Source organism: Anaerohalosphaeraceae bacterium (assembly GCA_035378985.1).
Lineage (GTDB): Bacteria > Planctomycetota > Phycisphaerae > Sedimentisphaerales > Anaerohalosphaeraceae > JAHDQI01.
Map to the genome: position 1 here is coordinate 1 of DAOSUR010000018.1, position 49301 is coordinate 49301.

General features: G+C 56.6%; 35 protein-coding genes and 1 riboswitch. Of the genes, 19 read left to right on the forward strand and 16 right to left on the reverse strand.

Annotated elements, in window-relative coordinates; all coding sequences use genetic code 11:
* The 5 genes from PKY88_11315 to hpt form a co-directional block, all read left to right on the forward strand.
* The coding region (locus PKY88_11315) for an RHS repeat-associated core domain-containing protein (GenBank protein HOQ05791.1) at window positions 1-499 on the forward strand (499 nt) is incomplete at its 5' end.
* A gap of 10 nt (window positions 500-509) precedes the next feature.
* Window positions 510-818, forward strand: coding sequence for a hypothetical protein (locus PKY88_11320; GenBank protein HOQ05792.1), 309 nt, complete (start codon window positions 510-512; stop codon window positions 816-818).
* A gap of 592 nt (window positions 819-1410) precedes the next feature.
* The gene (locus PKY88_11325; GenBank protein HOQ05793.1) at window positions 1411-4128 is read left to right on the forward strand and encodes a NosD domain-containing protein; all 2718 of its coding nucleotides are present in this window, start codon (window positions 1411-1413) and stop codon (window positions 4126-4128) included.
* A 285-nt stretch (window positions 4129-4413) separates the two neighbouring features.
* The gene (locus PKY88_11330; protein HOQ05794.1) at window positions 4414-5523 is read left to right on the forward strand and encodes a Xaa-Pro peptidase family protein; all 1110 of its coding nucleotides are present in this window, start codon (window positions 4414-4416) and stop codon (window positions 5521-5523) included.
* Between the two features lie 2 nt (window positions 5524-5525).
* Window positions 5526-6071, forward strand: coding sequence for a hypoxanthine phosphoribosyltransferase (gene hpt / locus PKY88_11335; GenBank protein ID HOQ05795.1), 546 nt, complete (start codon window positions 5526-5528; stop codon window positions 6069-6071).
* 9 nt (window positions 6072-6080) lie between these two features.
* Here the strand turns inward: hpt and PKY88_11340 are convergent, their stop codons facing one another.
* Entirely contained in the window at window positions 6081-6635 is a 555-nt protein-coding gene (locus PKY88_11340; GenBank protein ID HOQ05796.1) for a lipid-binding SYLF domain-containing protein, read from the reverse strand.
* Window positions 6636-6770: 135 nt separating this feature from the next.
* Window positions 6771-6880: riboswitch (TPP riboswitch) on the forward strand.
* A 51-nt stretch (window positions 6881-6931) separates the two neighbouring features.
* On the opposite strand from PKY88_11340, the gene thiC reads away from it, so the two are divergent.
* The 9 genes from thiC to PKY88_11385 all read left to right on the forward strand — a co-directional run bounded on the left by thiC (window position 6932) and on the right by PKY88_11385 (window position 21576).
* Complete coding sequence (gene thiC, locus PKY88_11345; protein HOQ05797.1) at window positions 6932-8248, forward strand: phosphomethylpyrimidine synthase ThiC; 1317 nt, start codon at window positions 6932-6934, stop codon at window positions 8246-8248.
* Between the two features lie 133 nt (window positions 8249-8381).
* Window positions 8382-9467 carry a hypothetical protein gene (locus tag PKY88_11350; protein HOQ05798.1) on the forward strand — a complete coding sequence of 362 codons (1086 nt, stop codon included), beginning with the start codon at window positions 8382-8384 and terminating at the stop codon, window positions 9465-9467.
* Window positions 9468-9596: 129 nt separating this feature from the next.
* Window positions 9597-12188 (forward strand): PEP/pyruvate-binding domain-containing protein, encoded by a 2592-nt coding sequence (locus PKY88_11355; protein ID HOQ05799.1) that lies wholly within the window; start codon window positions 9597-9599, stop codon window positions 12186-12188.
* 325 nt (window positions 12189-12513) lie between these two features.
* On the forward strand, window positions 12514-13179 hold the full coding sequence (locus PKY88_11360; GenBank protein ID HOQ05800.1) for a PEP-CTERM sorting domain-containing protein: 666 nt from the start codon (window positions 12514-12516) through the stop codon (window positions 13177-13179).
* A gap of 204 nt (window positions 13180-13383) precedes the next feature.
* A complete protein-coding gene (locus PKY88_11365) occupies window positions 13384-13935 on the forward strand; it encodes a sigma-70 family RNA polymerase sigma factor (protein ID HOQ05801.1) in 552 nt (183 codons plus the stop codon).
* Window positions 13932-15590, forward strand: a complete 1659-nt coding sequence (locus PKY88_11370; protein ID HOQ05802.1) for an NPCBM/NEW2 domain-containing protein — start codon at window positions 13932-13934, stop codon at window positions 15588-15590. The genes PKY88_11365 and PKY88_11370 overlap by 4 nt, the downstream gene beginning before the upstream one ends.
* Window positions 15591-15638: 48 nt before the next feature.
* Window positions 15639-17834, forward strand: a complete 2196-nt coding sequence (locus tag PKY88_11375) for a hypothetical protein (protein HOQ05803.1) — start codon at window positions 15639-15641, stop codon at window positions 17832-17834.
* A gap of 167 nt (window positions 17835-18001) precedes the next feature.
* Window positions 18002-20464, forward strand: coding sequence for a hypothetical protein (locus tag PKY88_11380; protein HOQ05804.1), 2463 nt, complete (start codon window positions 18002-18004; stop codon window positions 20462-20464).
* Window positions 20461-21576 (forward strand): cellulase family glycosylhydrolase, encoded by a 1116-nt coding sequence (locus tag PKY88_11385; GenBank protein HOQ05805.1) that lies wholly within the window; start codon window positions 20461-20463, stop codon window positions 21574-21576. The genes PKY88_11380 and PKY88_11385 overlap by 4 nt, the downstream gene beginning before the upstream one ends.
* Before the next feature lie 9 nt (window positions 21577-21585).
* On the opposite strand, the gene PKY88_11390 is transcribed toward PKY88_11385, so the two are convergent.
* The 14 genes from PKY88_11390 to PKY88_11455 all read right to left on the reverse strand — a co-directional run bounded on the left by PKY88_11390 (window position 21586) and on the right by PKY88_11455 (window position 37770).
* Complete coding sequence (locus PKY88_11390; GenBank protein HOQ05806.1) at window positions 21586-22740, reverse strand: hypothetical protein; 1155 nt, start codon at window positions 22738-22740, stop codon at window positions 21586-21588.
* A gap of 2 nt (window positions 22741-22742) precedes the next feature.
* Window positions 22743-24296 carry an Hsp70 family protein gene (locus tag PKY88_11395; GenBank protein ID HOQ05807.1) on the reverse strand — a complete coding sequence of 518 codons (1554 nt, stop codon included), beginning with the start codon at window positions 24294-24296 and terminating at the stop codon, window positions 22743-22745.
* A gap of 28 nt (window positions 24297-24324) precedes the next feature.
* A complete protein-coding gene (locus PKY88_11400; protein HOQ05808.1) occupies window positions 24325-25713 on the reverse strand; it encodes a hypothetical protein in 1389 nt (462 codons plus the stop codon).
* 341 nt (window positions 25714-26054) lie between these two features.
* Window positions 26055-27920 (reverse strand): hypothetical protein, encoded by a 1866-nt coding sequence (locus PKY88_11405; GenBank protein HOQ05809.1) that lies wholly within the window; start codon window positions 27918-27920, stop codon window positions 26055-26057.
* Between the two features lie 142 nt (window positions 27921-28062).
* Complete coding sequence (locus PKY88_11410; protein ID HOQ05810.1) at window positions 28063-28683, reverse strand: V-type ATP synthase subunit D; 621 nt, start codon at window positions 28681-28683, stop codon at window positions 28063-28065.
* Between the two features lie 12 nt (window positions 28684-28695).
* Entirely contained in the window at window positions 28696-30111 is a 1416-nt protein-coding gene (locus PKY88_11415) for a V-type ATP synthase subunit B (protein HOQ05811.1), read from the reverse strand.
* Window positions 30112-30147: 36 nt separating this feature from the next.
* Entirely contained in the window at window positions 30148-31926 is a 1779-nt protein-coding gene (locus PKY88_11420; GenBank protein ID HOQ05812.1) for a V-type ATP synthase subunit A, read from the reverse strand.
* A 49-nt stretch (window positions 31927-31975) separates the two neighbouring features.
* Complete coding sequence (locus tag PKY88_11425; protein ID HOQ05813.1) at window positions 31976-32296, reverse strand: V-type ATP synthase subunit F; 321 nt, start codon at window positions 32294-32296, stop codon at window positions 31976-31978.
* Window positions 32297-32366: 70 nt separating this feature from the next.
* Window positions 32367-33404, reverse strand: a complete 1038-nt coding sequence (locus PKY88_11430) for a V-type ATPase subunit (GenBank protein HOQ05814.1) — start codon at window positions 33402-33404, stop codon at window positions 32367-32369.
* 5 nt (window positions 33405-33409) lie between these two features.
* On the reverse strand, window positions 33410-34003 hold the full coding sequence (locus tag PKY88_11435; GenBank protein ID HOQ05815.1) for a V-type ATP synthase subunit E family protein: 594 nt from the start codon (window positions 34001-34003) through the stop codon (window positions 33410-33412).
* A 50-nt stretch (window positions 34004-34053) separates the two neighbouring features.
* Entirely contained in the window at window positions 34054-34536 is a 483-nt protein-coding gene (locus tag PKY88_11440; protein ID HOQ05816.1) for a V-type ATP synthase subunit K, read from the reverse strand.
* A gap of 63 nt (window positions 34537-34599) precedes the next feature.
* Window positions 34600-36576 (reverse strand): V-type ATP synthase subunit I, encoded by a 1977-nt coding sequence (locus PKY88_11445; protein HOQ05817.1) that lies wholly within the window; start codon window positions 36574-36576, stop codon window positions 34600-34602.
* A gap of 59 nt (window positions 36577-36635) precedes the next feature.
* Window positions 36636-36941 carry a hypothetical protein gene (locus PKY88_11450; GenBank protein ID HOQ05818.1) on the reverse strand — a complete coding sequence of 102 codons (306 nt, stop codon included), beginning with the start codon at window positions 36939-36941 and terminating at the stop codon, window positions 36636-36638.
* Window positions 36942-37077: 136 nt separating this feature from the next.
* Window positions 37078-37770, reverse strand: coding sequence for a cytidylate kinase-like family protein (locus PKY88_11455; protein ID HOQ05819.1), 693 nt, complete (start codon window positions 37768-37770; stop codon window positions 37078-37080).
* Between the two features lie 206 nt (window positions 37771-37976).
* Here PKY88_11455 and PKY88_11460 point away from each other — a divergent pair, with 206 nt between their 5' ends.
* Window positions 37977-41261, forward strand: coding sequence for a glycosyl hydrolase (locus tag PKY88_11460; GenBank protein HOQ05820.1), 3285 nt, complete (start codon window positions 37977-37979; stop codon window positions 41259-41261).
* Window positions 41262-41494: 233 nt separating this feature from the next.
* Here the strand turns inward: PKY88_11460 and PKY88_11465 are convergent, their stop codons facing one another.
* Complete coding sequence (locus PKY88_11465) at window positions 41495-42232, reverse strand: sulfite exporter TauE/SafE family protein (GenBank protein ID HOQ05821.1); 738 nt, start codon at window positions 42230-42232, stop codon at window positions 41495-41497.
* Window positions 42233-42332: 100 nt separating this feature from the next.
* On the opposite strand from PKY88_11465, the gene priA reads away from it, so the two are divergent.
* From priA to cas2, 4 genes are all read left to right on the forward strand, one after another.
* A complete protein-coding gene (priA, locus tag PKY88_11470; GenBank protein HOQ05822.1) occupies window positions 42333-44696 on the forward strand; it encodes a primosomal protein N' in 2364 nt (787 codons plus the stop codon).
* A gap of 264 nt (window positions 44697-44960) precedes the next feature.
* Window positions 44961-47951 carry a type II CRISPR RNA-guided endonuclease Cas9 gene (cas9, locus tag PKY88_11475; GenBank protein HOQ05823.1) on the forward strand — a complete coding sequence of 997 codons (2991 nt, stop codon included), beginning with the start codon at window positions 44961-44963 and terminating at the stop codon, window positions 47949-47951.
* A 47-nt stretch (window positions 47952-47998) separates the two neighbouring features.
* The gene (cas1, locus tag PKY88_11480) at window positions 47999-48895 is read left to right on the forward strand and encodes a type II CRISPR-associated endonuclease Cas1 (GenBank protein HOQ05824.1); all 897 of its coding nucleotides are present in this window, start codon (window positions 47999-48001) and stop codon (window positions 48893-48895) included.
* 16 nt (window positions 48896-48911) lie between these two features.
* Window positions 48912-49217: a CRISPR-associated endonuclease Cas2 gene (gene cas2, locus PKY88_11485; protein ID HOQ05825.1), complete on the forward strand. Its 306-nt coding sequence runs from the start codon at window positions 48912-48914 to the stop codon at window positions 49215-49217.
* Window positions 49218-49301: the final 84 nt, after the last annotated feature.

Here is a 49301-nt window from a genome sequence, read left to right on the forward strand (position 1 = left end):
CCGGAGTTGCCCTCCCGCCCTCGGCCGATTCCTCTCCCGCGACCCGATGGGGTATACAGATGGGATGAATCTCTTCTTGTATGTGCGAAATAATCCAATTATTCAGATTGATCCAACCGGGTACAAATTGGTTGATTGGCTTCCTATAGTAGTAGGTTCGATTATAAATTGTGTCCGTGCGTTTCGTGGAGTACCGGGAGAAAATATAAACGATTACTCAATCTGTTTTCCGAAATGTCCAAAGCCGGGGGATGATGAATGTGCGAGTTGTGAAAAATGTGTATGGCTGAAAACTGCTGCCTATACGACGAATTTTGCAGCCGGTGGTACATTCGTTGGTTTTGGGGAAGTACTCATCGAAGGTTTGTTAATACCTACATGGCCGGGAAAAATGGCAGTAATTATCGTTGGAGGCGTGGGAACTGTCTGTGGGTTTGATGTGATTAGCGATACCCATAAGGCAGCCGCTGAAGCCCTTAAACAATGTTCTCAGCAATAAGACAGCAACAATGAATGTGATAATTGAGGAAGCAGAAAAGACTGTTCGTGAGACTCTGATTGTTTCTGCGGTTCTTGTGAGCGTTTTATTCACGGCAGCTCTTTTTTCTTTCTTAAAAAAAGAGCAATGTTTTCCTCTCGGCGGAAACGCTTGTGGCGGATCTTGTTATGGATATCCGCCTGTGACCTTTGCCTTGCGTGGTGTTTGGTTTTCCTCCAGGATTTCTTTTTTTACTTTTGGGAGCGAACAGGATTCTGGTTTTTTTATATATTTATCTTCAAACACAGCTTTGTCTTTTTTCTTTTCGCATTTACGGTGAGGTCTGCATTCCCGCGGCGATTTCGGACAGGGCCGCAGGGGACACTTTTACGAAAGTCGAGTACTGGAAGATTGTAAGATATATTGGAATTGCCATCAAATATTTTGCTCTCGGAGTTATCGCAGGGCTGTATGTTTCGGATTCCGGTTTTCGCCACCCGTATTTGGTGATAGCAGCTCTGCCGCTTATCGGCGAAAGTATAAGAATAGGGGCTCAGCACAAGCTGGAAAACCGGAAAGAAACTTTCCGAGAAAGTCCGTAAGGGTTTACGATGCGGCGGGCTGGGGCGAGAATGTGTTTGTTCTTGCCGACGGATTAGGGTCGGTGCGGCCGTTGACGGATGCGGCATGTCAATTTTCAGAGCCAAAAAGGCATTTTAATGGCCGCATTTAAGGTGATTTCTCTCTTTTTTTGCCTACAGTTTGTTATCAGATTTGCTATGAAGGATGCTACAGAAGAATAAACAGCGGGTTTTTCCCGGTCACGTCCGGAGGAAAAACCCCGGTTCAGAAGGAAAGCACCGAGCGGGCAACTGGTTCAGTTCGGGGGCTGAAAGGTTTTTTATTCACATCCTTTTTCATTCGGAGGAGTTATGCGATTTGCGGTGATGACGGCGATGCTCAGCGCAGCGGCGTTGGGGGCAACCTGGACGGTGGCACCGGACGGCACAGGAGATTTTACGAGTATTCAGGAGGCCATCGATGCCTCCTGGGATGGGGATATCCTCCTTGTTTATCCGGGGGAATACCGAGAAGACATCTACTTCAACAGCCGGGCGGTTCTGTTAACCAGCATTGATCCCCATAACCCCGCTGTGGTTTGCTCAACCATCATCCGGGGGACCGTAACCTTTGATTTTCTTGAAGGCCCGGACTCTGTCCTTAGCGGTTTTACAATTCTGCCTGCGCCTAAAGAATATCTGTCGCCGAATAATAATTGTTTTTTCGATGTCTGCACGGTGCAGGCAGACCAAACGGCTCCAGTGATTTCCGGCGACATCGTGGTCTGGGCAGACTGGCGAAACGGAAATTCTGACATTTACGGCAAAAACCTTTCGACCGGTGAAGAATTTGCTGTCTGCACAGCGGAGGGGGACCAAACGGCTCCGGCGATTTCCGGCGACATCGTGGTCTGGGCAGACTGGCGAAACGGAAATTCTGACATTTACGGCAAAAACCTTTCGACCGGTGAAGAATTTGCTGTCTGCACAGCGGAGGGGGACCAAACGGCTCCGGCGATTTCCGGCGACATCGTGGTTTGGACAGACTGGCGGAACAGCTGGCCAGACATTTACGGCAAAAACCTTTCAACAAACGGGGAGTTTGCCGTCTGCACGGCGGAGGAATGGCACCAAACTCCCACTGTTTCCGGCGACATTGTGGTTTGGACAGACCTTCGGAACGGAAATGATGATATCTACGGCAAAAACCTTGCGACTGGTGAGGAGTTTGCCGTCTGCACAGCGGAGGGAAGCCAATATTCTCCCGCCGTTTCCGGCGACATTGTGGTCTGGACAGACCTTCGGAACGGAAATGATGATATCTACGGCAAAAACCTTGCGACCGGTGAAGAATTTGCTGTCTGCACGGCGGAGGAAAGCCAATATTCTCCCGCCGTTTCCGGCGACATCGTGGTCTGGCAAGATTGGCGGAGTGCCATTGGGAACTGGTCCAATCCCGACATCTACGGCAAAAACCTTGCGACTGGTGAGGAGTTTGCCGTCTGCACAGCAGAGGGATGGCAAGAAGAGCCCGCCGTTTCCGGCGACATCGTGATCTGGGAAGACTATCGGAACGGAAACGGAGACATCTACGGCAAAAGAATTGTCTTCTCCGGTGAAGGGATTCTCTGTTATAGCACCGCTCCGATGATTGCCGGAAATGTGATTTCCGGATTCGAATACGGTGTGCTCTGTATGTATGATTCGCTGCCGTATCTTTCCGGAAATACGATTCAGAAAAATCGGTTTGGAGTATCCGGCGGCGGCGACCTCGAACAGAATCGGATAACCTTCAACTGGGGCCATGCCGTCCAAAACGGTACAGGCCGGGTCAAGAACAATACAATTTCGGACAATTCCGGCATCGGCGTGTATAACCATCAGGGCATCCTTGAAAACAACACCATCCGCGGGAATCAGGAAGGCATCGTTCTCTGTACGGGGGATGTAATCGGCAATACAATCACCAGCAACAGGGGCCGAGGGATTTATCAGGCAGCCGGCGCCGTTCGAAACAATCGAATCGAAAAGAACCGTTCCGATGGTGCGGCCGGCTGCTCCGGCGGGGAGATTTCCTTCAACCAAATTACCGGCAATCAGGGACACGGAATCAGTTTGTGCTCCGGAATGATTTACGAAAACACTATTTCCGGCAATGCAGGGTCGGGGCTTTCTTCGTGCAGCGGCGCAATCCGAAACAACCAAATCACCCAAAACAAAATCGCCGGTTTAAATGCCTGCACAGGCGAGATTTTTGAGAATACGATTTGGAACAACGGTATCGGTGTGTCCGGCTGCAGTGCGGATATTCATCACAATGTGATTTCCGGCAGCCGCTCCCACGGCGTCAGCGGCGGTTCCCAGCAGCTTTGGGAAAACACCATTTCCGGCAGCGGCGGCCGCGGCGTGTCGGAGTTTGCAGGGTTTGTCCGAAACAATCTGATTGTCGGCAATCAGTCCGACGGCGTGTATTCGTGCACGTCCGTTATCAACAACACGATTGCCGAAAACAAGGGGCATGCTGTGATACACTGCAACGGCATCGTCAAGAACAACATCCTTGCCTACAACGGAGGCAAAGGGATTTACGGGCCCGCAGAGAACCGATACAACTGCTTCTGGCAGAATGCCGGCGGCAATTTTTACAACAACTACGCCAAGACGGGGGATATGTATGCCAACCCGCTCTTTGCAGCGCGGGGCCAATGGAATGATGCTGTCTGGACGGCCGGAGATTATACGCTGCTGTCTCAATACGGCCGCTGGGATTCCGCCGGCCAGCAATGGGTCATCGACGGCCAAACAAGTCCCTGCATAGACAAGGGTGACCCGGCGGACGGCGTTAAATATGAGCCGAACCCCAATGGAGGCCGAATCAATCTGGGCTTTGACGGCGGAACGGCCTTTGCCAGTCTGAGCAGCACATCAGGACCGGACCCGGAGGACCCGCCGGTTGTGCCGCCGATTTGTGTGAACAGACCGACAATGGATGCCACCGGCGACTGCACAGTGGACCTGGCGGATTTTGCGGTCTTTGCCTCCCAATGGATGGCCTGCGGCTACAACAATCCGGATGCCTGTCGGCCGTAGGGTGTATCTGTCCTTCCGAGGGCCGATAAAAAAAGGATGATAAAAAAAAACCGGGGCGGCGGCCCGGCCGACGGACTGCCGCCCCGACGGAGCGTCCATGCCATGGAAAAGACAGGAGAGGAGATTGCTTATCAAAACCCCGACTTGGGGACCTGCATATCTCTCTACATAGAAATTATACGAAATAAAAGCCCGCGATGACGGCAAAAAATCTTTTTGCCATTTCCGGCCAAAACAGGTATTTTACTGCCGGTTTGATGTAATTTCTGGCTCTGGGAAATGGCTATGGACAAAAAACTGATTCAACGCCGTCTTAAACAGCTTCGCACGTTTCTGCGGGAGAAAAACCTGGACGCATTGGTCCTGACCAAGGTCGAGAACGTCCGATATATCACCAATTTTTCCGGCCACGACAGCTGGGTTTTGGTTACGCAGAAGGCCTCGATTCTGCTGACCGACAGCCGCTATACGGAACAGGCAATGGGAGAATGCCTGGGCTGTCGAATCATCGAGCGGAAAAAAACCATCACCGATGCCCTGGCCGAGGAGGTCAAACGGCACGGCAAAATCCGCCGTCTGGCCGTGGAAAAAACCATCTCCGTCGGAACCCTGATGCGCATCCGCAAGGCGCTTCATCCGCTCAGGACCGCCGTTGTCTGTGCCGACAGCGCCGTCGAGCAGATTCGCCTGATAAAAACGCCCGCCGAAATTCAAACCATCCGAAGGGCCGCTCAAATTGCCTGGGAGTGCCTCGATTCGGCTCTCAAGGTCCTGCGAACGGGAATGACCGAACAGCAGCTGACGGCGCATCTGGAATACCAGATGCGCATGCGCGGCGCCCGCCCCGGTTTCGACACTATCATTGCCTTCGGCCCCAACGGCTCCCGCAACCACCACCAGCCCTCCGGACGCAAACTCCGTGCACACGATACTATCCTGATTGACTTCGGCGTCAGTTTTGACGGCTACACCTGCGACATCACCCGCAGTTTCGGCTGGAACAAGGTTTCCGGCGAGTATCAGCGGGCCTGGGAGACCGTTTATGCCGCCCAGCAGACCGCCATTGCCAAACTTCGCAACGGTGTACCCGCCGTTGAAGTGGATGCCGCCGCCCGCAAAGTGATTCAGCGGTCCGGCTTTCCTGTATACGGCCACGGCACCGGCCACGGACTGGGACTGGAGGTGCATGAGATGCCCTATCTGACCCCGCTGGACAAGAAAACCCGCCTCGAAGCCGGACAGGTCATCACCATCGAACCCGGCATTTACCTGCCCGGACGTTTCGGCATTCGCCTGGAGGATGATGTGCTGATTACCGAGACCGGCGCGGAGGTTCTTACCACGGACCGTCGAACCGGGTACAGCCGCGGCTCGCTTCAGATTTTGAAAGGCTGACCGTGACCGCTCCGGATTCCAGACCGTATGAGCGAATCATCGTCTCCGCCGAGCGGCTGGCTCAAACTGTCGAGCGTCTGGCCTCCGAACTCAACACCGCTTATGCACAAGAAGACAACGTTGTGGCGCTGGTGATTCTTGAAGGGGCCCGAATCTTTGCTTCGGATTTGCTGGGGCAGGTTCGTTTTCCCGTGCAGGTCGAGTTTCTCAGCGCCTCCAGTTATCGCGGCACCACGCAGTCCAGCGGGAACGTCCGGCTGCAGGGTCATCTCGACCTGGCCGGCAAGATTCGCGGCCGAAAGGTTCTTCTGATTGATGACATTTACGACACGGGTCTGACGCTGGCGGCTGTTCAGGAGTGGCTGGGCACCTGCGGGCCCGCCGATGTGAAAACCTGTGTGCTTCTCGAAAAGAAAATTCCGCATCAAAAACCGGCGGCAATCGATTTTCTGGGTCTGACCATTGAAGATTGTTTCGTGATTGGCTACGGGCTGGATTATCAGGGGCGCTTTCGCGACCTGCCCTTCGTTGCCGCTTTGGCGCAGTAAAACCAGCGGCTAATTCATCAGACGCGGGGCCGATTCAAACTCAAACCGCTGACCGCCGATGGACACATCTACCATCAGCCCCGTATCCGCCAGCACAAAGACCGCCATCCCATCCTGATAGTCGGCCTTGGCCGCCGCACCGACCGAAACCGCCGTCGCCGTCGCCTGGGCCGACAGGGTAAAATTGCCCTCTGTAAAAATCCGCAAATCCTGCGGATAGCGGAAGAAGATGACTTCGCGGAAGTATTCTCCCCCGAACGAAAAGCCCAGCGTTGCCTGCTTCATATCGCAGTAGCCGAGAAAGCGGCCGCCTTTTTCAAACACCATTCCGCGTCCGTAGGCCCCGCCGAGCAGAAAGGCCCCTTTGGCCACCTTCGGCAGGACAGCATAGCCGGCGGAACGCTCGAAATAACTCCGCAGGGTCGGGTCAGCCCGTTTGAAGTCGGCAATTGCCTCCTGCACGTCCGCCAGAAGCATTTCCCGCTGGCCTGCCTGCGGAGGGCTGGCCGAACATCCTGCCAGCACAATCACTGCCAACAAACAGATGCATCGCTGAATGGTCATCTTCGGGCTCCTTTCTTGTCTTTCATTCGGAAAAATATATCCGAACGCTTCAAAATTGTATCACGACCTTTCCGGTTGACAATAGGAATCTGAAAATCTTTTTTTGACCTTTCTTCTCTTTATTCGTATAATACTTCGGTTCGCTGGGGGTGGTCATAAAAAATGACCTGAGAAAAACCCTTCGAACCTGATCAGGCAAACCGCCGACGGCGGAGACCTGCGTAGGGAAGCGGCCTTTCAGAAGTTCCCTTCTGTGTTCGTTTCCCGCTGAAAAGACTGAAACAATCGGAGCGTTTATGGCCACACAATTACAGGAAGCGCGGGCGGGTCGGATTACAGAGGCGATGAAAATTGTCGCACAAAAAGAGGGGCTGCGTCCGGAGATAGTTCGGGAAGAAACCGCCGCCGGCCGGCTGGTGATTCCGGCCAACCGGGTGCACTTGTCTTGCCGTCTTATCCCTGCAGGAATCGGACGGGCTGTCAGCACCAAAATCAACGCCAACATCGGATGCAGCAGCGTCCGTTCCGATTTGCAGCAGGAGATTGAGAAGCTCAAAACGGCCCTTGAAGCCGGCGCTGATGCGGTTATGGATTTGAGCACCGGCGGCAGCCTGGATGAAATCCGCACGCGCCTTTTGGCCGAATGTCCCGTGCCGTTCGGAACCGTCCCCATCTATGAAGTCATCGTCGGCCGCGATGTCGAGGACATTACGCCCGACACCATCCTGAAGGTCATCGAAAAGCAGGCCGCCCAGGGTGTCGATTTCTTCACCATCCACGCAGGCATCCTCCGTGAACACCTCAACCTGCTGGGCTCGCGGGTGTGCGGCATCGTCAGCCGCGGCGGTGCCCTGCTGGCCAAGTGGATGCTCTATCACAACCGCCAAAACCCGCTCTATGAACTGTTCGATGACCTGTGCGCAATTATGCGGGAGTATGACGTCTGCTTTTCGCTGGGCGACGGCCTGCGTCCGGGCTGCGGAGCCGATGCCACGGATGCGGCCCAGATTGCCGAGCTGCGGACGCTGGGCGAGCTGACCCAGCGGGCCTGGGACCAGGGCTGTCAGGTGATGGTTGAAGGCCCCGGCCATGTGCCCTTCAACCAGATTCAGTACAATATGGAGCTCCAGCAGCAAATCTGCAAAGGGGCTCCGTTCTATGTGCTCGGCCCGCTGGTTACCGACAGCGCCCCCGGCTATGACCACATCACCAGCGCCATCGGCGGCACGGCGGCGGCCTATTACGGCGCTTCGTTTTTGTGCTATGTGACCCCGCGGGAGCATCTGGGGCTGCCGGATGTCAACGATGTGCGGCAGGGTGTCATCGCCGCCAAAATCGCCGCGCACGCCGCCGATGTGGCACGCGGGCTGCCTGCTGCCGTCGAGCGCGACCGCCGGCTCAGCGAGGCCCGTGCCGCCCTTGACTGGAAGGAGCATCTGAACAACGCCCTCGACCCCAACACCGCACGGGCGATGTACGAGGAGGCCTGTGCTCACAGCCGCATCGGTCAGGAAGCCACGCAGGATGACTACTGCACGATGTGCGGCAAACCCTGGTGCTCCCTGCGAATCAATAAGGAAATCCGGCAGCTTTTGTCATCACCGCAAAGATAAAGCGTTTTTCCTCGGCCTGCAAAGCGGTTTTTTTCTTGAAAAAGCGTCACTGTTTTTGTATAGTAGCATCAATGACAGGCAATATCCGAAATGGGGGTTTGTCGGCGATGAGGCGTATTGAGAGGAAACTCCGATGAAAGGTGTTCAAACAGCAGTTTGTTTTTTTCTTTACCTGGCAAGTGCGTTCTGCGCTGTTTCAGCTCCGGTGATTTTGAATGAGTACAATGCCGTTGCTTCCGATGCTTATCTGGGCGGGGGCAATGCGGCCGCTGATGCGGGCGGCGGGTATGCCTGCGATACATTCTGGGGGCGTGTGCCCGGCAACGGCGGCGACTGGTTCGAGCTGGTTGTTATTCAGGACCATCTCGACATGCGCGGCTGGAAACTGGATATCTATGAAAACGGACTGCTCGATGAGACCCTCGACCTGACCAATCATCCTCTCTGGTCCGATCTTCGTGCCGGCACGATTATCACCGTCGGGGAAGACCTTCCTACAGATGCCGGGTACAATCCGGCGGCAGGGGACTGGTGGATTCATGTGCAGGCCGCTGACGGAGCCGATGGGGTTTATATTGAGCCGTCGGGCTTTCCCGTCAGCAGCTCCAATTGGCAGCTGCGAATCCGCAATGCCGCCGGCACCGTCGTTTTCGGCCCGGCCGGAGAGGGAGTCAGCCCCGCGGCGGGCATCGGCAGCGACGAGGTCTTCCGTCTGGAGGCCGACCCGTCCGCTTCGATTGCAGCCAACTCGCCCGATTATGACGGCGGCAGCGACCTGAGCACCTTCGGAGCCCCCAACCAGTGGGGACGGCAGAATTTCGGGGCTCTCCGAACCATAACTTTGCCGGCTTCTACGCTGACGCTGCTTTCTCCAAACGGCTCCCAAACGATTCGCGCCGGCTCGGTTGTTCCGGTGCTCTGGACCTGGACAGGGACTGTCGAAGATGTGCTGGTTGAATTTTCCCTGAACGGCGGGCTGACCTGGCAGCCGGTCTATCCGCCCAATCAGGGCTGCAGCGGCCGCTATGACTGGCTGGTGCCGCTGGTTTCGTCTGACCGGGCCCTCGTGCGGGTCGTCAATGCGGGCAATCGGGCCGTCTCCGATGCGAGCGATGCGGCCTTTTCCATTGTTCCCTGCGCTCTGCCGGCCGACATCACCGGCGACTGCGTCGTCGATTTGGCGGATTTGGCCATGCTGGCCGCCTCCTGGCTTGAATAAGCCGCTTTGTTTCTCAAATAATCCGGTTTGCAGATTGCGATTCGGATTTCGAGATTGGGATTTTGTGTTTTCTCTCCTTCAGGTATAATTGTTCCTGCCGAAAAGATACCGAGCTTTCAGGAGAATCCGATGGCTGTCTCGATCAGCACCGGTCTGGTCGGTTTAGATGAAATTCTCTGCGGTCTTCGCTGGGGCGACAACGTCGTCTGGCAGGTGGACCGTATCGAGGACTATCGCCGCTATGCTGCCGCCTTTGTCGATAAGGCCCTGGCAGACGGCCGCCGCGTCCTTTACATCCGTTTTGCCGACCACGAACCGCTTCTGCCGGAGCATCCCGGCATTCAAATCATCCGGCTGGATGCCGAAGGCGGATTTGAGAGTTTCTCCAGCCGCATTCATCAGATTATTTCCGAAGCCGGCCGCCTGGTCTGCTACGTCTTCGACTGTCTGTCGGACCTGCTCAGCGCCTGGGCTACCGACCTGATGATCGGCAATTTCTTTATGGTCACCTGCCCCTATCTGTACGAATGGGACACGCTGGCCTATTTCGGCATCCTCCGCAACCACCATTCGTTCCATACCATTGCCCGCATCCGCGAAACCACCCAGCTGCTTCTGGATATCTATCATCTGGAGGGTCAGGATTATGTCCACCCGCTGAAGGTCTGGCGGCGCTATTCGCCGACAATGTACCTGCCCCATATTCGGCAGGGCTTAAAGTTTGTCCCTCTCAGCAGCAGTCTGGACGCCGCGCGGCTGTTTTCGCATCTGTCCGAACAGGGTCTCCAGCGTACCGAACGCATCTTGGACTATTGGGACCGGCTTTTCCTCGAAGCCCAGGAACTGCGGGGACTGCCGGCCGATACTCCGCAGGTCCGGCAGATGGTGGAACAAATCTGCCGGGTCATGGTTGGACGTGAAAAACGCATCGGGCAGCTGGCCGGACGCTATCTGACCCTCGAAGACCTGCTGGCTGTCAAAAGCCGCCTGATTGGAAGCGGCTACATCGGCGGCAAGACCGCTGGTATGCTCATCGCCCGACGCATCCTTCAGAATGACCCGTCGGAAAACTGGCAGGAGCGCCTCGAACCGCACGATTCCTTCTATATCGGCTCCGACGTTTTCTATACCTACATCGTCGAAAACGGCTGGTGGAAACTCTTTATGGAGCAGAAAACGCCCGAGGGCTACTTCCGCGCCGCCGCCGAACTGAAGGACAAAATGCTGCACGGCAAATTTCCTGAGCCTATTCGCCGGCAGTTTCAGGAAATGATGGAATACTTCGGCCAGTCGCCCATCATCGTCCGCTCCAGCAGTCTGCTGGAGGATTCTTTCGGCAACGCCTTTGCCGGCAAATACGAAAGTCTCTTTCTGGTCAATCAGGGCGAGCCCGATGAACGTCTGGCCCGCTTCGAAGAGGCCGTCCGCCGCATTTTTGCCAGTACGATGAACGAAAATGCCCTTACCTATCGGCTCCAGCGGGGCTTGGCTGGACACGATGAACAGATGGCCCTGCTGGTTCAGCGGGTCTCCGGCGCTTATCATCGGCATTATTACTTTCCTGCTATGGCGGGGGTGGGTGTTTCGTACAACACCTTCGTCTGGAATGCCTCCCTGGACCCGAAGGCCGGGATGCTGCGGCTGGTCTTTGGACTGGGTACTCGCGCCGTGGACCGTGTGGAGGATGACTACCCGCAGACCATCGCTCTGGACGACCCGCTCGTGCGGCCCTATGCTGACCGTGACGGCGCCGGACGCTTCTCCCAGCACAAAATCGACCTGCTCGATGTGCAGGAAAACCGCCTCAAGGCGATCGATGTGCAGGAGATTCTCTCGGAGCCGCTGGACCTGCCGCTGGACCTGATTGTTTCGCCGGATGAATATCTGATGCGGCGTCTGCAGGAAACAGGACGTTCCGACGCCAAAACCTACTATCTGGTAACCTTCCGCAAACTGCTGGCCGAAACGCCGTTTCCCCGGCTGATGCATCGGCTGTTAAAAACGCTCGAGGCCGCCTATCAGTATCCGGTCGATATTGAGTTTACCGTCAACTTTACGCAGGACGGCCAGCTGCGAATCAACCTGGTTCAGTGTCGTCCGCTGCAGACCAAAGGCATTCGTGCTGACATCCGGATGCCTTCCGCGGTTCCTGATGAAAAGATTATTCTCCGTACAGAGGGCTTCACGATGGGCCCGAGCGTTTCGCTGCCCATCCATCGAATTATTTATGTGGTTCCGGACCCTTATCTGGAGTGTCCGCAGAATCAAAAATACGAGGTGGCTCGTCTTATCGGCCGGCTCAACCGAACGATTGAAGACCGCGAAAAGACGTCTGTGATGCTTCTGGGGCCCGGCCGCTGGGGCACCAGCACCCCTTCCTTAGGCGTGCCGGTGCGGTTTGCGGAAATCAGCAATGTCTCTGTGCTGGCGGAAATTGCCTGCGAGGGAAGCAATCTGATTCCCGACCTGTCCTTCGGGACCCATTTCTTTCAGGACTTGGTCGAAAGCGACATTTTCTATATGGCCGTCTTTCCGGCCCGCCCAGAGGTCCTTTTCCGCGCAGAATGGTTTCTGAATTGCCCGAATGCTCTAAAGGAGTTCCTCCCGGATGCCGCCGACTATTCGGATACAATCCGGCTTATCTGCCTCGACAAACTCGGCATTTCCCTCCATCTTATTAGCGACATCATCTCCCGCCGTTCCATCCTGTTTTTGTTATAATTCCCAATCCGTCTTTGCCTATTTCTCCGACCTTTGCAGATACTCCAATACCGACAAACTATTTTGTGGACATCAGAACCGCTTTTCAGTATCCACAAACGAATTTGTGGCTATTGGGTTGCCCGCCAATTTTTTCCTCCTCCGTTATAAGGTAAACCAACACTTTTCCTTATATTATTTTTCACAAAATCTGCGCAAAGCGCCCCTTTTTACGGCTATTGCTTTACGGAGTATCCTTGTCCCGTGTGTGTGAAGTGTGTTTGTGCGTGATAGATGAAGCATGATGAATCGTAACTCTTATCGTAACTCTTTAGGAGAAGGAAAGATGAAAGCAAAAGCAATTCTGTGTCTGGTTTCTCTTGTTCTGGTCTCCTCTGCCTGGGCTGACATTGTAGTCGGCAATTTTGAAAACTCCACCGACGGCTGGTGGACCGGCGGCTGGCGACCGGGCGACTCCTCCACCCCTGTACAGGCCAACGCCACCCTGGGGGAGTGGTCGATGAAAATGACGCAAGTCCTTGGAGGATGGGATAATACGATTGAAGGTGCCCTGCTGGGAACCCCGGCTCAGGCCAAATTGGCCGCCTATGGAAAAGTCTCCGTGGACATCACGACATTCGCCAATGATTTCCCTGTCGGCTGGGCTTCTATCGGTTTGCTGATTAATACCGGTCTCGGTGCCGAAGGCGGCTGGGCACAGACGATGTGGAGTGTTTTTGACTGGCAGAGCGTCTCCATCGGAAGCACGCAAACCCTTGTTTTCCAGATTTCCGAAGAGGCAATGGCCAAGATGGGCAGTGCCACCGGATGGGCCAATATCGGCTTTATCAGCAACACCGGCAACAACGAAAACGACCCGATTACCGGCGAACCCATCTATCCGGCAATGGCGGTGTATTACTTTGACAACATCAAAGTGCTGGTTCCGGAACCGGCTTCCTTGGTTCTGCTGGGGCTGGGCGGATTGTCCGTCCTTCGCCGCAGGCGGTAGCAGGAGGATTCGGGAGGGTGAAAACGGGCTTGTTCGCTTTCGGCAGGCAAGCCCGTTTTTCTTCCCTTCGGCGGCCGGCGGTCTGGTTTCCTGGAAAAAACACGAAGGTTTTTGAAAAAGACCGCCGACAAATGGATTCGGCGGCTATTGCAGAAGGGGCGGGTGTGAAAGACGGACTGCAGAATATCGCAGGGAATTGTAACGATGACTCAGGAAAACGAAAAGACATCCGATTTTCTGAAGGCCCGAACGCCGTTCGTCAAACTGCTTACGGCCAATCACGCCCGAATCTATGCCTACATCATCAGCATGGTTCCGAACGATTCGGATGCGGATGACATTATGCAGGAAACGGCGGCGGTGATGTGGAAAAATTTCCACAAATTTGAACCGGGAACCAACTTCGTTTCCTGGGCGGTCACCATCGCCAAATACCAGATTCTCAATTACCGAAAACAGAACAAACGTTCCCGCCTGTGTCTGAGCGAAGAGGCCTATGACCTGCTGATTTCCGAAACGGAAAAGGTGCAGGAGCAGAGCCAGGACCGGCTTCAGGCCCTGCGAAACTGCCTGAATAAACTGTCTGACAAGGACCGGCAGTTTATCCGGATGCGCTATTATGACGGCTCCAGTGCCCGTCTTGTGGCCCAGAAAGTCGGTGCGTCCATCGATGCCGTTTATCGTTATACCGCTCGGCTGAACGACTGGCTGCTGAACTGTGTGCGGCGAACGCTGGCGGCGGGAGAACGACCATGAACGCCGAGGAAAAAATCCTTTATCGAGTGCGGTATCTGATCTGCAAGTCGCTGGACGGGCGAATTGAGGAGGAAGAAATCCGCGAGCTGGAGCGTCTGATTATCGAGCATCCTCCGGTTCGCCGGTATTACGTGGAGTTTCTGCAGATTCATACGCATCTTCGGACCCTTCTGGAACACGCCCCGCAGACCGCCGCTTCGACGGAAGAGGTTTTGGATGCGCAGCTGTGGCAGCAGCTGGCCCGGCACGAGCAGACGGCGGAGCTGGTGCCGGTGGAACGTCCGGCGGAACCGGCCGTTTCGGAGCCGCTGACCGCTCCGACCCCTTCGAGACGCCGCGTCAGCCGGCTCTCTTTGTTCGGAATTGCAGTATCCGTCGCCGCGATGCTTTTTATTGTGGTCTATGCGAAGTTCTTTGCTTCGCCGGCGGTGGCGACCCTGGCCGATTCGGTCAATGCCCGCTGGGCTTACAATCAGACTCCTCTTCAGCCGGGGGACCGCCTTTCCGTGCGTCCGAAGGATTTGGTCACCGGGTTCGTTTCCATTCGCTTTGATTCCGGCGCTGAAGTGGTGCTCGAAGGTCCCGCCCGTTTCAAGCTGCTTTCAGAAAACCAGATGCGTCTGTTCAGCGGAAAGGCCTTTGCCTCTGTTCCCAATACCGCCATCGGTTTTACCATTGATTGTCCGGGTTCTCGCGTGGTGGATTTGGGGACGGAATTCGGGTTGGAAGTCCGCAGCGGCCAGGCCGAGGTGCATGTGATGAAGGGCAAGGTGAATCTCGTAGCCGGCGTGCAGGGTACGCCGCAGACCAGTGAAATTCTCCAGCCGGCTCAGGCGCGTCGGATTGAACCGGACGGAAAAATCCGACCCGCTGAATTTAAGGAACTGTATTTTGCCCGAAAGATTTCCTCGCAGGAGCAGTCCGTCTGGTACGGACAGACCTATCTGGATTTGGCAAACCTGGCCGCCGGCGGAAGCGGCAGAGAATCCGTTTCGTCCCCAATGGGAATCGACCCGGCTACAGGACAGGTTCATCCGGAGGCCGAGCAGGGCTATATCCGAAGCGGTTCGGGAACTTATCATCCGGTTTCGGCTCTTCCGGTTGTGGACGGGGTGTTTGTTCCCAACGGCAATCAGGGACCGGTGCAGGTCTCTTCAGCCGGGCATACCTTCGGCGGTTTTCCGGGGACGGCCGGTGAATACTGGGCGGATATCATTACCCAGCCGATTATTTACACTGCCCGCCTCGGCGACAATCAGGAGCTCCTGAAAGGCCAGCCGATGGAGGTGTCGCTGGAACCGTCCAAAACCCCCTCTTCCGTGCTGGTGATTCACTCCAACGCCGGCATTACGTTTGACCTGGACGCCCTCCGGCGGCAGTATCCGAATCTGGAGATTGTCCGCTTTACCGCCCGCTGCGGCGTTTCGGCCAATGCGCTGGCTCAAATGGCCAATGAATTCTGGGTGCTGGTGGACGGTCAAGTGCGGTTTCATCATTTCAATCCTCATCAGCAGGCCTCGATTCAGAGAATCGACGTTGAAATTCGTCCGGAGGAACGATTTTTAACTCTCGCTGCGACCGACGGCGGCGACAACATCAGTTATGACTGGTGTCTGTTCGAACAGCCGCGGCTGGAATTAAGGGGAAAATACTGAAAGAGTATCGTCGGATTTATGAAAAGATAAAAGGGAAAGGGGAAGCAGATGAAAAGAAAATGGTTAATGGTATATTTAGGATTCGGCCTTCTTTTTTCGTCCATCGGTTTTGCGATGGACCCGATTTTAATCGGAGATTTTGAAAGCGGCCCGGACACCGGTTTTACCCCCTATCGATATGACCACTGGTTTAACGGCGGGCTGGCCATTTCCGACACGCTTCTGCCGGCGGTGGCTGCCACACGGGGAACCCATTCGTTAAAATGTGTGGATGCTGACGGCGGCTGGGGTGCGACAGTCCAGCTGCCCCTGTTTGACAACGGCAACACGCTGGACAACCCCTGGATTCAGGCCATTTTGTCCCCTCAGTGTGTCATTTCCGTAGATGTCACGGCTGTCGCGTCGGAAGTGGCGGGCGGATGGTGTGAATTGGGGTTTATTCATAATACGGCGGCCCCGAGCGGCGGCTGGAATCTGTATATGTGGCAGCCGCTGATTGTGGACGGTTTGCCCCACCGGTATGTGTTTACGATGGATGAGGAAACGCGAAATTCCATCATCAATGCCATTGGCGGCTGGGGCGCCAATATCGGCTTCGGCATCAACACCGGTTCCGGAAGCACCACCATTTACATTGACAACATCTGGATTTGGCCGGAAGGGCTGGTGGATGAATACGGGCCCCGCAATCCCTCTGTGGAGCAGGAATTCGCCGCCAATCCCAACTTTGTCAATGCCCTCCTGAAGTGGAGGCCGGGTGGGGACCCCAATGGACAATACGAGGTCAATCCGCTGATTGTGGACGAATATGTCTTCATCAGTAAGACGCTCAATGACCCTAATCTGTATTATCACGGCAGAACCGGTGTGGACCCGGGTCTGACCACGACCGAATCTCAGTATGGGCCCGTGCTTCTTCCGATTAACAGCACTTTCCGCTGGGCGGTTGTGGAAGCCGTGGAAGGTTATGAGCAGACTTTTACCGTCGGTGTCAGCACCCTGGAGGCGGTGGAACCGAACAATATTGTCGGGCCCATTTGGTCTTTTAACACGCTCAGCACGCTGCCGGTCATTACGGCTCAGCCGGTCAGCACCCGTTATGGAATCGGCGGTCCCAACCCGCAGTTTACGGTCACCGTTCAAAGCGTTACGACGCCCAGTTATCAGTGGTACTTCTCGCAGGACGGTGTGATTGACGCTTCCGATACAGCCATCAGTGCATCGATCGGCGGAAACAGTCCCACCCTGACAATCCCCTCGGCAAACAAGGCCTATCAGGCCTACTATTACTGCCGTATCTGGAATGCGGCGACCCAGTCCGGCGGCGGCAGTTTTCCGGATGTTTATTCCAATGTCGTGACGCTGGTTGTGGAACGCAAGGTGGCTGAATATCTGTTTGACGGCAATCTGAACGACAGCAGCGGCCACGGCGTCAACGGCACCGGTGTCGGCAGCCCGACCTTTGCAGCGGGTATCGGCGGCGGGCAGGCCCTGTCTTTGAACGGCCTCAATCAGTATGTCACGCTGGGCAACAACGGCTTCCCGAAGGCAAGTCTGCTGGATGCCGGCGGCATCGGCGGCGGGCTGGACCGCGGGTCGGTTGTCTGCTGGGTGAAGGTCAATTCCGTTCCCGGCGGGGAGCCCTACAGCAAGGTGGCGGCGATTTTGTCCGGCTGGAATCACGGAGACGGCTGGCCGCATACAGCCTTCGAACTGGCTGTGGAGTCGGATTTGGATTCCACCTATACCAACGCCCGAGCCCTGGTGTTGGGTGAGACGGCTCAGGTGGCCTGGGTGTCCTGGCGGCCGACGTGGGTGAACAACTTCAACATGGCCGGCGACGGACAGTGGCATATGATTGCGGCGACCTGGGCGATGGATGATATTATGCGCGTGTATGTGGACGGCAGTCTCATCGCCACCTCCGGCAGTGCCTCCAGCAGCACCTTCCTGCCGTGGGTGAACGGAATGCTCATCGGGGCATCGCCGCAGGATACGCAGGGCGGCATTCATCGGTACTTCAACGGGCTGATTGACAACCTGCGGGTGTACAACTATGTGCTGACCCCGGAAACTATCGCTCAGGAATACTACAACCTGACGGGCAAACCCGGCTGCATCTATACGGACTTCCCGGGCAGCAATTTCAACGTTGACAACACCGGCACATCTTACTGCCGCGTCGATTTGGCGGACTTCGCCCTGATGGCTCAGAACTGGCTGGCGGAGGGATTTTATCCGTAGTCGTTAGGGCGGAATCGAGCAGCGAGGAATAGGAGAACGGGGCCTGCGGAATAGGCAGGCCCTTTTTTTGTTTTCTTCCAAAAATAATCTTTACAGAAACCCCTAATGCAAATATTTTAGACAGCAGAGATAATGCCGTACAAAAAACAGCAAAAAAGGACAGCAAAATGAAGACGGCATCCAAGTACGGTTTTTTTGACGAGGCGGCTCGGGAATATGTCATCACGCGTCCCGACACACCCCTGCCGTGGATAAACTACCTGGGATTTCAGGATTATCTGGGGATTATTTCGAATACGGCCGGCGGCTACAGTTTCTATCGTGATGCCCGGCTGCGGCGGATCACCCGTTATTTTTACAATGCCGTGCCCAAAGACAATCCCGGCCGCTATCTGTATCTGTGCGACGGGCGAAACACCTGGAACCCGAGCTTTAAGCCGATGCGCCGTGCGCTGGATTTTTATCAGTGCCGTCACGGCCTCGGTTATACCGTGATTACCGGCCGGCTTGCAGGGCTCGAAGCCCGAACAACCTATTTTGTGCCGGTCGATGAGGATGCGGAGGTGTGGGCGGTCCAACTGACTAACCATACCCGACGCAAAAAAACCATCGACATCTTCAGTTATGCGGAGTTTTGTCTGTGGAATGCCTGGGACGATGCGACTAATTTTCAGCGGAACTGGAACACCGGCGAGGTCGAAGTGGAAGGCAGCGTGATTTACCACAAAACCGAGTACCGGGAACGCCGCAGCCATTATGCCTTTTTTGCCTGCAGCGAGCCGGTTGTCGGATTTGACACCAGCCGCGATGCGTTTCTGGGCAATATGAATGATTACGGCTGTCCGGAGGCCGTGCTCCGGCGAACATCCTTCAACAGCATTGCCCACGGCTGGGCGCCGGTCGGCTCCCATCACCTGCGGCTGACGCTGGAGGCCGGCCAAACCCGCTCGTTCCATTTTGTCCTCGGGTATCTGGAAAATCCGCCCGAGAAGAAATTTTCCGCCCCCGGCGTGCTCAACAAAGAACGATGTTATGACCTGCTCCGGCGGTTTCAGACAGCCGAGCAGATTGAGGAGAAGTTTCAGCAGCTTCGGCGGCACTGGGAGCAGGTTCTCGGAACCCTTCAGACGGAGATAGACAATCCGCTGGTTCGGCGGATGGTTAATACCTGGAATCCCTATCAATGCATGGTTACGTTCAACGTGTCGCGTTCGGCCAGTTCGTTTGAGTCCGGCATCGGGCGGGGGCTGGGGTTTCGGGATTCCAATCAGGACCTGCTCGGCTCCGTGCAGATGGTGGCCGCACGGGCCCGGCAGCGCATCCTCGATTTGGCCGCCACGCAGAACTCCGACGGCACCTGCTATCACCAGTACCAGCCGCTCACCAAACAGGGCAATCATGAGGCCGGCACCGGCTTCAGCGATGACCCCCTGTGGCTGATTGTTTCAACAGACGCCTACATTCGCGAGACCGGCGATGAATCGATTCTCGACGCCCCCGTCGGATATGCGGACAAACCCCAGAGTGCCGAACGTACGACCTTGCTGGACCATCTGCATCAGTCGGCCCGTCGGGTGCTGGCCGACCGCGGGCCGCACAATCTGCCCCTGATCGGCCATGCCGACTGGAACGATTGTCTGAATCTGAACTGCTTCAGCAATACTCCCGGCGAAAGTTTTCAGCTGGCCGGTGATATCGAAGGCGGCCGGGCGGAATCGGTGATGGTTGCCCAGCTGTTTATTTACAGTGCAAGCCGGCTGGCGGCCCTGCTGCGCCGGCGCGGCGAGGCGGCGGCCGCAGACGCCTACGAAAAAGAGGCCGCCGCAATGAAAGAGGCCGTGATGCAGTTCGGCTGGGACGGAAAATGGTTCCGGCGGGCATATGACCATTTTTCGCGGCCCGTCGGCTCGGCCTCCTGCGATGAAGGCAAAATCTTTATTGAAACGCAGGGCTGGGGCGTAATGGCCGGCCTGGGGCTGGAGGATGGAAAAGCCCGACAGGCCCTCGACAGTGCCTGGGAGTATCTGGCCGATGAGAACGGAATGGTTCTCGTGCAGCCCGCCTATACCTACTACCGCGACTATCTGGGCGAAATCACCTCATATCCGCCCGGCTATAAGGAAAATGCGAGCGTCTTCTGCCACAACAACACCTGGATGATTATCGCCGAAACCATTCTTGGACGCGGCGACAGGGCGTGGGAGCTGTACCGGCGGATTTGTCCGGCGGCCAAAGAAGACCGGCTCGACATTTACCGCAGCGAGCCCTACTGCTTTGCCCAGACCATCGCCGGCAAGGATGCCCCGATGCCCGGCGAGGCCAAAAACTCCTGGCTGACCGGCACCGCCTCCTGGACCTATGTTGCCCTGACGCAATATATCCTGGGGATTCGGCCTGAATACGATGGGCTTTGTATCGCCCCGTGCATCCCGCCGGACTGGAAAGGTTTTACTGTCTATCGGCTCTTTCGCGGCTGTCGGTATGAGATTTATGTGAGCAATCCGGACGGGGTAATGAAGGGCATTCGCCGCCTGCTGGTGAATGGAAAACCGATTCCGGGGCAAGTCGTGCCTGTCTTTCCGGCCGGCCAAACCGTTCGCGTTGATGCGGAAATGGGGATAAAATTATGAAACCTGTTCAGAGACAATCCAACCGGTCCGGATTCAGGGCGGACAGCAAAACCTTTGTCCTTTGGTTCTTTCTCGGGGTCTGGGCCGCCGCCGCTACACCGCGGCTGCGTGCGGAAGGGACGGTCCTCAAAGACCCGGCGGGCAATGTGGTAGTCCTGCGCGGCGTGTCTTTGATTGATGTAGGCGGGACGGAAAAGCAGTTCGGCGGAGCGATTCGAATGATTGACCGGCTGACCAACCGCAATGACCCGCAGGGCTCCTCGCCTGGGTGGTATCCGAAGGTCATCCGCATCCCGATTTATCCGCCGGATGAAGAGGACTACAAGAGCCCGTGGACGTTTATCCCCGGACGGGATGATTTCTATGAAAAACTGCTGCGGCCCGTGGTGGACTACTGCAAAAGCAAAGACCTGTATGCGATTGTGGACTGGCACTACATCGGCAATACCTTTGACCATCGCGAAACGACGCGGCAGTTCTGGGAGTATATGGCGCCGCGGTTTGCGGAGGACAGCCACGTCATCTTTGAGCTGTTCAATGAGCCGATTAATAAAGTCGGCACGGATGAGGAATGCTGGCTGAGTGTCCGCAAAGATATGCAGGAGTGGGTCAATCTGATTCGGCAGTACGCCCCGCAGACGCTGCTGCTGATTGCCGGCGCCAACTATTCGCAAATCATCGGGCCCGCCGCCGACCATCCGATTGAAGATCCCGTCGGAAACAAAAACTATGCCATCGTTTCCCACATTTATCCGATGCACTGGCTCAGCGAAAACGCCCAGTGGTACAAAGACCATATCCTCCGGTGCGTGAAGGTGCATCCGGTTTTTCTGAGCGAGTGGGGATTCAGCCGCAGTTTCCGCCGCAGCCGCATTCCGGCGGCCACGGTTGACAACTATGCCCATCCGCTGCTGAACTGGGCGGAACAGTATAAAATCAGCAGCACCTGCTGGGCCGCCAGCTACGACTGGAATCCGAAGCTGTTTAACCCCGACTGGACGCTGCGCTGCGGGCCCTATGAGATGGGCTGCTTTCTGAAGGATTATCTCTACGAGAAGCGAAACGATGACCAGCCGGCCGGTGCGAACGAGCCGTCGGCTTCTTCGCTGTAAAAGAAAAGCTTATCCGCGACTGCTGCCGGAGGTCAGACGGGCAAATCGGCTGCGGCACTGGGCTATCAGATTGAGCATCTGGTCGGCTTGTTTGCGGACGGCCGGGTCCGGATGGGTCACGCGGGCGTTCCATTTGCGGTATTCACTGGTGAGTTTCTCAAGGATTTGCGACTCCGTCATCCCCTCGTGAAGTCCCAGCAGGAGCATCGGGTCCTGGATGTGTTCGGCCTGACGGCTCAGGTATTTCTGCACAAGGGTTTCCCAGCGGTTTTTGGGAATCTCCAGCTTGGCGGCGATAGTCTGAAGCAGATGCAGAAGGGGCTGAGGAATCCCGGAGGCGCAGGCGGCGATTCGCATGCAGATTTCCAGGATGCTGCAGCACTCGGCGGGTTCTGCATAGCCCGCCAGCTGTTCGCAGGCGTCCCGTACGAGGGCGGCGGCCTGCTCGTCGGAAAGGGGTTCCGTCTGTTCGGCGGCGGGCAGCTTTCGTTCCTGCAGCCACCGCTCCAGCATTTCTTTGCCTGTGGGGTTGGGTGCCGTCATCTGCCAAACGGTTGCGGCAATTTGGCGCATCGCCTGCTGTTTGGCCAGACGCTGCTGCTGGATTTCCTCGTATCCGAAGTGTTCAGACAGCAGCGGCACCTGGTTTCGTGCGGACGCCAGTACTTTTCCGGTCGTCTTGTCCAGAACGGTCACTTCACACTCGAGTACGGCCGGTCCGCGCCGCGGAAAGACCAGCTCCCAGGCGCCGATTTCGGCAATAGTGACCCAGTCTTTCAAAACCGACACCCGGGCCGGCAGAATGCCGTTGTGAAACCGGTATTGATGGGCGGGCGTGCCGTCCAATGACCATTCCGGGCGTCTGCAAAGCACGGGTTTGGCGGCGGTCTGTTTATCGGTTGCATCTGTTAACTGAATCAAGAGATCGGTATCACAGTTTGGGTACGGGACACGAATCGCACCCTGAATCTGGATTTTTAATACATCCCGGCAGCCGGCGGCCGTTTCCTCCTCAAACAGCAGGACCCGGCAGGCAAACCGCCGGGGGTCCAGGGCGGGAATCAGCACGCCCAGCCAGCGCCGCAGCGACACCGGGCCGAGGGCCGCCAAAACCGCTCCCAGCGTCAGCACAACAATCAGAATGCTCAGGGCCTGTTCGGTCATCGTCAGCGAACCTGAAATTTGGCGATTTCCTTTGTCTTCTGCTGAATGGAGCTCTGATGCACTGCAGCGCCGTCTTCACTCAGGTCGAAATCCACCTCCAGCGTGCGTCCGGATTCCTCATCGCAGAATGTGCAGTGCATCCGCTGGTTGAGGTCATAACTGTACCGAACCAGAATCGGCCGATTGGCCGGACGATTGGGCGGCAGTTCGAAGATTTCCGTGGCAATCTTATTGACAAAGTCGGGGTCTTCATCTTCTCCCTGCGTGATGGTAATCTGAAGTTCCGTCTGCCCTTCACACATCGTATAAAACGTCTGTGTGGCTTCGCAGGGCAGCGGGGTATTTTTCTTCAGCAGGATGCTGTTTCGAATCACGTGCTTGCCTGTGGCCTCATCAAACGGAGCACACAGGGTCCCGTAACTGTGGTTGCAGACGTCCTTGAGTTTGATGTCCCGCAGACCGGCGGCAATACCCGCCTCGACCTGTTCGGGGTGCTGCCGCAGCAGGGTCAGGCCGGCGTGAATGGCTGCTCCCAGCGCTACACATTCATCGACGTTGACGGCCACCAGCGGGGGCTTGCCGAATTTTTCGGTCAGCCGTTTCTGCACCAGCGGAATGCGGGTGCTGCCGCCCACCAGCAGGACCTGGTCAATCTCTTTGATGGTGCAGCCGGCTTCCTGAAGACTGACGTCAATGAGCATCTCCGTGCGTCCGACCAGCGGTTCGACGGCTTCTTCAAACTGGGCCTGCGTAATTTCAACCCGGGCGCTGCCGGCCTTGCCGTACAAAATCTTTTTGGCGACGGGGCGGCGCGAGAGAGTCTTTTTCACATCTTCGGCCTCATCCTCATACTGGGCCTGCTCCTGCGAGTTGGTAATCAGCGGCTGACCGGTCTGTTCCTGATAGGTTTTTTCGAACATCTGAAGGATTTTCCGGTCAAAGTCCACTCCGCCCAGTGCGTGGTCTCCCTGATTGCAGACGATCTGAATATTCTGGCCGCTGACATCCATAATCGTCACATCAAACGTACCGCCGCCCAGGTCATACACCAGCACCCGGCCGTTGACATCGTGTGTGGTGGCATAGTAGAGAGCCGCCGCCACCGGTTCATTGACGATGCCGATGACGTTCAGGCCCGCCATCGCACCGGCGTCCATCGTGGCTTTTCGGCGAACCTCGTCAAAATGCGCCGGCACGGAGATGACGACATGCTGAATGTTCGGGTAAATCATCTCCGCGTCCTGTTTGAGTTTCTTTAAAATCAAACTGGAGATTTCCTCCGGCGTCCAGACGCGGCTGCCGATGGTTTTCCGCCACTGGGAATCGCCCATATGCCGCTTAATCCAGCGGATGGCCCTGTCGGGATTGAGCTGCCGGCAGTTCAGCGCCTCGATGCCGACACGAACCGTGGCGTCCTGGTCTTCATCAAAATACACGACAGACGGCGTCAATCGCTCTCCTTCACTGTTCGGAACGACCTCCGGGCGGCCGATTTTGTTCAGAATCGCCAGTGCCGAAAATGTTGTTCCCAAATCGATTCCTGCTATCATGCCCATAGTTTCCAGTCCTTATGCTTTCCTCGTTCTACGCATACAGTTTCACCTGAGCGCAGCGAACGATTTTGACCTCTTCATCGTTGATCAGATATTGATAGCCCGGACGGACCACTTCCGCGATGCGTCCGCTCTTAGTCGGGTCGTCATTTTCCTTCTTTTCCCGGACGGATTCTGCGTAGCGCTCCAGTCCCTTGTATTCCAGCCCGATTTCCGGCTCGTACTGCTCCACGCCGCTGGATTCGAGGGCAAACAGAATCTCATCCCGGATATCCTTGAGCATCGAGACATCCTGATTGGCGCTCTGCAGCTGCCGGATGCGGTCTTCGAGATTATCAATGCAGCGGATGATCCGCAGGCAGAACCGCTTAATCAGCATCCAGTCATAGCCGTCCTGAAACTTCCGGACCTGATTCTGCTGTTCGGCGGCGAATTCGCGAATGGCCGACATCTGTTCGCTGATTTCCGACAGTCCCTTAACCACCGGAATTGGGGCCATCAGCGAGGCCAGAATGGGGTCTGAAGCGGTCGGCTCCGGCTCCGTCAGAAGGGCGGCGGCTGTTTGTGAAGCCGTCTGCAGTTCGGCATCCCCTGCAGCAGAAGCAGCCGGGGCTGCTGTCTTTGTGCCGATATGTCCCTTGTCGGCGGGTTCAGAGGGTTTTTTCTTCGCCGGTTCTGCGGGTAAGACGGTTGGTGTTTGACGGTCTGCGGCGGATGTTTTTTTGTCGGCGGATTTTCGCTGCGGGAAGAGGTGAACCTCCTTTTCCTGCAATGCTTGCGGTTCCTGCAATCCTTGCGGTGCAGGATTTGCCTGATCGCGGGAGTCCTTTGATTTGCCTTCGGAGGAAACAGCGTCGGTTTCCGGGGAGGCCTCCTTTAATTCTGCTCGTTTAGCGGCCGCCTTTTTCGCTGCTCCGGCCAGCCAAATCAATAGTCCAATGGAAAATACCAGTCCGCCGGCAGCCAGCAGAATCGTGGAGACGATGCTCAGAATCTCCTGATACTCAATTTGCTTCTGATATTTCCGAACCTGTTCCCTCCAGTCGGGACCGTACAAAATATCCCCCAACTCACTGGGCACAGCCGATTCCGTCAGCAGGTCCGGAAGGTCGGCCAAGAGACGCTCTTCCTGATGGTCTTTCAGTTTTCTCTGAATCTCCGGTCCGCCGTACGGCCCGGTTCCCCAGGGGGTATCCGCCTTCTCCTGGTCACTGAGCCGATTCCATTGTTCGTACATCCGAAGGAACTCGTCTTTTTCCTGCCGGCTGATTTCCTGATAACTTTCTCTCCGGTTTTGCTGGATTTGTTTCTGGGTTAAAACGATGCACCATCCCGTCAAACCCGGCAGGAGCGCCAGCAGTGCCCAGGTCATCCAGTTTCTGGCGGAGCTGCTTTTCTGAGTATCCCTGTCCGCTTCCATAAAAGGCCTCATTACTGATTGAGGTTTGGTGCCGGCGGCCCGATTGGACGGCAGGACCACGGCCCTTCTGGTCTCTCGAACTACATGGCAGGACCCTTGGTACGACAGGTCCCGGTCTTTTTAAAACATAACAATAAACACTGCCTATCTATCGGCTAAACGGAAGTCGGAGGTAAGTCCGTCTGTGCTTTCTCCTATGGGATAAAGAACTCTGCCGTCCGAGAGGGGCCCAGGAAAGGTTTTTATCGGTCCTGCAGGGCGGATTTTGAAAATTTCAGTCTCCGAATGTGCTCAGGACAGGTTCGGTGGAGGAAGGATGTCCGATAAGGTGTTGAGATGTTTTAGAGGTTGGCCAGGGGGGCCAGCAGCCGACGGGCCGACTCGGCATACGGACTTTGCGGATAGTCCTGAATCAGGCGGTTCAGCAGGGAACGGGCTTCGGTCAGCAGTTCGGCTTTGGCGGTCTCCGCCTTCATTTCTTTCCATTGCTGAAGACGCAGGGCTCCCAGTTCATACAGAGCCTGAATTCCTCCGTCACGGTCCGGATATTTTTCCCAGACTTCCCGCAGGGCCGCCGCACGCATCTGCCAGTCTCCAATCAGGCGGGCACGGGCAGCCAGCAGGTTGTCGCGGAGCGGGTCTTCCGCGGAGGCGCCGGCGAGCAGGTCTTCAATCTGGCGGGCGTACTGAATTCCGTATGGGTTGAGCAGAACAAACCGGGCCAGACGCTGCCGCTCCGCCTCGCTGCCGCCCTGATTGGCGGGTGAAATCAGTTCCATCAGCATCAGCAGACGGGTTCGAAGGTCCTGTAGTTTATAGCGGGTCATTGCGGTTTGAATCGGCCGCCCGAAGGCTGTGGTCAGACTGCCGGCGGCAATCGCAGGTTCAGAAAAAGACGGCATTTCTTTTTCCAGCAGCGTCAAAGCGACTCCGCACAAATCCTGCGCCTCTTTGAATCGGCCCTGTCCGGCCATGTGAACGGCCAGACGCCAGCGGGCCTCCAGGGCCTCCGGACTGTCGGGGAATCGAACCAGAAGGTCCTGCCAGATGTGAAGATTTTCATAAAAAGGATAGTCCTGATAAAAATGCAGAATCTCCGTCTGCCCGAAATAGCGTGCATCGGGTGTTAATTCGTTCAGCATTGCCTTAAAGTACAGCGCAATCGGCACGCGGCGGCTGGTGGGCCTTTTCTCCAGGAAATAGTTGTATTGAGCCAGCAGTTCGCTCCGTTTGGACTGGTAGCGAAGTTTCTCCGGCAGGTCGCCGGCAAACCACTGCGGCCAGCGGTTGTAATACAGCAGATTTTCAATTTCTTCGCGAAGTTTTTTCCGCAGATCGATTTTATCGCTTGGATAAAAATATCCTGCAAAATAGCTGTACCGCATTTCATCCGCCAGAATCCGGTCCAGGTATTTGGTGAGGGAATGGTCGTGGAATTCCGCCTGCTCTTCCGGATTGTGGCCTGCGACGTACATTTGAAAATCCAGTTCATCAAAGCCGATGGTTTTTTCAAAGGTCAGATACGCCGCCGCCGCGGCCGCCAGCGTAATCAGCCAGACAAGACCGGGGCGGTACCGCGTATAATGTCCGACGGCGATGACGACTCCGGCAATCAGCATCGCAATCAGCCAGGCGTAAATCCACGGCGTATAGGAAATACCCCACCGAATCGGGTCGCTGCTGCGGATGCCGCCGAAGGCCGCCCAGTAAATCATCGGCCCGGCCATGCACAGCGCCAGCGAAATAATCCGCGAACGGAACCGCAGCGGACGGCAGGCCACCGCAATGCAGGACAGCACCAGAAAGATTCCCAGCATCGGAAGACGTGCCAAAAAAACGGCCAGGACAATCATCGGGATGCTGAATCGAAAACTCATCAGCTGGGCCGTCAGCAGCGGTGCAGCCGCCAGGATTCCCATCAGCGTGCCTAAGATTGCAATATGCCAGGGATACTCATAGATGCTCAGGGGTTCCGTGACGACCCGTCCCAGATGCCATTGATTCGGGTGAAACAGCTCCAGAAGATTCAGAACCAGAAACTGACCGTTGGTCAGGCGGCCCCAGAACAGACAAACCCCTGCATAGACCACAATCGACAGCAGCCAGCAGCTGTACACATTGGCATGGCTGTAGTGCAAAGTCGGGCCGGCCGTCATAAAGGATTTGATAGGCCCGGCGGGTTTTATGCCTGGACTCGGTTCCGCCATAAAAGATTACACACCGGCTCCTAAACCGGTTTCTTTAAGGTTTTGGCCTAAACTTTAATGAAGATACTATTGTACAGACAGAAACCCTGTGAGGCAAGAATCGTTTTCCGGAATACAGAGGTACCCGATATACAATCCGCCGTTATTCTCCGCGAATCATATCGGCAATAATCATCAGCCGGCTGATGTTATCCCGCTCCACCTCGCCGAGTTTGTTGGAAATGAACCGAATCGTCGCCTGAAGTTCCGGAATAACCACGTGCTCCAGAACATTCACGCGCCGCCGGGTGCTCTGCAGTTCGATCGCCAGCAGTTGAGCCTGTTTTTCTTTGCCCGCCAGCTCAATCAGGGTATCAAAGGCCCGCTCCAGAGCCCGCAGTGCGACGTCCATTTCGCCGCTGGTTGTGGCAAATCCGTAGCAGACAATATCTCCTTCAATCTGTTTGGTCAGTTCCGGCACCTTTACGCTCATGATGCCGGCAAACTGCACAGCCAAAGAAAACTTTTTCGTGGGAATTTCCAGAGCCGCCCGGACGTGTTCCGGCTCCATCGTGGAACGGGCCATCACAAACCGCCGGCTTGTTTCCAGCAGTTCCCGTTCGACCTTCTGCCGAAGCTCCTTGAGCGAGCGGGAAATCAGCACCAGCTGTCGGCTGATTTCATCCCGCTTCTGGCTGAGCAGACGATGTCCCCGCACGGCCAGGGCGACGCGCCTGCGGAGCCGCAGCATTTCCATTCGGGTTGCATTGATATTCTGCTGCATAGGTCCCGCCGTTTATGGCTTCTTCAGTTCCACGGTTTTCTGCTCCTGTTTGGCGCGGAACTTCGGCATATATTTTTCAATCAGCTTGACGTCAATTCGCTTCAGTTCTGCATTCTCAAACATACTCAGCAGCTCCCAGCCGAGGTCCAAAGTCTGGAAGACCGTCCGGTTTTCATAATAGCCCTGAGAAATGTAGCGGGCCTCAAATTCGTTGGCAAACTTCATATATTTCTGGTCTTCCGCCGACAGGGCCGCCTCACCCAGAATCGTCGCCAATTCCTGGGCTTCCTTGCCGCGGGCATAAGCCGCATACAGCTGGTTGTACAGGTCGGCATGGTCTTCGCGGGTTTTGTTGGGACCAATGCCCTTGTCTTTCAGACGCGACAGACTGGGCAGCACGTCCACCGGCGGAGCGATGCCTCGCCGGTGAAGCGAGCGGCTCATAATAATCTGCCCTTCCGTAATGTACCCCGTCAGGTCGGGCACCGGGTGCGTTTTGTCATCTTCCGGCATTGTCAGCACCGGCACCATTGTAATCGAGCCCTTTTTGCCCTTGATTCGGCCCGCCCGCTCATAGATGGTGGCCAGGTCTGTGTACAGATAGCCCGGATAGCCGCGCCGACCGGGCACTTCCTTGCGGGCGGCGCTGATTTCCCGCAGCGCCTCGCAGTAGTTGGTCATATCGTTCAGGATGACCAGCACGTGCATATCCTCTTCAAACGCCAGGTATTCCGCCGCCGTCAGGGCCACACGCGGTGTGGCAATCCGCTCAATCGCCGGGTCATTGGCCAGATTGATAAACAGCACCGCCCGCTCGATGGCTCCCGTCTCCGTCAGGTCATTGATGAAGAACTGGGCCGCCTCGAAGGTAATGCCCATCGCCGCAAACACCACCGCAAAGTTTTCCCCTTTGCCCAGCACGGTCGACTGCCGCGCCAGCTGAGCCGTGATTTCATCGTGCGGCAGACCCGAACCGGAGAAAATCGGCAGTTTCTGCCCGCGCACCAGCGGGTTCAGCCCGTCAATCGTGCTGATGCCCGTCTGAATAAACTCATTCGGATAGTCGCGGGCATACGGATTGATGGGGTTGCCGTTGATGTTCAGCCGCTTTTTGGGAATAATGGCCGGTCCGCCGTCCTTGGGCTGTCCCGTCCCGCTGAACACACGCCCGAGGATGTCCGGCGAGACCGCCAGCTCCATCGGCTTGCCCAGAAACCGCACCGTCGTATCCCGCACGTCGATGCCTTCGGTTCCTTCAAACACCTGTACCAGCACCTTGTCTTTTTCCACCTGCAGGATTTGACCGTGCCGGATGGTGCCGTCGCCCATCTCGATATCCACGATTTCACCGTATTTGGCCCGCTCCACGCCCTCCACCAGCATCAGCGGTCCGGCGATTTCCTGAACGGTTCTGTATTCTTTTAACATGGAAAAACTCCTGTGTCTGCTCTCTGACAGATTTCCTTATTTAGCTGCCGTCGCAGAATAAAGCTCTTTGATTTGGGCGTCGATTTTGTCCCGAATCGCCCGAATTTTGTCCGCCTCGGCATAATCAATGTATTTGGCCCGGGCGATGTCCTCCCGCACCGGCAGGGCAAACAGCTCCGCCGTCTCCACGCCGCGTTCAATCGCAGCCAGCCCCTGCCGATGAAAATGCAGAATCAGACTGAGCATATCATACTGCTTGTCAATCGGCGTGTAGGTATCCACCTTGTGGAAGGCGTTCTGGTGCAGGAAGTCCTCGCGGATGCTCTTGGCGGTTTCGAGGGCCATTCGGTCGGCGGCACTGATGGCCTCCGCACCGACCAGACGCACGATTTCCACCAGCTGGGCTTCCTGTTCCAGCAGGGCCATCGCCTCTTTGGTCATCTGAACAAACTCGCGTCCCTTGTCTTTGTCCTCAAAGGTCTCCGCCAGGTACTGCTTGTAGAAGGAATAACTGGTCAGCCAGTCAATCGCGGGGAAGTGCCGCTGCTGGGCCAGACGGGCCAGCAGAGACCAGAAGACCTTCACGACGTGCAGGGTGGCCTGCACCACGGAATCAGACAGGTCGCCGCCGGGCGGACTGACCGCCCCGATGATGGACAGGGCCCCTTCCCGCTGCGGGCTTCCGGAGCAGATGACCCGGCCGGCCCGCTCATAGAAGGAGGCGATTCTCGCCCCCAGATAGGCCGGATACCCTTCTTCCGCGGGCATTTCCTCCAGCCGCGTGGAGATTTCCCGCATCGCCTCCGCCCATCGGCTGGTGCTGTCGGCCATCAGCGCCACTGACAGCCCCATATCGCGGAAGTATTCGGCAATCGTGATGCCGGTGTAAACCGACGCCTCGCGGGCCGCCACAGGCATATCCGACGTGTTGGCCAGCAGCACAACCCGCTTCATCAGCGGCTCGCCGCTGTGCGGGTCCGTCAGTTCCGGAAACTCCATCAGCACGTCGGTCATTTCGTTGCCGCGTTCGCCGCATCCGATATACACCACGATATCCGCATCCACCCACTTGGCCAGCTGGTGCTGCACAACTGTTTTGCCGGTGCCGAAGGGGCCGGGCACGCAGGCCGTTCCGCCCTTGGCAATCGGGAAAAATGCGTCAATGACGCGCTGGCCGGTCAGCAGGATTTTGTTGGGATTCAGCCGCTGCTGAACCGGACGGGGCCGCCGAACGGGCCATTTCTGCATCAGCGTCAGGACCCGTTCGCCCTGTTTGGTCTTAACCACGCCGATTTGTTCTGTAACGGTAAACTCACCCTCCGACAGACCCTCCAGCCGTCCCCGCACACCGGGCGGCACCATAATCTTGTGCCGAACCAGCGTGGATTCCTGCACCTCGCCCAGAATATCCCCGGGTTCGACCTCGGTGCCGTTCTGAATGGTCGGCCGGAAGTGCCACTTTTTGTCCCGCGGAAGCCCCGGAATATCGCTGCCGCGCTTGATGAAGCTGCCCTGCGCTTCCACCAGAGCACTCAGCGGACGCTGGATGCCGTCATAAATGTTCGAAATCAGCCCCGGTCCCAGTTCCACACTCAGCGGGGCACCAGTATTGACCACCTTCTCTCCCGGGCCGATGCCGACGGTGTCCTCGTAGACCTGAATGCTGGCCCTGTCGCCGTGCAGTTCCACGATTTCCCCGATGAGGTTTTCTTCGCCGACGCGAACGACATCGTACATATGAGCGCCGGTCATTCCTTCGGCCACCACCACCGGGCCGGCTACTTTGATGATTCTTCCGATTTTTTGTTCCGTCATATTTCCTGCTTCCGTTTGCTCAAAAAGTTGTCTGAAGGGCTCTGCTGTTTTAATTTTTCAGAATATTGATTTCGGCGGCCAGTTTAATCAGCCGTCCGAGCGATTCGGTAGCAACGCCGGTCGGTTCAGCGGTAAACGGCACCACCACCACACAGGGGACGGCCTTCCGCATCACCGCATCAAAAACCGGCTGGGCCTGGCGAGCGACGTTTTCCGCCACCACGACCAGTGTGTACTGCTGCCGCAGGATGGCTTTGGCCGTTTCCTGCACCGCTTCCGTTTTCGGCTCTACGGCGAAGGTATCCAGCCCCAGCGCCGAAAACGGCATCACAAAATCCGCTGTTCCCAATACGGCTGCTTTGCCTTCCATTGCTGTTCCTTTGGAAGCCGCCGCCGGCTTCCGGTTCTTTTTTGTTCGTGTTCTGTTTGATGCCGGTCCGTTAGTCCATCCACGTCCCCAGCCGGTCCAGCAGCAGTTCAGCGGACAGGCCGTTTTTCCTGCCCATCAGCAGCATTCGGACCGTCCGAATCTCCGCTTCTTTCATCAGGAGATAAGCGGCGATCGGCTGAGGTCCCGCCGCCAGGTACCGGGTCGTTTTCAGAAATTCCATCAGATAATCTTCACAGCCCCGCTCGAGGGCCAGAAACGAGCCCTTTTCCCGCAAATACCGTGTTCCTTCCTCTACCAGTTCCAGATAGGGGGTGGCGTAAAACAGCGGCACGAGTGCATCGTAGTTGTGTTCCAGTCCCTGAACAAAACGGGCCGTTTCGATGAATCCGTCCGGCAGAAAATGAAACCGCTCCTGGCGTTCAGCGGCTTTCAGACGCAGCAGCGTCCGGATGTTGTACAGGTCGATTCGAATCCGCGACAGCGACAGACAGAAGACGCTGCCGATGGCCTGACTGTGCCGAACCCGCCAGGCGGCCTCCACCCGGTCGATGGCATAATCAATCTGCCGAATATCCTTGTTGTCGTAATAAGCCAGCACAGCGGCCTCTACGGCCTCCTGCAGGTACTCCGGAAACCGCTCATAATTTTCCTGTTGAAAAATTTCTTCAAACTCCTCCGCCGGCACGGCCCCCTCCGGGCTGTAGTCCGTCCCCAGGGGTCTGTCCGTAACGACGCGCCGCACGGCCAGCCGCATATTGGCAAAATCCTCGCGGGCCTGAAACATCTGCACAAGCCCCGGGTCCTCCGCCAGCTGCACAAACAGCTGGCGCACCTGCCGTCGGCGGGACAGCAGCATTTCCTCAATTTCCTCTGCGGAGGCCTGAGGGGGGACGGCATATTCCGTTCCGCCGAGCATCTCCGCCGCCGCTTCAAAACTGTCCGCGTGGGCCAGCTCCGACAGCATCGCCCGGCCCAGCATCATCGTCTCGAGCACGCGCACCTTGGCCGTTGCAAAGGCGTACCGCCAGTCCTCCGCCCCCACCGGGGGATACCGTACAAAATCGATTGTGCTCGGTTCACTGTTCATCTGCATCAGTCAGCAAACAGTTTGGCCGCCAGTTCCATTTCCGTCTGCTGGCGAATCTGCTCCAGCAGCACCTCCGTTGAGCAGTTCACCTGCACCTTGCCGCGGCGAAGAATGAAGCCGCCGTCAATGTCCGCTTTTTCCGCCGCCGGCCTCAGGTTGCCCTTGTAGCCCGGGCCGAGGCGTTTGTTAATCTGTTTGAGAAACTCCGGATTGATTCGGGTTTCGTTTTTGCCGACGAGGACTTCTTCATCACCGGTGACAACCGCCTGCATCAGCAGTCGGCCCATCAATTCCAGATAGGGGCCGTCCGCCATTGTGTTAATCCGCCGGCAGGCTGTCTCGAATACCTCCCGCAGCAGGTCCGCTTTGGCGGCCAGAATCTTTTTCCGAAGGTCCATTCGCGCCGCCGCCAGCATCCGGGAGCGTTTGTCCTCGGCGGCCTGACGGGCCAGCTGTTCCGTTTCCTGCTCGAAGGCCTTCAGTTCCTCCTCGAGAGCGCTGCGCCTCTGCCGGACCTTTGCCTGCGCCTCCGACAGAATCCGCTGGGCCTCCTGACGGCCTTCCGATAAAATCTTTTCAACGACCTGTTCTGCTTTCATAGGCAACCTTCACCGGCACACGAGCCGTTGGCTTCGGTTTCAGTTTTTTCTCAGCCGACCTGGATGGCTCTCACGACCAAAAAGGAAATCAGAAAGCCCAGAATGGCGTACAACTCAATCATTGCGGCGTAAATGACGCCGGCTTTGAACGCCAGTTCGGGACGTTTGGCCGCCATCAGAATGCCGGCGGCTCCCGTGCGGCCCTGATGGATGCCGCTGATCCAACCGGCGACGGCTACCGGCAGACAGGCTGCGAGAAGCTCAAGCCCCTGAGCCCATGTGACGGTGGCAACGGGACCGGCAATCAGCCCGATTTTCATCACAACCATCAGGCCGACGATGAAGCCGTAAAGTCCCTGCGTACTGGGCAGCAGAACCAGCAGCATCAGCGTGCCGTACCGTTCCGGTTTTTCGCTGAGAACTCCGGTTGCGGCTTTGCTGGCGGCCCCCAGGCCGATGGCCGAGCCGATTCCGGACAGAAAAACAGCCAATGCAGCTCCTACCAATGCAAATGTTAAACCCATCATCGCCATACAGACTTCCTTTCTTTTTCTTCCTGCGAAACACGTTTTGCACGCCCGTTTTGAGAACGGGTGTTATTTGCGAATTTCAACATACTGAAACTTTTTCTGCAGCGGAACAAAATCTTTTCCGCCTCCGGTGAAAAATTTCGGGAAAAACTCCACAAACTGAAGCCGCAGCGAGTGGACAAACGCTCCCAGCACCGACAAGGCGATATTAAACAGATGTCCTCCGACAAACAGCACTGCTCCCAGCAGCCATCCGACATATGGGACGCCCAAGACCAGTTTGACCAGAATATTGATTGCCATCCCGCAGCCGGCTCCCACCAGACAAAGGGCCAGCAGACGGGCGTAGCTGAGAATATCTCCGATGAAGAAAACGGTGCTGAAAAGCTGATAGACGCCCAGCCCCAGCCGGCCCGCCCAGCCGCCGCTTCGTACCGTAAACAAAACAATCACGGCGGAGGTGAGGCACACGAGAATGATGCACGGTGTTTTGAATTCTTTCGGCAGCTTATCTGCGGAGACCAGGCCGATGCACAGCAGACTGTTCAGGTGAACAATCCAGACCAGCTGGTCGCAAAGGGCGGCGGCCCAGTCTTTTTTGAGCAGGTTGGCGAAAAAGGCGATGAACAGCCCGCACTGAATTTGAAAATAGCCGAGGGCCAGTGAAAGGATGAAAAAGAACATCGGGTTGGCCATCGGGTCAAACAGCATTAATTGGGTCCGCACGGCATCCAGCCCGCTCCGCAGGGCGGACCCTTCCGGCAGGAGGGAGGTCACGGCATCCCCGAACCAGCTGCCCATAATCAGGCCGGCCAGCGTTGTGGTGATGGAGCAGATCAGAAGCATCCAAAAGATGCCTTTGTTAGCCCGGACTTTTCGAAGCACCCAGGCCAGCAGGGCGGTCAGAATCAGCCCATACCCCGCATCCGCCATGCACAGCCCGAAAAAGACGGCAAAAAACGGGGCCAGAAACACGGTCGGGTCCACCGAAGTCGGGGCCGGCATTCCGTACAGACGCGTGATGGTTTCAAAGGGACGAACCACCGGCACATTCTCAATCTCCACCGGCGGCTCTTCGCCTTCTGTCGGGATCAGAACCGTCACATCGCACGCCTCAAACCGCCGGACGATTTCCTGCACGCGAGGATAGTCCTTCCGCTTGGTCCAGCCCTCCAGAAACAGCGTCTGCTCCGTTGCCGGAGCGCCGGCCAGGGCGGTCTTGCGCTCCAGCAGGTTCCTGTAGTAGTCATAGAGCACTTTCAGTTCCAGCTGCCGTCCGGATAAAGAGGCGGCCTCCCGGCTGACCTGAGCGATTTGTTCGTCAATTCCCTGCAGACGGCGGCGGCACTGTTCAATCAGGTCCGCCGGCGTCCCTTTGAGTCCTTCCAGATGAACGGCCTCAAATTCAGCACCGCGGAGGATTTTCTGCACTTCTGCCGTCTGAGCGGCCGGCGCAAAAATCAGGCATGCCTTCCGGTTTTCCGCTTCTCCGACAAGCTCCACCGTGCACAACAGGTCTTCGAGGGCCTGCTGAACCGCCGGAACATTCTGCGCGGGAATCATCCCGACAAACACCTGAACCGAGGAAAAGGAGGCCAAATCCTCCAGGCGGCACGTCAGATTCCGCCACGGCAAAAGACGCTGAAGCTGCTCCGTCGTCTGTTCCAGCTCCGCCTGAAGGCCTTCCAGCCGCTTCTGGGTCTGCTCCGTCCGGTCCAGCAGGTCCATTGCCTCCTGACCGCTCAGAATGGCCGAAAATGCGGAAGCGTCAATCTCCACACGCGGAGAAAACAGACTCCTTCCCGAGGGCTCCTGTGCGTGGGCTTCCAGAAAAGCGATGGCCTTTTCCAGCCGACTGACCAGTTCTTCGAGGTCTTTGGGACGGCGGAATTCCGTCTGAAGTTCCGGCCATTCCTTGCTGACCATCGCCTGTGCCGCATCCAGCAGATGCACCAGCCCCGCTTCCTGAAGGGCCTCCAGGAGCTGGGCCGCCTGGCTGCGGTGGGCGATGATCAGAATCTTTTCCATCGGCGCAATGGCCATTTGTTTGTTCCTTCTGTCTATGTAAAAAAATTAGGTCTGCATTGATTCCTGACGGAGCATCATTGGGGCAAATGGGACAAAATGACGCGGATGCATTCTTCCATTCGCCCCGCGGCTTTCTGCCGAAGAGCATCAATCTGCTTTTGTCCCTCTTTCAGAAGCGATTCGACCTGGGCCCGGCCGCTCTGTTCGGCCTCGGCAAGGGCCGCTGCCATGCGTTCTTTCCGCTGCTGCTGTGCCCGACGGCGCATCTGGTCTTCTTCGACGGCGGCCTTTTCGAGCAGTTCAGCGGCCTCTTTTTTGGCTTGTTCGATCATTTGCCGGGCCTGCTGTTCTGCGTCTTTGATTCGTTGAACCAGTTCCATAGAATCGTCCTGCTTTCGGCGGTTTCAAAATTCCTCTGCGTTCTTTTTTTTCAGGGACTTATCATAGCAAGCCCCCCAAACAGGACAAGGGAAAACTTTCGGTTTTTGGAGAAAAAACGGGAGTTTTCTTTGGGGATTACTTTTTGGCAGGCCCAATGAGCCCCTTTTGTTCCATTGCCAGAAGAATCAAATCTGCCATCTGCTCTTTTTTGAAAATCGAATTGTCCAGCGTAATAGCGAATGCCGGCTCGCGCGGATTTTTTTCTTCATAAAGACGCCGCATAAATTCGCGTTCTTTGTCTATTTCATCTATTTTAACAGCCGCCGCTGTTTTATCTATTTTCTCACGAATACTCACCCTCGCAATTCTCCAATCTCTCGGTGCTTCAACCCGAATGCTTAATCCGTTCTCGATGTCATAGGTCGCCGATGCACTGCCCTGTCCGATAATAATCGCATACCCTTCATAAGCAATGGTGCGCACCATCAGCATAATTTTATTGCGGATTTCGTACCCGTCCGGAACATTTCCTTTTCGCAAACCTCGCAGAAAGTCCTTGAAAAGACTGGGCTTAGCTCGTCGCTCCCGTTCAATCAACTCCTCGGTCAGGCCGGTATCCTCCGCCAGCTGCTTGAGCAGCTCTTTATAATACAGTTTCCAACGGCCCAATTCGTCACGCTGATTGAGTTTTTCCAGAAGATACTGTCCCAGTTCAAATCCATCACAGCCGAACTGCCTCGAAATGGTCAAAAAAGGGCCGGGCTCCTGTTTTCGATTCACATTCTCTAAATGGTCACGAAGATAGGCGGATAGGGTCGGCTTGCTCATTGCATCGTCCTTTAATGGTTTTCCGGCCTGTTTGCTCAATTCTCATATTACTCTATCGGAATTATCAGACGATGTTAAGCCGCAAAGCGTTCAGGCGGATTTGGATTTCCTGTTAAAATAGAGAAAATTCCTTGTTCCAAATACTGCTGGATAGAACGATTTTCGTATGATATATCGTACCAGTCACTGAAGGAAAGGAATAGCGAATGCGGCAGTTCGGTTTGTGCCTGATGTTCTTGAGCATTGTTTGTTCGTCCTCTGCTGTGTTATCGGAACAGGAGTTTCACAATCCCCCTGCTTGGGCGGGGGTGCGGTGCTGGTGGTGGTGGCTGAACAGCAATGTCACCGCCGAGGCCATCACCCGTGACCTGGAAGAGATGAAAGCCAAGGGATTCAGCGGAGCGATGATTTTCGACGCCGGAGGCGCTGACCAGCGAGGCAACGCCCAAGTCCCGGCCGGGCCGCTTTTTGGAAGTCCTGAATGGGTGAAACTTTACCAGCATGCTCTCCGGGAGGCCCAGCGGCTCGGACTGGAACTGGGGCTGTCCATCCAGAGCGGCTGGAACCTCGGCGGGCCCATCGTGACGGCCGATTGGGCCGCCAAACAGTTGACCTGGTCCGAAGTGCAGATTGAAGGCCCGCAGCAGTATAAACAGAAACTTCCGACCCCCGAAAACCGGAATTGGTATCGGGACATTGCCGTGCTGGCTTTTCCTTTGAAGCTGTACAAACCCTCCGACATCCATTGGACGGTCCAAAGCAGCTCCGCTCAGCAGGATTATCCCGCCGCCCTCGTCTTCGACGGCAATCCGGATACCTTCTGGGTCAGCGGCGGCACGGAACCCGGGCAGGGGCCTTCCGCGGAAAAACCCCAGTGGCTTCAGTTTGCCTTTGAAAAACCCGTTGCTATCTCCGGAGTACAAGTGCTGGGCCGGCCCGGCTACGGCCCCAAAAGAATCCGCATTCAAGTTGATGAAAATCCTCCGCATGAAGCCGTTTCCATCGAAGACGGCCGACAAAAAACCGTGGAAATGGAAAAACAGACCGGCACCGTCTTTCGCATTCTTTTTGAGGAGGCCTATGACCTGCGGCATCCCGATCAGCCCCGCAATGTGCAGGTCGCTGAACTGTATTGGCTCGATGAAAATAAAAAACCCATCACCGGCACTGTTTCCCGACCGGGCATTCAGAATCTGCAGCTGAAAATTCTGCACGAGGAACTGGGGATGTCCGCTCCGGACTGCCGGTTTCTGCTGGAGGATATTCCCCCTGTGGAAGGCGAGGAAGACGCCTCTTTGAAGGACATTGTCAACCTGACGGAGCAACTGGCGGGCGACGGCACACTCACCTGGACGGTTCCCGCCGGCACCTGGACGGTGCTGCGCTTCGGCTATACGCCCACCGATGCCCGCGTCTCCACGTCCAGCGGGGGCTGGCAGGGTATGGTGATTGATTACCTGGGCCGCAGCGCCTTTGAACGCTACTGGAACGAGGTAGTGGAGCCGTTACTGGAAGCCGCCGGCCCCCTCAAAGGCACCGTCCTCAAGCAGCTGGAGACTGACAGCTGGGAATGCGGCGGAATGAACTGGTCGGACCGTTTTGCCGAAGATTTCAAAAAATACCGCGGCTACGACCCCATTCCCTATCTGCCGGTCATCGCCGGCAAGATTATCGAAAGCCGCGAAGTGTCCAACGCCTTCCTGGCCGACTTCCGCAAGACGCTGGCCGACTGTGTAGCCGACAATCACTATGCGGTTTTTGCGGAATTAGCCCACAAGCATAACCTCCAGATTCAGCCCGAGTCCGCCGGCCCGCACGCAGGCCCCATTGACGGCGTTAAAAACTACGGCAAGAGCGATATCGTTATGTCCGAGTTCTGGTCGCCCTCGCCGCATCGTCCCACGCCCGAAGTGCGCTTCTTCGTCAAGCAGGCGGCCGCCGCCGCGCACATTTACGGCAAAGAAATCGTCGCGGCCGAGTCCTTTACCACCATCGGACGTCACTGGAATGATGTGCTCTGGAAGACGATGAAGCCCGCGATGGACCATGAGTTTTGTGCCGGACTGAATCAGATTTTCTTCCACACCTTCACCTGCTCGCCCAAAGAGATGGGCATTCCCGGACAGGAATATTTTGCGGGCACCCACGTCAACCCGCAGGTGACCTGGTGGCATCATTCCATCCCCTTTATCCAGTACATCAGCCGCTGCCAATATATGCTCCGCAAAGGCAGATTTGTCGCGGATGTGCTGTATTATTACGGCGACCACGTACCCAATATCGCCCGGCTCAAGGAAGACGACCCGGCCAAAGTCCTGCCCGGATTCGACTATGACATCACGGATGAGGTCATTCTGGCCAAACTGAAAGTCCGCTCCGGCAAAATCGTCGTCCCCGGCGGCATCTCGTATCATCTGCTGGTGATGCCGGATCACAAAGTTCTTTCGCTTCAGGCCCTCGAAAAAGTCAATGAACTGCTTCGTCAGGGAGCGACGGTCCTTTGTGAGCGTCCGGAACGGATGGTTTCTCTGGTCGGCGGACTGCCCGCCCGACAGCGTTTTGAGCAGCTGACCGACCAGCTGTGGGGCGAAGTGACGCCGCCTGCCGGTCAGCGCACCATCGGAAGCGGCCGGCTCATCTGGGGCAAGACCGCACGCCAGGTCCTGCTTGAAGACCGCATTCGTCCCGACTTCGAATTTTCCGGCGCAAACCCCGGTGTGCAGCTGGACTACATTCACTGCACTCGCGAGGATGCGGATGTGTATTTTGTCTCCAATCAGACGGAAACCGTCGTGACGGCTGACTGCCGTTTCCGCATCAGCGGCAAAATCCCGCAGCTGTGGGACCCCGTCAGCGGACAGGTCAAACCCGCCGCCTTCCGGCAGTCAGACGGACGCACTGAAGTGACGCTTCGCCTGGGCCCGTATGGTTCCATCTTTGTGGTGTTCCAGCCGACGGCATCTGCGCAGCCGGCTCCTGCAGCCAATTATAAGGAGTATTTGACTGTCCAGACTCTCACCGGCCCCTGGCTGGTTTCTTTTGACCCCCACTGGGGCGGCCCGGAGGAAATTGTTTTTCCCGACCTGCTTGACTGGAGTCAGCACGAACAGGAAGGCGTGCGTTTCTACTCCGGTGCGGCGGTCTATAAGAAAAGCTTCCAGCTCGAAAAGCCCCTGCAGGCCGGACGGGAATATCGGCTGGACCTCGGACGCGTCGAAGATGTCGGCATCGCCAAAGTGATGCTCAACGGAAAAGACCTCGGGATTCTTTGGACACCGCCGTTTCAGGCGGATATTTCCGCCGTCCTGAAAAACGGCGTCAACGTGCTCGAAGTGGAAGTGGTCAACTCTTGGCGCAATCGGCTTATCGGCGACCGGAACCTGCCGCCGGACCAGCGCCGCACCAAAACCAACATTACCGTCCGGCGAGACTGGGGGCTTGAGCCGTCCGGCCTTCTGGGACCCGTGGCTGTCCTCATAGAGAAAGAATAGCAGAATAATAGCCGCGCCCGCCAGAGTGGCGGGGAAGGTATGGATGAAAAACTCCTGGATTCCCGCCTTCGCGGGAATGACGACAGGCTGGGGAATGACGGCAGGTGGTTTTTTGAGCCCGCGCAGCGGGCGCTATGGGATAGCCACGGGCGCCAGCCCGTGGAAAAAAGTCCGGCTCTCATTTTTCCTGGCTTTCGCCTCCTGCTTGTCAGCAGCTCTGCACATCCTCCAAGTCAGAAAAGCAGCTTCACAGCCGCAGCGGCAGCCAGCACTACGGTGAGGATTTCGAACAGCCGCTGCGGAATATGCCGCAGCAGGATAATGCCCCCGACCGCCCCGAGCGCAACGGCGGGAAAAACATACACATCCGCCGGCAGGGATTGCGGCGTTATCAGTCCCAGATGCCACAGAAACGGCACTTTGAGCCAGTTGACCACAAAAAAGAACCACGCGGAAGTGCCGACAAACTTGTCCTTGTCCAGCTTCATCGAAAGCAGGTACAGCGTCATCACAGGGCCCGCCGCATTGGCCAGAAGCGTCGTTACCCCCGCGGCAAATCCCATCGCATACGCAAACAGACGGCCGGACGGCGGCCTGTTGCCGTTGGAAGAAAAGCCGCGGGCCTTCAGCGTCAGCATCGCGAGAACCACAACTCCAATCAGCGGCGCCAGCCGTCGGTCATCCAGATGCTGCATCAGGACAAACCCTGCCGCAATGCCCAGCAGCGCCGCCGGCAGCAGCCGCAGCAGACAAGACCACTGGGCCTGTCGGCGGTAATACGCCGCCGCAAACAAATCAGCAAAAATCAGCAGCGGCAGCAGCAGACCGACCGAGGCCCGCGCGGGCACCGCCATCGCCGCCAGCGGTACCGCCAGAATCCCCGCGCCCGGAAGCGCTGTCTTGGACAGCCCCACCAGCACCCCGCAAAGAGCCAAAATCCCCCAACCTGCCGGTGTAATATTCAGTTCCATTCTTGTTTTCCTGACAGTTTTTGTTCTGAAGGAAAGCAGTATAAACACAAAGGCAGGGGGACTCTATCTTTTTCGGGGTTTTGATGCTACATTAACGGACATGGGACGCAGAACCATCGACAGTTTGTTCGGCAGTGGGCCGACGAAGCCGGCGGACGGCCGGGTTATTCGTGCGGCCTTCAATACCGGCGCCGATGCGCTGTTTGACTATCTGCTGCCCAGCGGACTGGGCCCTGTGCGGCCGGGCCAGCGGGTGCGTGTGCCCTTCGGACGCACCAATCGGCTTCTGGAGGCGTTTGTCGTGGAGGTCGAGCCCGCCGATGCCGGAGCCGATTCCGAACGGCAGAAGGCGCGGGCCTTTGACTTGAAAACGGTTCGGGAGATTCTCGATGAAGAACCGCTGCTGGATGAGCAGCTGATGGAGCTGGCCCGGTGGCTGAGTGCCTATTACGTCTGTCCGCTGGGGCAGGTGCTGGCGGCGATGGTGCCGGCGGCCGTCAAAAAAGAAGCAGGCGTCCGCAAGGAAGTGCGGGTGTATCTGACAGGCGAGCTGCCGGCCGACTCGAAACTTGGCAGCGGGCCGCAGCGGGCCCTCGTCCGGCTTTTGCAGGAGGCGGGGGCTGTCAGCGAGGAGACGGCCATCGAGAAAACCACGCTTCTGGAGCGGGCAGGCTGCACGGAGGGGCCGCTGAAGAAACTGCTGCGCAGCGGTGCGGCGGCCTGTGCGGTTCGATACGGCGTGCGGCCGCTGCCGATGGTGCCGGAGGGACTGCGGGAGCAGGCGGAGGCCATTGTGCTCACGGAAGACCAGCAGCGGGCGCTGACCCATCTGGAGCAGCAGCTGCACGCGGGGCAGTTCGCCGTAACACTGCTGCACGGCGTAACCGACAGCGGCAAGACGGAGGTCTATATCCGGGCGATTGAGAAGGCCGTCTCATTGGGTCGGCAGGCAATTGTGATGCTGCCGGAGATTGCCCTGACGGCCCAGACGGTCCAGCGGTTCGGGACGCGGTTTCAGCGGCTGGCGGTGATGCATTCGGGCCTGTCGGGGCCGCAGCGGAATGCACAGTGGCAGGCGATTCGCCGCGGGCAGGCGGATGTAGTGATCGGGGCCCGCTCGGCGGTCTTTGCTCCACTGCAGCGGCTGGGACTGATTGTCGTTGATGAGGAGCACGAAGCAAGCTACAAGCAGGATATGGTGCCGCGCTATCACGGGCGCGATGCGGCAATCAAGCGGGCGCAGCTGGCCGGGGCGGTGTGTCTGCTGGGCTCGGCGACGCCGTCGCTGGAGACCCTGCACAACTGTCAGACCCGCTCCAGCTACACGCGGATTGTGATGGCTCGGCGCGTGCGCAATCTGCCGATGCCGAAGATGGACGTTATTAATATGCTGACGGCCTTCGAGGGCAGAGCGGTCCGCCAGCCCCAGCTGCTCAGCCCGGCGCTGGAAGAAGCCCTGCACGAAGTGCTCCAGCGCGGTGAGCAGGCGATTCTGCTGCTCAACCGCCGCGGCTACAGCCATTTCATTTACTGTCCCTCCTGCCGCCATACGCTGCACTGCCGCAACTGCGATGTGACGCTCACCTATCACAAACGGCCGCATCGGGAAGGGACGGCGGACACGGTTTTAGGCCCTCATATGACGGGCGGCTTTGCGATTTGCCATTACTGCCTGGCCAAGACGCTCGTGCCGAAGGCCTGTCCGCTTTGCGGGCAGGCGATGACGATGATCGGGCTGGGGGCCCAGCGGCTCGAGGAAGAGGTGCAGCACAAACTGCCGCAGGCCCGCCTGCGCCGCATCGACAGCGATGCCATGGCGGGCCGGGATTATTACGGCCTGCTGGAGGATTTCGCCGCCGGGCGCATTGATATTCTGGTCGGCACGCAGATGCTCGCCAAGGGCCTGCACTTTCCCAACGTGACGCTGGTAGGGATTGTCAGTGCCGATACCGCGCTGTCGCTGCCGGATTTTCGCGCCAACGAGCGGACGTTTCAGCTGATTTGCCAGGCGGCCGGCCGCGCCGGGCGCAGCGAAAAAGGCGGACGCGTGCTCATCCAGACCTTTCTGCCCGGCCAGCCCGCCATCGACTTTGCCTGCCGATACGACTGGGAGGGGTTCGTTCAGGAGGAAATGAAGCACCGGCGGGCCTGTCATCTGCCGCCGGTGTGGCGGATGGCGATGGTGCTGATGCGCGACGGCCGCTATGAACGGCTCACCGCCGCCGCCAAAGCCGTCAATGCACGGCTGGAGCAGATTATCGACCGCGAGAAACTGCCGATTCTCCTTCGAGGGCCGATGGAGGCGCCCATCAGCCGCATCGGCGGACAGCACCGAATGCACCTGATTGTCCAGGCTCAGCAGCCGCAGACGATTCAGCATTTGTTTGCGCGTTTCCGCGACGCCGCTCCGGTCCGCCCGTCCGTCCAAATCCAAATCGACATCGACCCCGTCTGCGTTCTGTAAACCTGCCCCAAAATCCCCATTCAATTTTCGCGGAGCAATTCAGATTGTCTGAAATGTGTCGCAACCGCTGAGTTCACAAGGATTTAAAAAAGGTTTGCCCCAGAGGCCGCTTGCACGGCCGCTGGGGCAGTGCCTGCGAAAACCCGTAAGGGTTTTCTTGTTATGACAAGCTCGCAGGCATAGGTCAGTTACAACATTGATATTGTATGAAAGATACATTAATATTGTCAATCAAATTTTTTAACATTATTAGCAGGAGGATTTATGTACACATTAGGTCTTGATATCGGTTCTAACAGTGTCGGCTGGGCTGTCTTAAATCCCGAAAAGGAGCTTGTCATCAACGCCGGTGTCCGAGTGTTCCAGGAAGGAGTCGATCGAGATACCAAAGGAGCGGAAGTTTCCAAAAATGCGGCCCGCCGTGCCGCCCGCAGTGCCCGGCGAACTCGCAAAAGGAGAAATTATCGAAAGGATAAATTGTTTCGTCTGCTGGTCCGCAGCGGATTGCTGCCGCAAAATCCGGCTGAACAGCAGATTCTTTTTCAAAAAGACCCTTACTATCTGCGGGCCAAAGGACTGGATGAGAAGCTGGAACCCTATGAAATCGGTCGTGTTCTTTATCACTTTAGCCAGCGTCGGGGTTTTTGGAGCAATCGAAAGTCGGAAAAAAAGAAAGAAGAAGGGATTGTTGCCAAATCTGCATCGGAACTGCAAAAACAAATTGTTGAGAGCGGCTGCCGTACACTTGGAGAATTTTTTGCAAAACTGAATCCTCATGAACAGCGCATCCGCGGCCGTTACACATTTCGGGCCATGTATGAAGATGAGTTTGAGAAAGTCTGGCAGACACAGTCTTGTTATTATCAAGCCGTTTTGACGGATACTTTGAAAACAGAAATTAAAGACCGGACGATTTTTTACCAGCGGCCCTTAAAACCATCCGATGAGCTTATCGGCAACTGCGAGCTGGAGCCGAATGAGAAACGTTGTCCCAAAGCTGATTGGTATGCGAGGCGATTCCGTATCCTCCAGACTCTCAATAATCTGGAAATTCACAATCCGGACGGAACAGATGTCAAACTCAATGAAACCCAGAGACAAATCGTCCTGCAGGAACTGCTGAGCAGCGAAAAAGTGAAGTTTGATACGCTCCGGAAAAAATTAGGTCTCCTGGAAACGCAAACCTTTAATCTGGAGGAGGGTCCAAAGGACCAGAAAAAGGAATCCATCCAGGGAGATGAATTTAACGCACACCTCCGCAAGTCCCTCGGCAAAAAACTGTTTGAACAGCTTGCGGAACAGGACCTGATCGAAATCAATGATTTGCTTTTGGATGATGCTCTTCAGGACGAAGAAGTTGTGGAAAAACTGATGGAGCGGTACGGTTTTACCCAAGAGCAGGCCCAGAAAATCCTCGAGGTTCCGCTGCCGCAGAAGTATATGAGTTTTTCCCGTTTGGCTGTCCGGAAACTCCTGCCGCACATGGAAAAAGGCCTGCTCACTCATGAAGCAATCCAAGCCGTCTATGGCTCACCGCAGGGTCGGCGGCCTGTTCAAACCGCAGATCAGCTGCCATTTCCCGAAGACCTCCGCAACCCCATTGTCAACCGGGCACTTTGGGAGGTCCGCAAGGTGGTTAATGCCCTCGTTCGCGTGTACGGCAAACCCCAAAAAATCAAACTGGAAATGGCCCGCGAGCTCAAAGGCACAAAACGGGAACGCGAGGAAATCCAGCTTCGCCAGCGGCAGAATGAAGAAGAAAACAAGAAAGCCCGGGAAGAACTCATGCGGATGGGCATTCTGAGTCCTTCCCGCGATGATATCATTAAATACAAGCTCTGGCAGGAATGCGGGCAAGTCTGTCCCTATACCGGAAGACCCATCAGCCAGAACGCCCTTTTCGGTCCCCATCCTGAATTTCAGGTCGAACACATCCTGCCGTACTCCCGCACTCTCGATGACAGTTTTATGAACAAAACCCTCTGCGCGGTCGATGAAAACCGGCGAAAGGGCGACAGAACTCCCTATGAATTTTACGGGGAAACCGAACAGTTTGAACAAATCCTTCATCGGATTGCCAAACTGCCTTATCCCAAGCGGCGGCGGTTCTGGCAGAAGGAGGTCGAACTGGACAATTTCATCCAGCGCCAGCTGAACGATACCCGATACATCAGCCGCAAAGCAGAAGAGTATCTCAGGGTTCTCGGCTGTACCGTGCAGGGCACACGAGGTCAGGTCACGGCGGAACTGCGCCATCAGTGGGGACTGAACTCCATTCTCGATGATTCGGAGCTGGGCGAAAAGAAGCGAGATGACCTTCGCCATCATGCCATCGATGCCGCTGTGGTAGCCGTCACGGAAAACCGGCACCTGCGGGACTTGGCCCGCAGCAGGTACGTTCCCGCCGGTCAGGCGGCGGTTCGGTTTGCTCCTCCCTGGGAAGGGTTCCGCCAGCAGCTTCAGGAGGTTGTCAGCCGAATCAATGTCTCTCACCGCGTCACCCGCAAAGTTTCCGGGCCGCTCCATGAGGAAACCTCCTACGGCCCAACCGGACTTAAGGATGACAAGGGGCAGGATATTTATGTTTATCGCAAGCCGCTCGACGGCCTCACGTTGGCGATGGTTCCCAAGATCGTAGACCCTGTGGTTCGCCAGATTGTTGTTGAGCGGCTCGAACAGTTCGGCCTCAAGCCCGGCGGCGACGGCAAAATCACCAAAGAGGTCTGGAAAGAGCCGCTCCGAATGAAAACCAAATCCGGACAGCCCGGCCCTCAAATCAGATCCGTCCGAATCCGCGATGTCTTTAACAACCTGATTCCCATCAAGGACAAAGACGGCAGACCCTATCGCTATGTTGCACCCGGCAGCAACCACCATATCGAAATCTTCGAATACACCGACGCCAAAGGCCGAACAAAACGGCAGGGCCGAGTTGTCTCGATGTTTGAGGCCGTCCAGCGAAGCCGCCGAAAAGAACCGGTCATCTGCCGCGATTATGGCGACGGCGGAAAATTTGTCTGCTCCCTGTCCAGAAACGAATCCTTTATGCTCGAATTGGATGACGGAAAACACGTCTTGCATCGCGTACAGAAAATCGACCAAAATGAAAGAATTATTTTACGTCCGCATACGTTTGGAGGAAAACTGCAGGACTCGGATAAACCACCGCTGATTCAAAGAAAAAGCCCTAATACCTTAAACGGCTATAAAGTGACAGTGGACCCAATTGGGCGAATCTTTCCTGCTAAAGACTAAATTTTTTCCGGCCGATACAGTCCTCGCAGAACCGCGAGGGCTGTGTTGTGATTAAACGGGTTGTCGAATGCTCCACGGCAGGGACGTTTTTATCGGTCCATCAGGGACAGCTGTTTATCCGGCAGGACGGACAGGTCAAAGGCCAAATCCCCTGTGAGGACGTCGGCATTCTGCTGATCGACCATCCCGCCGTCACCTATACCCATTCCGTCCTGACCGTTCTCCTCGAGCAGGGGGCCGCCGTAGTCGTCTGCAGCGGCAAACACCTGCCCGCCGGACTCCTTCTGCCCCTCGAGTCCAACGCCGTTCAGGCCGAGCGCTTTCGGGACCAGATTGCCGCCGGCGAATCCCTCAAAAAACGCCTCTGGAAGCAGATTGTCCGGGCCAAAATTGCCCATCAGGCTCATCTGGTCCGCACGGACAAACAGACGTATCGGGCCCTGATGGCCCTCCGCCGACGCGTCCGCTCCGGCGACCCCGAAAATGTGGAGGCCCAGGCCTCCGCTAAGTTCTGGCCCGCCTTTCTGCAGGACCCCTCCTTTCGCCGGCACCGCGAAGGTCCTCCGCCCAATCACCTGCTCAACTACGGCTACATTGTCCTGCGTTCCGCCGTCGCCCGGGCCCTGTGCAGTGCAGGGCTGCTGCCGACCCTCGGCATTCATCACCGCAATCGATACAACGCCTTTGCCTTGGCCGATGACCTCATCGAGCCCTTCCGCGGTTTTGTTGAAGAAAGGGTTCGGGAGCTGTACACCCGCTCCGGTCCCTCCGACGGCGAGCTGACCAAAGAAACCAAGGCTGCGCTTCTGGAAGTTCTTTACCGCTCCGTCACGGTCGGCGGCTTTAAAGGTCCCCTGATGGTCGCCCTTCACCGCACTGCCGCCTCTCTGGCCCGATGCTTTGCCGGAGAACAGAAGTTATTGGATTTGCCCGTTTATGGTTGAAACAGGATACAGAGCCATGTGGATTCTGGCGATGTTCGACCTGCCGGTTGATACGAAAAAGGCGCGAAAAGATTATGCCGATTTTCGGAAAAACCTTGTACAGGATGGGTTTACGATGATACAATATTCCGTATATATTCGGCACTGTGCCAGTAAAGAAAATGCCCAGGTTCACGCAAAACGGGTTCAGTCCTTCCTGCCTCCCGATGGGGAGGTGCGGCTCCTTATTATCACCGACAAGCAGTTCGAACGGATGCAGATTTTTTGGGGAAAACTGCGCAAACCCACCCCTCCGGCCCCCGCTCAGCTCGAATTATTTTAACCTGTTTTTCTCGCAAATCCTTGCCCTGCAGGCGGTTACAAATGGACTATTGTAACTGACCTATGCCTGAGAGCAAGCCACAAC

Excerpts from the sequence above, each read along its gene's own strand:
- PKY88_11320 (HOQ05792.1), top strand. The coding sequence starts at position 510 with ATGAATGTGATAATTGAGGAAGCAGAAAAGACTGTTCGTGAGACTCTG.
- PKY88_11325 (HOQ05793.1), top strand. The coding sequence starts at position 1,411 with ATGCGATTTGCGGTGATGACGGCGATGCTCAGCGCAGCGGCGTTGGGG.
- PKY88_11330 (HOQ05794.1), top strand. The coding sequence starts at position 4,414 with ATGGACAAAAAACTGATTCAACGCCGTCTTAAACAGCTTCGCACGTTT.
- PKY88_11340 (HOQ05796.1), bottom strand. The coding sequence starts at position 6,635 with ATGACCATTCAGCGATGCATCTGTTTGTTGGCAGTGATTGTGCTGGCA.
- thiC (HOQ05797.1), top strand. The coding sequence starts at position 6,932 with ATGGCCACACAATTACAGGAAGCGCGGGCGGGTCGGATTACAGAGGCG.
- PKY88_11350 (HOQ05798.1), top strand. The coding sequence starts at position 8,382 with ATGAAAGGTGTTCAAACAGCAGTTTGTTTTTTTCTTTACCTGGCAAGT.
- PKY88_11355 (HOQ05799.1), top strand. The coding sequence starts at position 9,597 with ATGGCTGTCTCGATCAGCACCGGTCTGGTCGGTTTAGATGAAATTCTC.
- PKY88_11360 (HOQ05800.1), top strand. The coding sequence starts at position 12,514 with ATGAAAGCAAAAGCAATTCTGTGTCTGGTTTCTCTTGTTCTGGTCTCC.
- PKY88_11365 (HOQ05801.1), top strand. The coding sequence starts at position 13,384 with ATGACTCAGGAAAACGAAAAGACATCCGATTTTCTGAAGGCCCGAACG.
- PKY88_11370 (HOQ05802.1), top strand. The coding sequence starts at position 13,932 with ATGAACGCCGAGGAAAAAATCCTTTATCGAGTGCGGTATCTGATCTGC.
- PKY88_11375 (HOQ05803.1), top strand. The coding sequence starts at position 15,639 with ATGAAAAGAAAATGGTTAATGGTATATTTAGGATTCGGCCTTCTTTTT.
- PKY88_11380 (HOQ05804.1), top strand. The coding sequence starts at position 18,002 with ATGAAGACGGCATCCAAGTACGGTTTTTTTGACGAGGCGGCTCGGGAA.
- PKY88_11385 (HOQ05805.1), top strand. The coding sequence starts at position 20,461 with ATGAAACCTGTTCAGAGACAATCCAACCGGTCCGGATTCAGGGCGGAC.
- PKY88_11390 (HOQ05806.1), bottom strand. The coding sequence starts at position 22,740 with ATGACCGAACAGGCCCTGAGCATTCTGATTGTTGTGCTGACGCTGGGA.
- PKY88_11395 (HOQ05807.1), bottom strand. The coding sequence starts at position 24,296 with ATGGGCATGATAGCAGGAATCGATTTGGGAACAACATTTTCGGCACTG.
- PKY88_11400 (HOQ05808.1), bottom strand. The coding sequence starts at position 25,713 with ATGGAAGCGGACAGGGATACTCAGAAAAGCAGCTCCGCCAGAAACTGG.
- PKY88_11405 (HOQ05809.1), bottom strand. The coding sequence starts at position 27,920 with ATGGCGGAACCGAGTCCAGGCATAAAACCCGCCGGGCCTATCAAATCC.
- PKY88_11410 (HOQ05810.1), bottom strand. The coding sequence starts at position 28,683 with ATGCAGCAGAATATCAATGCAACCCGAATGGAAATGCTGCGGCTCCGC.
- PKY88_11415 (HOQ05811.1), bottom strand. The coding sequence starts at position 30,111 with ATGTTAAAAGAATACAGAACCGTTCAGGAAATCGCCGGACCGCTGATG.
- PKY88_11420 (HOQ05812.1), bottom strand. The coding sequence starts at position 31,926 with ATGACGGAACAAAAAATCGGAAGAATCATCAAAGTAGCCGGCCCGGTG.
- PKY88_11425 (HOQ05813.1), bottom strand. The coding sequence starts at position 32,296 with ATGGAAGGCAAAGCAGCCGTATTGGGAACAGCGGATTTTGTGATGCCG.
- PKY88_11430 (HOQ05814.1), bottom strand. The coding sequence starts at position 33,404 with ATGAACAGTGAACCGAGCACAATCGATTTTGTACGGTATCCCCCGGTG.
- PKY88_11435 (HOQ05815.1), bottom strand. The coding sequence starts at position 34,003 with ATGAAAGCAGAACAGGTCGTTGAAAAGATTTTATCGGAAGGCCGTCAG.
- PKY88_11440 (HOQ05816.1), bottom strand. The coding sequence starts at position 34,536 with ATGGCGATGATGGGTTTAACATTTGCATTGGTAGGAGCTGCATTGGCT.
- PKY88_11445 (HOQ05817.1), bottom strand. The coding sequence starts at position 36,576 with ATGGCCATTGCGCCGATGGAAAAGATTCTGATCATCGCCCACCGCAGC.
- PKY88_11450 (HOQ05818.1), bottom strand. The coding sequence starts at position 36,941 with ATGGAACTGGTTCAACGAATCAAAGACGCAGAACAGCAGGCCCGGCAA.
- PKY88_11455 (HOQ05819.1), bottom strand. The coding sequence starts at position 37,770 with ATGAGCAAGCCGACCCTATCCGCCTATCTTCGTGACCATTTAGAGAAT.
- PKY88_11460 (HOQ05820.1), top strand. The coding sequence starts at position 37,977 with ATGCGGCAGTTCGGTTTGTGCCTGATGTTCTTGAGCATTGTTTGTTCG.
- PKY88_11465 (HOQ05821.1), bottom strand. The coding sequence starts at position 42,232 with ATGGAACTGAATATTACACCGGCAGGTTGGGGGATTTTGGCTCTTTGC.
- priA (HOQ05822.1), top strand. The coding sequence starts at position 42,333 with ATGGGACGCAGAACCATCGACAGTTTGTTCGGCAGTGGGCCGACGAAG.
- cas9 (HOQ05823.1), top strand. The coding sequence starts at position 44,961 with ATGTACACATTAGGTCTTGATATCGGTTCTAACAGTGTCGGCTGGGCT.
- cas2 (HOQ05825.1), top strand. The coding sequence starts at position 48,912 with ATGTGGATTCTGGCGATGTTCGACCTGCCGGTTGATACGAAAAAGGCG.